General features: G+C 55.0%; 48 protein-coding genes and 1 tRNA gene. 22 read left to right on the forward strand and 27 right to left on the reverse strand.

All coding sequences use genetic code 11. The features are described 5' to 3' along the window. From ACILP4_RS08005 to ACILP4_RS08025, 5 genes are all read left to right on the forward strand, one after another. A partial coding sequence (locus ACILP4_RS08005) for a sodium-independent anion transporter (RefSeq protein ID WP_395620210.1) occupies positions 1-322 on the forward strand: 322 nt, incomplete at its 5' end. Between the two features lie 76 nt (positions 323-398). Beyond that, positions 399-1028 (forward strand): peroxiredoxin, encoded by a 630-nt coding sequence (locus ACILP4_RS08010; RefSeq protein WP_395620211.1) that lies wholly within the window; start codon positions 399-401, stop codon positions 1026-1028. A gap of 101 nt (positions 1029-1129) precedes the next feature. Continuing rightward, positions 1130-2536: a cytochrome ubiquinol oxidase subunit I gene (locus ACILP4_RS08015; RefSeq protein ID WP_395620212.1), complete on the forward strand. Its 1407-nt coding sequence runs from the start codon at positions 1130-1132 to the stop codon at positions 2534-2536. Then, on the forward strand, positions 2533-3531 hold the full coding sequence (gene cydB, locus ACILP4_RS08020; protein ID WP_395620213.1) for a cytochrome d ubiquinol oxidase subunit II: 999 nt from the start codon (positions 2533-2535) through the stop codon (positions 3529-3531). Before ACILP4_RS08015 ends, cydB begins: the two co-directional genes overlap by 4 nt. 127 nt (positions 3532-3658) lie before the next feature. Next, positions 3659-4522 carry a class I SAM-dependent methyltransferase gene (locus ACILP4_RS08025; RefSeq protein WP_395620214.1) on the forward strand — a complete coding sequence of 288 codons (864 nt, stop codon included), beginning with the start codon at positions 3659-3661 and terminating at the stop codon, positions 4520-4522. A 511-nt stretch (positions 4523-5033) separates the two neighbouring features. On the opposite strand, the gene ACILP4_RS08030 is transcribed toward ACILP4_RS08025, so the two are convergent. Continuing rightward, positions 5034-5108 (reverse strand) — tRNA-Gly (locus ACILP4_RS08030). A 170-nt stretch (positions 5109-5278) separates the two neighbouring features. On the opposite strand from ACILP4_RS08030, the gene ACILP4_RS08035 reads away from it, so the two are divergent. Together ACILP4_RS08035 and ACILP4_RS08040 are read left to right on the forward strand one after the other, a co-directional pair. Beyond that, on the forward strand, positions 5279-6202 hold the full coding sequence (locus tag ACILP4_RS08035) for a tetratricopeptide repeat protein (protein ID WP_395620215.1): 924 nt from the start codon (positions 5279-5281) through the stop codon (positions 6200-6202). Beyond that, entirely contained in the window at positions 6199-6816 is a 618-nt protein-coding gene (locus ACILP4_RS08040) for an LON peptidase substrate-binding domain-containing protein (RefSeq protein WP_395620255.1), read from the forward strand. Before ACILP4_RS08035 ends, ACILP4_RS08040 begins: the two co-directional genes overlap by 4 nt. Positions 6817-6829: 13 nt before the next feature. Here ACILP4_RS08040 and ACILP4_RS08045 read toward each other — a convergent pair whose 3' ends face one another. From ACILP4_RS08045 to ACILP4_RS08070, 6 genes are all read right to left on the reverse strand, one after another. Further along, positions 6830-7453, reverse strand: coding sequence for a MarC family protein (locus ACILP4_RS08045; RefSeq protein ID WP_395620216.1), 624 nt, complete (start codon positions 7451-7453; stop codon positions 6830-6832). Next, a complete protein-coding gene (locus ACILP4_RS08050; protein WP_395620217.1) occupies positions 7450-8136 on the reverse strand; it encodes a hypothetical protein in 687 nt (228 codons plus the stop codon). The genes ACILP4_RS08045 and ACILP4_RS08050 overlap by 4 nt, the downstream gene beginning before the upstream one ends. Before the next feature lie 4 nt (positions 8137-8140). Next, positions 8141-9037, reverse strand: coding sequence for a bifunctional methylenetetrahydrofolate dehydrogenase/methenyltetrahydrofolate cyclohydrolase FolD (gene folD, locus ACILP4_RS08055; RefSeq protein WP_395620218.1), 897 nt, complete (start codon positions 9035-9037; stop codon positions 8141-8143). Continuing rightward, complete coding sequence (locus tag ACILP4_RS08060; protein WP_395620219.1) at positions 9034-9336, reverse strand: YggT family protein; 303 nt, start codon at positions 9334-9336, stop codon at positions 9034-9036. The genes folD and ACILP4_RS08060 overlap by 4 nt, the downstream gene beginning before the upstream one ends. An 82-nt stretch (positions 9337-9418) precedes the next feature. Then, positions 9419-10309, reverse strand: coding sequence for an acetylglutamate kinase (gene argB, locus ACILP4_RS08065; RefSeq protein WP_395620220.1), 891 nt, complete (start codon positions 10307-10309; stop codon positions 9419-9421). Further along, entirely contained in the window at positions 10299-10982 is a 684-nt protein-coding gene (locus ACILP4_RS08070; protein WP_395620221.1) for a queuosine precursor transporter, read from the reverse strand. The genes argB and ACILP4_RS08070 overlap by 11 nt, the downstream gene beginning before the upstream one ends. Before the next feature lie 174 nt (positions 10983-11156). Between ACILP4_RS08070 and ACILP4_RS08075 the strand changes: the two genes are divergently transcribed. Continuing rightward, a complete protein-coding gene (locus tag ACILP4_RS08075; protein WP_395620222.1) occupies positions 11157-12422 on the forward strand; it encodes a NupC/NupG family nucleoside CNT transporter in 1266 nt (421 codons plus the stop codon). Here the strand turns inward: ACILP4_RS08075 and mutS are convergent, their stop codons facing one another. After that, positions 12423-15023, reverse strand: a complete 2601-nt coding sequence (mutS, locus tag ACILP4_RS08080; RefSeq protein ID WP_395620223.1) for a DNA mismatch repair protein MutS — start codon at positions 15021-15023, stop codon at positions 12423-12425. A gap of 101 nt (positions 15024-15124) precedes the next feature. Here mutS and ACILP4_RS08085 point away from each other — a divergent pair, with 101 nt between their 5' ends. Further along, positions 15125-17386, forward strand: a complete 2262-nt coding sequence (locus tag ACILP4_RS08085; RefSeq protein ID WP_395620224.1) for an NADP-dependent malic enzyme — start codon at positions 15125-15127, stop codon at positions 17384-17386. A gap of 196 nt (positions 17387-17582) precedes the next feature. Here the strand turns inward: ACILP4_RS08085 and ACILP4_RS08090 are convergent, their stop codons facing one another. Then, positions 17583-18056, reverse strand: a complete 474-nt coding sequence (locus ACILP4_RS08090; RefSeq protein WP_395620225.1) for an outer membrane protein assembly factor BamE — start codon at positions 18054-18056, stop codon at positions 17583-17585. Between the two features lie 111 nt (positions 18057-18167). On the opposite strand from ACILP4_RS08090, the gene ACILP4_RS08095 reads away from it, so the two are divergent. From ACILP4_RS08095 to ACILP4_RS08105, 3 genes are read left to right on the forward strand one after another with little or no spacing between them, the layout of a single operon-like run. Further along, positions 18168-18692 carry a ubiquinol-cytochrome C chaperone family protein gene (locus ACILP4_RS08095; RefSeq protein WP_395620226.1) on the forward strand — a complete coding sequence of 175 codons (525 nt, stop codon included), beginning with the start codon at positions 18168-18170 and terminating at the stop codon, positions 18690-18692. Continuing rightward, on the forward strand, positions 18686-19216 hold the full coding sequence (locus ACILP4_RS08100) for a YceD family protein (RefSeq protein ID WP_395620227.1): 531 nt from the start codon (positions 18686-18688) through the stop codon (positions 19214-19216). Before ACILP4_RS08095 ends, ACILP4_RS08100 begins: the two co-directional genes overlap by 7 nt. Positions 19217-19228: 12 nt before the next feature. Beyond that, entirely contained in the window at positions 19229-19831 is a 603-nt protein-coding gene (locus ACILP4_RS08105; RefSeq protein WP_395620228.1) for a CDP-alcohol phosphatidyltransferase family protein, read from the forward strand. On the opposite strand, the gene ACILP4_RS08110 is transcribed toward ACILP4_RS08105, so the two are convergent. From ACILP4_RS08110 to ACILP4_RS08140, 7 genes are read right to left on the reverse strand one after another with little or no spacing between them, the layout of a single operon-like run. Further along, positions 19828-21288: a dihydrolipoyl dehydrogenase family protein gene (locus ACILP4_RS08110; protein ID WP_395620229.1), complete on the reverse strand. Its 1461-nt coding sequence runs from the start codon at positions 21286-21288 to the stop codon at positions 19828-19830. The genes ACILP4_RS08105 and ACILP4_RS08110 overlap by 4 nt on opposite strands. Next, a complete protein-coding gene (locus ACILP4_RS08115) occupies positions 21281-21958 on the reverse strand; it encodes a TVP38/TMEM64 family protein (protein WP_395620230.1) in 678 nt (225 codons plus the stop codon). The genes ACILP4_RS08110 and ACILP4_RS08115 overlap by 8 nt, the downstream gene beginning before the upstream one ends. Positions 21959-22002: 44 nt before the next feature. Beyond that, positions 22003-22521 (reverse strand): single-stranded DNA-binding protein, encoded by a 519-nt coding sequence (gene ssb / locus ACILP4_RS08120; RefSeq protein WP_395620231.1) that lies wholly within the window; start codon positions 22519-22521, stop codon positions 22003-22005. Between the two features lie 36 nt (positions 22522-22557). Then, positions 22558-24411, reverse strand: a complete 1854-nt coding sequence (locus ACILP4_RS08125) for a ferrous iron transporter B (protein ID WP_395620232.1) — start codon at positions 24409-24411, stop codon at positions 22558-22560. Continuing rightward, a complete protein-coding gene (locus tag ACILP4_RS08130; protein ID WP_395620233.1) occupies positions 24408-24650 on the reverse strand; it encodes a ferrous iron transport protein A in 243 nt (80 codons plus the stop codon). Before ACILP4_RS08130 ends, ACILP4_RS08125 begins: the two co-directional genes overlap by 4 nt. Positions 24651-24697: 47 nt before the next feature. Beyond that, positions 24698-25366, reverse strand: a complete 669-nt coding sequence (locus ACILP4_RS08135; protein ID WP_395620234.1) for a COQ9 family protein — start codon at positions 25364-25366, stop codon at positions 24698-24700. A gap of 38 nt (positions 25367-25404) precedes the next feature. Further along, entirely contained in the window at positions 25405-26277 is an 873-nt protein-coding gene (locus ACILP4_RS08140) for a DMT family transporter (protein WP_395620235.1), read from the reverse strand. A gap of 73 nt (positions 26278-26350) precedes the next feature. Here ACILP4_RS08140 and ACILP4_RS08145 point away from each other — a divergent pair, with 73 nt between their 5' ends. The 3 genes from ACILP4_RS08145 to ACILP4_RS08155 all read left to right on the forward strand — a co-directional run bounded on the left by ACILP4_RS08145 (position 26351) and on the right by ACILP4_RS08155 (position 30245). Continuing rightward, entirely contained in the window at positions 26351-27445 is a 1095-nt protein-coding gene (locus ACILP4_RS08145) for an alkene reductase (RefSeq protein ID WP_395620236.1), read from the forward strand. A gap of 5 nt (positions 27446-27450) precedes the next feature. Beyond that, positions 27451-28242, forward strand: coding sequence for a sterol desaturase family protein (locus tag ACILP4_RS08150; RefSeq protein ID WP_395620237.1), 792 nt, complete (start codon positions 27451-27453; stop codon positions 28240-28242). A 65-nt stretch (positions 28243-28307) separates the two neighbouring features. Further along, entirely contained in the window at positions 28308-30245 is a 1938-nt protein-coding gene (locus ACILP4_RS08155; protein ID WP_395620238.1) for a DUF3604 domain-containing protein, read from the forward strand. A 9-nt stretch (positions 30246-30254) separates the two neighbouring features. On the opposite strand, the gene ACILP4_RS08160 is transcribed toward ACILP4_RS08155, so the two are convergent. The 10 genes from ACILP4_RS08160 to ACILP4_RS08205 form a co-directional block, all read right to left on the reverse strand. Continuing rightward, positions 30255-30743: an MmcB family DNA repair protein gene (locus ACILP4_RS08160; RefSeq protein WP_395620239.1), complete on the reverse strand. Its 489-nt coding sequence runs from the start codon at positions 30741-30743 to the stop codon at positions 30255-30257. 77 nt (positions 30744-30820) lie between these two features. Next, positions 30821-31453 (reverse strand): cell wall hydrolase, encoded by a 633-nt coding sequence (locus ACILP4_RS08165; RefSeq protein WP_395620240.1) that lies wholly within the window; start codon positions 31451-31453, stop codon positions 30821-30823. 167 nt (positions 31454-31620) lie between these two features. Next, the gene (locus ACILP4_RS08170) at positions 31621-31962 is read right to left on the reverse strand and encodes a DUF1491 family protein (RefSeq protein ID WP_395620241.1); all 342 of its coding nucleotides are present in this window, start codon (positions 31960-31962) and stop codon (positions 31621-31623) included. Continuing rightward, positions 31959-32426, reverse strand: coding sequence for a PTS sugar transporter subunit IIA (locus ACILP4_RS08175; protein WP_395620242.1), 468 nt, complete (start codon positions 32424-32426; stop codon positions 31959-31961). Before ACILP4_RS08175 ends, ACILP4_RS08170 begins: the two co-directional genes overlap by 4 nt. An 86-nt stretch (positions 32427-32512) precedes the next feature. After that, complete coding sequence (gene hpf, locus ACILP4_RS08180; RefSeq protein ID WP_395620243.1) at positions 32513-33088, reverse strand: ribosome hibernation-promoting factor, HPF/YfiA family; 576 nt, start codon at positions 33086-33088, stop codon at positions 32513-32515. A 17-nt stretch (positions 33089-33105) separates the two neighbouring features. Next, a complete protein-coding gene (gene dnaQ / locus ACILP4_RS08185) occupies positions 33106-33813 on the reverse strand; it encodes a DNA polymerase III subunit epsilon (protein WP_395620244.1) in 708 nt (235 codons plus the stop codon). Between the two features lie 31 nt (positions 33814-33844). Beyond that, the gene (gene coaE / locus ACILP4_RS08190; RefSeq protein WP_395620245.1) at positions 33845-34444 is read right to left on the reverse strand and encodes a dephospho-CoA kinase; all 600 of its coding nucleotides are present in this window, start codon (positions 34442-34444) and stop codon (positions 33845-33847) included. After that, entirely contained in the window at positions 34441-35250 is an 810-nt protein-coding gene (gene aroE / locus ACILP4_RS08195; RefSeq protein WP_395620246.1) for a shikimate dehydrogenase, read from the reverse strand. Before aroE ends, coaE begins: the two co-directional genes overlap by 4 nt. Further along, positions 35247-35843, reverse strand: coding sequence for a Maf family protein (locus ACILP4_RS08200; protein ID WP_395620247.1), 597 nt, complete (start codon positions 35841-35843; stop codon positions 35247-35249). Before ACILP4_RS08200 ends, aroE begins: the two co-directional genes overlap by 4 nt. Beyond that, positions 35840-36673 carry a pyruvate, water dikinase regulatory protein gene (locus ACILP4_RS08205; RefSeq protein WP_395620248.1) on the reverse strand — a complete coding sequence of 278 codons (834 nt, stop codon included), beginning with the start codon at positions 36671-36673 and terminating at the stop codon, positions 35840-35842. The genes ACILP4_RS08200 and ACILP4_RS08205 overlap by 4 nt, the downstream gene beginning before the upstream one ends. Before the next feature lie 302 nt (positions 36674-36975). Here ACILP4_RS08205 and hemE point away from each other — a divergent pair, with 302 nt between their 5' ends. The 4 genes from hemE to ACILP4_RS08225 all read left to right on the forward strand — a co-directional run bounded on the left by hemE (position 36976) and on the right by ACILP4_RS08225 (position 40691). After that, entirely contained in the window at positions 36976-38007 is a 1032-nt protein-coding gene (gene hemE / locus ACILP4_RS08210) for a uroporphyrinogen decarboxylase (RefSeq protein ID WP_395620249.1), read from the forward strand. 18 nt (positions 38008-38025) lie between these two features. Continuing rightward, on the forward strand, positions 38026-38469 hold the full coding sequence (locus ACILP4_RS08215; RefSeq protein WP_395620250.1) for a CopD family protein: 444 nt from the start codon (positions 38026-38028) through the stop codon (positions 38467-38469). Positions 38470-38685: 216 nt separating this feature from the next. Continuing rightward, on the forward strand, positions 38686-39942 hold the full coding sequence (gene rho, locus ACILP4_RS08220; protein ID WP_295498691.1) for a transcription termination factor Rho: 1257 nt from the start codon (positions 38686-38688) through the stop codon (positions 39940-39942). Positions 39943-39965: 23 nt separating this feature from the next. Further along, positions 39966-40691: a YjbE family putative metal transport protein gene (locus tag ACILP4_RS08225; protein ID WP_395620251.1), complete on the forward strand. Its 726-nt coding sequence runs from the start codon at positions 39966-39968 to the stop codon at positions 40689-40691. Positions 40692-40737: 46 nt separating this feature from the next. On the opposite strand, the gene ACILP4_RS08230 is transcribed toward ACILP4_RS08225, so the two are convergent. Next, positions 40738-41448: a dienelactone hydrolase family protein gene (locus ACILP4_RS08230; RefSeq protein WP_395620252.1), complete on the reverse strand. Its 711-nt coding sequence runs from the start codon at positions 41446-41448 to the stop codon at positions 40738-40740. 88 nt (positions 41449-41536) lie between these two features. Here ACILP4_RS08230 and ACILP4_RS08235 point away from each other — a divergent pair, with 88 nt between their 5' ends. The 3 genes from ACILP4_RS08235 to ACILP4_RS08245 form a co-directional block, all read left to right on the forward strand. Continuing rightward, entirely contained in the window at positions 41537-41797 is a 261-nt protein-coding gene (locus tag ACILP4_RS08235; RefSeq protein ID WP_295498703.1) for a DUF6489 family protein, read from the forward strand. A 4-nt stretch (positions 41798-41801) separates the two neighbouring features. Then, the gene (gene mnmE, locus ACILP4_RS08240) at positions 41802-43100 is read left to right on the forward strand and encodes a tRNA uridine-5-carboxymethylaminomethyl(34) synthesis GTPase MnmE (RefSeq protein WP_395620253.1); all 1299 of its coding nucleotides are present in this window, start codon (positions 41802-41804) and stop codon (positions 43098-43100) included. A 68-nt stretch (positions 43101-43168) separates the two neighbouring features. Beyond that, a partial coding sequence (locus ACILP4_RS08245) for an FAD-dependent oxidoreductase (RefSeq protein ID WP_395620254.1) occupies positions 43169-43675 on the forward strand: 507 nt, incomplete at its 3' end.

Raw genomic sequence — 43675 nt, forward strand, 5'->3', positions numbered from 1 at the left:
CGTGCTGGAACAGGTCGCCGAACGTTCCGAACTGCGCCACCTTATCCTGATGTGTTCGGCAATAAACGCTGTCGACGCGTCGGCGCTCGAAAGCATCGAAGCGATCAACCACCGGTTGGCCGATGGCAGCGTCCAGTTGCATCTCTCTGAGGTCAAAGGCCCAGTAATGGACGCACTCGAAAAGTCGCATTTGCTTCATGATTTAACCGGCAAAGTCTGGCTATCACAAAACGAGGCGTTCCAGTCGCTGATCCGCACATCGGACTGCGACGACAATGCGCCGAATACCCCCGACACTATGGCTGCGCGGGGTTTGATATGAACAAGCCGCGCGTCCTTCTCCCTTCGCATGTCCGGCTTGGCCAGTCTGGTAGTGCGATCCTCCGAAAGGTAATATTATGACTCTTCACATCGGCGATATCGCCCCCGACTTTCATACTGAAACGCAAAATGGCCCGATCAGCTTCCACGAATGGGCTGGCAACAGCTGGGTATTCTTCTTCAGCCATCCGGCAGATTTCACGCCTGTTTGCACCACGGAAATGGGGCGCACGGCTCAGCTCGCTAGCGAGTTTGAAAAGCGCAATACCAAGCCACTTGGCCTTTCAACCGATACAGCGGAAGAGCATCTTAAGTGGATCGATGACGTCAATGACACCCAGCATACCGACCTCAAATTCCCGATCCTTGCCGATGCCGATCTGTCGATTGCGCGCATGTACGACATGATCCATCCGCAACAGAGCGAAACCGCCGCGGTGCGTTCGGTATTCATCATCGATCCCGACAAGAAAATCCGTCTGACGATGACTTATCCAATGAGCGTTGGCCGCAATTTTGCAGAGATATTGCGCGTTATCGATGCGCTACAGACTGGCGACAAGTTTCGGATCGCCACTCCGGCCGATTGGGAAGTTGGCAAGGATGTCATTATCCCGCCGTCGATCAAAGACGACGAAGCTGCGACATTGTTCCCGCAAGGCTGGACAACATTGCGTCCATATCTACGGACAACCAAACTTGACTAACCACTAGTTTAACCTTGCACCGGTCAATTGCCCTGTCGCGATTGCCCGGTGCCAAAAAAAACATCCCATTATAGTTACTTATCAACCGATTGAGAATTGTCATGATTGAGCAGGAATGGGCAATTATTCTCGCCCGCATACAATTTGCGTTTACCGTAAGCTTCCATTTTCTGTTCCCGGCATTTTCAATCGGGCTGGCAAGTTTTCTCGCTGTGCTGGAGGGGCTGTGGCTTAAGACCGGCAAGGGCGTTTATGAGAATCTCTACCGCTATTGGCTGAAAATCTTCGCGGTGGTCTTTGCGATGGGCGTCGTGTCGGGCATCGTCATGTCATACCAGTTCGGCACCAACTGGTCGGTGTTTTCTGACAAGGCAGGGCCGGTCATTGGGCCGTTGATGGCCTATGAAGTCCTAACAGCATTCTTCTTGGAGGCCGGTTTCCTTGGCGTCATGCTATTCGGTATCAACAAGGTCGGACGCAAGCTACACTTTATCGCAACGCTGGCCGTGGCTGTCGGCACCTTCATTTCCGCCTTTTGGATATTGTCGGTGAACAGCTGGATGCAGACGCCGGTGGGTTACGAGATCGCCGCAAATGGGCAGTTCATGCCCGGCGACAGCTGGTGGACGATCGTCTTCAACCCAAGCTTCCCCTACCGCCTCGTCCACACATTATTGGCGGCCTATCTGACCACCGCTTTTGCCGTGGGGGCCGTCGGAGCATGGCATTTGCTCAAAGACAAGGCCAACCCGGGTGCACGTAAGATGTTCTCGATGGCGATGTGGATGGCAGCGATCGTCGCGCCTCTTCAGGTCGTTGCGGGCGACTTTCACGGCATTAACACGTTGGAGCATCAACCGGCCAAAGTCATGGCAATGGAGGGGCATTATCAAAGCCATCCAGACGGTGCGCCGCTTATATTGTTTGGCATTCCCAACAGCAAAGAACGCAGGGTCGATTACGCCATCGAAATTCCCAAAGCTTCGTCGTTAATCCTCAAGCATGACCTGAATGCGCCGCTCGCTGGCCTTGACACCATCCCCGACGCGGACGAGCCGCCCGTGGGCATTGTCTTCTGGGCATTCCGGATCATGGTCGGTCTCGGCATGGCGATGGTAGCCATCGGCATGTGGAGCCTGCTCGCACGGTCGAGAAAGCGGCTATATGAATGGTCGTGGCTCCATAAGGCAGCATTGGTGATGGGCCCGTCTGGCTTCATTGCGGTGCTTGCCGGCTGGGTAGTGACCGAAGTTGGACGGCAACCCTTCACGATCTATGGCGTGCTGCGCACCGTTGATAGTGCGTCGCCATTGGATGCACCCGCCGTCGCTTTCTCGCTTCTCGCTTTTGTCGTCGTGTATTTCGCAGTGTTCGGCATGGGCATTTGGTATTTGCTGCGTTTGATGAAGAAAGCACCAGAGGCACATGAAAGCGCGCTTGATGGTGCCCCTATCCGAAGCGCGGGTATTACGCCTGCACCGGCGGTGTTGGAGGGGGCTGCGACATGATCGACCTGACAGTCATTTGGGCCTGCATCATCGGCTTTGCGATCATTGCCTATGTCGTCATGGACGGCTTCGATCTTGGCATAGGTATGTTGTTTCCTTTTTTCAAAGTGGGGAAGGATCGCGATACCGCGATGAACAGTATAGCACCGGTTTGGGATGGAAACGAAACATGGCTGGTGATGGGCGTCGGCGGTTTGCTCGCTGCCTTCCCACTTGCTTATTCAATCATCCTTCCTGCACTCTATGCGCCGATGATCGCGATGTTGCTTGGCCTAGTATTTCGCGGCGTTGCGTTCGAATTTCGGTGGCGTGATCCGGCACATCGCGAACTATGGGATCGTGCATTCACGCTTGGCTCGTTCATTGCCACCTTTGCGCAAGGCGTGGCCTTGGGTGCCTTGCTTCAAGGCATTACCGTTGAAGGCCGCGCTTATGCCGGCGGATGGTGGGAATGGTTGTCGCCATTTAGCATTTTGACGGGCTTTGGGCTTGTTGTCGGATATGCGCTTTTGGGCGCATGCTGGCTAAACTGGAAAACCGAAGGGGCATTGCAACGTCAGGCGGTCACCTATGCCGGGCGGCTGGGCATCAGCTTACTGATAATGATCGGCGTGATCAGCCTCGCCACCCTGACGCTTGAGGCGCAATATTATCTGCGTTGGCTAAGCTATCCGGGCGTCCTGGCAACGGCCACAGTGCCAATTGCTACCATCGCCGTAACATTCCTCTTCTACCGCAGCCTCCGTCAGACCAAAGACGCGCAGCCGTTCTTCTGGGCACTCGCATTATTCGGCTTGTGCCTAATTGGCCTTGGCATTTCGATTTGGCCCAATGTCATCCCCGCGCGGGTAACCATCTGGGAAGCAGCAGCACCACATCGCAGCCAAGTCTTCATGTTGATCGGCGCGTCCATCATGGTCCCGATCATCGTCGCCTACACCGCATGGTCCTATTGGGTGTTCCGCGGCAAAGTCGGTCACGACGGATATCATTGATGTCACGGGCCAAACAATTGGGTTGGTTCTTTGGAATTTGGCTGCTGAGCGTTGGCGCTCTGGCGATTGTTGGCGGTATCATACGATGGGTATTGCTCTAAAAGTTTGAATAGGGAGAGGCGCAAAAATGACCGAGATCAACAATGGCCCGGAAGCATTGAAGGGCGAAGATTGGGCCGGAGAAATGGGAGCCAAATGGCTTGCCAATCTCGCACGTTTTGAAGGCATGATCGCCCCCATTGGCGAAGCTCTTTTGAAACAAGCAGATTTTAAACCCGGCGCGCGTGTGCTTGATATCGGCTGCGGTGGCGGCGGGACGACAATTGCCATAGCAAAGGCCATTGCGCCTTCGGGCGAAGTTGTCGGCATCGACATTTCACCTGACTTGACGACCGCATCTCTGCGGCGTGCCAAAGACGCTGGAGTTACCAACATTCGGTTTATCTGCGCTGATGGAGCCACAGTCCAGCTCGAAGATGCGCCATTTGACAGGCTCTTTTCGCGCTTTGGCAGTATGTTTTTTCCCGAACCGCATAAGGCCTTTGCAAATTTGCATAGTCTGCTGCGTCCAGGTGCGCGGATTGATCTGGCGGTATGGGGCCCACCACGCGACAATTTGTGGATGATGGAAATGATGGGGATCGTCCGCCGCTATGTCGATATACCCCCAGCGGTTCCCCGCGCGCCCGGCCCATTCGCGTTTGAAGACCTTGACTATCTGAACGAAATACTCGTGAGCGGCGGTTTTTCGGGCGTGAACGTGATCCCCTACGAGGGACTTCAGCCGATTGGTGGTGCAGATGCCGCACCTCACGATGCGGTGTCTTTTGTACTGTCTTCAATGGCGGTTGGGCGCGTGCTAGCGGAACAAGGTGCAGATGTTCGAGCGACAGCTGAAACGGATTTGGTCGAACTATTCCAGAAGCATTATGTAGCCGGGGAAGGCGTGATGATGAAGGGTAAGGCTTGGCTCGTGTCGGCGACTGCTTAACTATGATCCTTTTTATCTGAAGCGATGCTTTCGCCAACCGGATTGAACGGCTTGTTTTGAAAGTGAAGCGTGTTCGTTGCAACGGCCGGTATGCTCGCGAGAATTGCCGAGTGTTTTGAGGGACCCCAAAGTTGCTATGACACCTGATCAAGGACGAGGACCGATTAGGCTGTCCGTCAAAATAGCCTGTTCCAATTGGAACGCCGGCGAACGGTGTTCGACGCCAACGGCTGTTCCTGGGCAAATGTGACTTTTGTGGGGTTTGGTATTGCACGGACCGGTCCCAAAGCGTTACGGATGATCGTCGCTCATCCGTTTTTAGGAGCGAGCCGAACACAAAGATGAGCGCAGTGCAAATCGCATTAACCGGCAATGCCCCATCCAAGGCCGACTTAAACACTGAATTTCCAAGATTTTTACGCGGGCGTTCTAATCAGAACGCTGATTAAAAAGCAGGCTGCAAGCCCGCTTTGAGCAGCAAAGGCGGTATCACCTAAGTCATTGAAAACATTGGAGCGGGCGAAGGGATTCGAACCCTCGACCCCAACCTTGGCAAGGTTGTGCTCTACCCCTGAGCTACGCCCGCTCTGGCGGTCAGGCATTGAAATCCTGACGGGTGAGGCGCGCCGTTAGCATGGGGTATATCCCCCCGCAAGCCCCAAATGCCGCCTTTTTACGAAAAGAGGGTAAAGCCTGTCTTGTGAAAGCCATCGCTTTGCCCACATAGAGTGTGAAACGAATCCTGAAGAATGGAGAATGACCTTGGCGACGATGGGCCTGACCACCGACGAACAAAAAGCTGTTGAGCAATTCCGGACCGACGTTGTCGCGCCGTCGATGGAGCATTTGGTGATACTCGATTTCTGGGCTGAATGGTGCGGACCGTGCAAGCAACTGACGCCCATATTGGAAAAGGTTGCGGCCGAATATGCCGATCGCGGCGTGGTGCTGGCCAAGGTCAATGTCGACGAGAATAAGTTTATCGCCTCCCAATTTCAGGTGCGCTCCATTCCAACGGTTTACGCCATATTTCAGGGGCAGCCCGTTGCAGACATGACGCCGGCACGCACGGAGCCGCAATTGCGGCAAATGCTTGACCAATTGTTGGAGAAACTGCCGATTACCGCTGGAGACGCCGTTGCCGACCCCGCCACGCAATTAGGGCCACTTATAGAAGAGGCTGAGATGCTTCTGGCCCAAGACAGTACAGAGCAAGCTTATGCCCTGTTTGCAGAGGTGCTTTCGGCATTGCCGGAACATCCCGCCGCTTTGTCGGGGCTAATCCGTGCATTGACCGAATTGGGACGTCAGGACGAGGCACAGGCTGTTTTTGATAGCCTCAGCGATGAACTGCGTGCCGACCCAGCGTTGGAAAAGGCGGGATCGGTATTGAGCATTGCAGCCGCAGCCGTTCCGCCAGAAGAATTGGCGCGGTTACAGGCCGCCGTTGCGGCGTCACCAGATGACCATGCTATGCGCATGGAACTTGCCAACGCTTTGATTGCAGCAGGCGACCGTGACGGGTCCGCTGAGGCGTTGTTGCATATCATTGCGACAGACCGCGAATGGAATGACGGCGCAGCCAAGGCGCGGCTCCTAGAAATATTTGCATTAATTGGATTGGAAGACCCATGGGTAGCAGCGACACGCCGAAAACTATCAGCGATCCTGTTCGGATGACCACGCAACGGATTTCAATTTTCCCGCTAACTGGCGCGATCATTTTTCCAAGCATGCAATTGCCGCTGCATATTTTTGAGCCGCGCTATCGCGATTTGGTGAGCGATTCGCTGGCCCGTGACCGCAAGATCGGGATGATACAACCCAAGGGGCAGGGTAACCAACCACCCTTGTTCAATGTTGGCTGTCTCGCGCGGATTCAGGATGTAGAGGCGATGGACGATGGCCGATACAATATCATCCTAGAGGGCGTGCAGCGCTTTTCGGTCATCAGGGAGTTGGATGTCACCACAAGCTTTCGGCAAGTTGAGGCCGATTTATGGGTTGAAGATGAAATGGGCGAAACGCTTTCGCTCGCCGAGCGGGCGTCGATGGAAATTGAATCGCGCCGCTTTGCCGAATCGCAAGGGTATAACGTCGATTGGGCCGCGGTGTCGCAGCTGGACGATTATTCTCTGGTCAATGCCATTGCCCAAATTGCCCCATTTGATTTTGCCGCAAAGCAAGCCTTGCTGGAAGCGCGCGGGCTATCCGACCGTGCAGACACTATTGTGCAATTGATGCAGTTTTTCGGACGCCATGACGGTTCCGACGACCGCGTGACGCTGCAATAATTAGGGTCAGGACCTAGCCCAGAAAACTCGCCCGCACACCGTCGATGACAAATTGCGCGGCCAATGCGGCGAGCAGCACACCCAACAATCGCGTGATCACGGCTTCGGCATTGGCACCCAGAACGCGCATGATGGGGCCAGCGGCAAGCAGCGCCAATAAGGTCAGGACAAGCACGGTTCCCAGTGCCGCCAAAATGACACTAGCCCGGTCAATGCCAGTGTTTTGCGACATGAGCAGCATGACCGAAGCAATGGACCCTGGCCCTGCGATCATTGGCATGGCCATCGGAAAGACGGAGACATCCTCGATTTCGGGCGTGTCGATGATTTTCTGCGCACGCTCCTCCCGCCGTTCCGTCCGCTTTTCAAAAACCATGTCGATGGCGATTAGGAACAGCATGATGCCGCCTGCGATCCGGAAGCTGTTCAATTCGATATGCAACGCGCCCAGCAATTGTTCGCCGAACAAAGCAAAGACCAGCAATATGCCTGATGCAACCATGACGGCGCGCAATGCCATATTGCGGCGCTGCGCCGCATTGGCGCCCTTGGTTAAGCTCGCGTAAATCGGTGCACAACCCGGCGGGTCGATCACGACAAAAAAGGTGATGAAGGCCGAAAGGAACAATTCGATCATGATGGCGATGCAACCTCATCCATGATGACAGTCTCGCTTGTTGCACCGTTCCACAATGTAACCTGGACTGTCCGCGCACCATTGGCTTGGACGATATATCTGTAGCTCAAGGATTGATCGCGGGCGAAGCCGGTCTTTGCGACAATGTCCTCGGATGAGGTAGCAAGCGTTGCAGACGCCGCCCCTTTGCAACTGGCTACCTTTGTCTCAATCATCTCATTCGGCGCACGTGGCGATGTCAGGGTGTCTTCATGATGCAGCACCCATTTCCAGTCACCGTCACCGCGCGCATTTTTCTCAACATATTGCCAGACGGTAGTGAAATAGCCGACCGCGCCATCCGGTCTCTCCCACGCGCCCGTCTTTACGCCCGTTTTTCCATCGCAGGACATGATCGCCTTATGTGGTTGCCATTTTGCCGGGGCGGTCGGGTCTGACTTGCCCTTCAGCCATTCCAGCGCAAGTGCGGGTTGCGGCACAAAAAGCACGGCATCCTTGCCAGCGGTTTCACGGAAAGCGGTCCATTGCCCCTTTTGTTGGGCAAGCTGATTAAAGCCAATATTTGCCGCGATAATCGCGCTTGGGTTGGCAATTTTAGGCTGAAACTCATAGAATTCGCGGCTCGGTGACGCCGCACAAGCCGACAGTGCTGCTGCAGCTAGAAGGACAGGAAATGCTTTCATCGCGTTAAATTCCTTCTGGTGCGGCAACTCCTGCACGGCGGTGCGCGGCCACCAATGTATTGCGCAGCAGGCATGCAATGGTCATAGGCCCGACCCCGCCTGGAACGGGTGTTATGGCACCTGCGTGGCGTAACGCGTCGACATAGGCAACGTCACCAACCAAGCGACCTTTGCTTTGGCCTGCCTCCGGCTCCAAGCGATTGATACCAACATCAATCACCACTGCTCCGGGTTTCAGCCAATCGCCGGTTACCATCTCCGCGCGACCAACGGCCGCCACAACGATGTCTGCGCGGCGCACAACATCTGGCAAATCCTGCGTTCTGCTATGCGCGATAGTCACGGTGCAATTTTCAGCCAACAGCAATTGGGCCATCGGCTTACCGACAATGTTCGACCGCCCAATGACCACGGCATTTTTGCCGGACAAATCGCCCATATGATCCTTCAACAGCATTAAGCAGCCAAGCGGCGTGCAGGGGACAAACGCCTCTTCACCTACCGCGAGCCGCCCCGCATTGACGACATGAAAGCCATCGACATCCTTGCCCGGATCAATCGCGGCAATCACAGCTTTATCATCCATATGCGGCGGCAAAGGCAATTGCACCAATATGCCGTCAACCGCGGCATCCGCGTTGAGCGTTTCAACAAGCGCGATGAGTTCGCCTTGCGACACCGACGCCGGCAAGCGATGTTCGAAGCTGTTCATGCCCGCTTCGACTGTCGCTTTCTTTTTGGACCCCACATAAACTTGGCTGGCGGGATCTTCACCCACCAGCACAACGGCAAGGCCGGGTTTACGCGCCGTTAATGCAATAAAGCTTTCAACGGCAGCGGCCACGCGCTGACGCAATTGGGCGGCAAATGCCTTGCCATCAATGATAACTCCGTTGCTCACATGCCCGCCGCAGAAATATCATTGGCCACACCCACCAACAGCATTTGCAATATGCGCAGAGCGATCAATAATACCATCGGCGAGAAATCGATCATGCCGGTATCAGGCATGATTTTGCGGATAGGCTTCAGAAACGGATCCAGTATGACCGAAAGCGCCTGCCAGATGGAGGCGACAATGTTGTTCGACAGGCTGACGACGTTAAACGAAATCAGCAAGCTCAGGATGAATTGAACGATGACGACGGTGGACAATATCGTCATCAAATATCCAATTATGGAAATAAGTGCGAGAAGCATGCAATTCTCCGGAAAGATGTATCAAAGCGATTAGCCGAGGCAGCGCGCTGTATCAACTGCCCAAAACAGTGCACGACGCTATTTACTTGTGAATCAGGGTTCCTGCGCCCTTTACGGTGAACATTTCGATCAGCATGGCATGGCTAGTGCGGCCATCCAGAATAACCGCCGCATCCACACCTGATTGCACCGCATCGACGCATGTTTGGATTTTAGGGATCATCCCGCCGCTGATCGTGCCATCATTTTGCAGTTCGGCAATCGCGGCAGGGTCAAGGTCGGTTAGCAACTCGCCCGACTTGTTCAATACGCCTGCCACATCGGTCAAAAGGAAAAGCCGCGACGCACCTAGCGCGCTTGCGACTGCGCCCGCCATCGTGTCGGCGTTGATGTTATAGGTATGGCCATCTGCACCAACGCCAATTGGCGCGATGACAGGGATCATGCCGGCCGCACTAATCGTATCAATGATGCTGCGGTCAACATTGGTGGGTTCGCCGACAAAACCCAGATCGATGTTGCGTTCGATATGACTGTCAGGGTCTTTGTGCGTGCGCTGCACTTTGGTGGCGGTAACGAATCCGCCATCCTTGCCTGATATGCCAAGCGCCTTGCCACCAGCGGCGTTAATCCAGCCAACCAGTTCCTTGTTAATCGCCCCCGATAGGACCATCTCCGCAATCTTCGCGGTTTCAGCATCGGTGACACGAAGGCCGTCAACAAATTCGCTCTCGACACCCAATTTCTTAAGCATTGCACCAATTTGCGGTCCGCCGCCATGCACGACAACAGGGTTTATGCCGACAGCCTTTAACAACACCACATCGTCCGCAAAGTCCCGCGCTAGGCCGGCATCACCCATCGCATGCCCGCCATATTTGACGACGAAAGTTTTGCCCGCATAACGCTGCAGATAAGGAAGCGCTTCGGTTAGCGTTTCGGCTTTTGCCAAATTGGCGGGATCAATCGTCATGCGCACCAACTGCCTTGGGGTCCGTGCCATCCAGCCTATGGCCGTAGCTGACGAAGAAAGTGATGAGCAATGGCACCATGATCATGCTCAGCACGACCTTCGCCAGCATTTGGCCGAACAGCAGGTCCGTGATCGGAAACACACCGTAAAAGGCAATGCTGACAAACAATAAGGTATCAATGATCTGCGATAGTACCGCAGCAATGGCGCCGCGCAACGCGACATATTTGCCAACGGTGTTTTTCAAGCGATCGAACAGATAGACGTTGAGCATTTGCGATACGCCATAAGCAACAATACCTGCGACCCAGATACGCGGCGTCTGCCCCATCATGGTGTTGAACGCATCGAGATATTTGTCGTCCATCTTCGGTGACGGGGGCAATGAAAGGACCAGCAACGCGAGCAATATCGACGCGATCAATGGAATGAAGCCGTATTTGACCAATCGGTCCGCGATCATCTTGCCGTGTAAGGCCGCCACCGCGCTGGAAAGGATGACCAGCAAAAGAAACGGAAAGATGCCTGCCTCTACCGCCAACGGCCCTAAAGAAACTTGTTTATTTCCAAGCACGCCAGCAATGCACACCATGCCGCCATAAATGATTGAAAACATGAAAAGCGATTTCGGGATGCCTCCCTCGGTCGCGCGTAATGTGGTCTGTTTAGTCATCCAAAACTGACTAGCGTCTAATTTTATTGGCGCAAGACTAACGATGGCGCTAGGTTGTCCCGGGAAACATAAAATGCCGTCGCGCTGGACATTTTTCAGCGCCTTAATTCTTACAGGGCTCGGAATAAGGTCCTGAAACGAAATCTAGGGTGACGGTTTTCGGGGAAGTTATACATGCAGATTTTAATGAGCATCGCGGGCATGATCGTCATTTTGGCGATTGCGGTTTTGCTGTCGTCCAACCGTCGCGCGATCAAGTTCCGTGTGGTCGGTGCGGCTTTTGCTCTGCAGGCAAGTCTTGCGGCGTTGGTATTGTACACATCATGGGGCAAGGTTGCGCTGAATGCGGCTTCCACTGGCGTTTCCAATTTGCTTGGCTATTCAGCCAAAGGCACCCAGTTCATTTTTGGTCCGTTGGCCTCTCCCGAAATCGGCGGTAACAGCTTTGCGATTGCCGCCTTGCCCGTCATCATCTTTTTCGCGTCGTTAATTTCGATCCTCTATTATCTCGGCATCATGCAATATGTGATCCGCTGGATTGGTGGCGGGTTACAAAAAATTACGGGCATCTCCAAAGTGGAAAGCCTGTGCGCTGCCGCCAATATTTTCGTTGGCCAGTCGGAATCGCCATTGGTAATTCGGCCTTATCTCGCCGGACTGAAGCCGGAACAATTATTCTGCGTTATGACCGTTGGCATGGCGGGCGTTGCTGGCACTATTCTTGCCGCTTATGCCTCGATGGGTATCCGCATTGATTATCTGCTCGCTGCAGCCTTCATGTCTGCCCCCGGCGGCATATTGATGGCCAAAATCATGATGCCCGATGTCCCGCCAGCTGTTTTGGCCGAGGGCGACCCCGCATTGTCCAACCCGCATCCCAATGAGGAACCGGAAATGACGCATGATGATGGAGAAGAAAAACCTGCCAACATCATCATGGCCGCGGCCCAAGGTGCGCAAACCGGCGTCAAGCTGGCGGTCGCTGTAGGTGCCATGGTTCTTGCCTTCGTTGCGTTGGTAGCATTGGCAAACGGCATATTAAGCGGCATTGGCGGCTGGTTCGGCCTGCCAGGATTAAGTTTTCAGCAGATTGTCGGCTATGTCTTTGCGCCAATCATGTTCTTGCTTGGCGTGCCATGGCATGAGGCCATTCAGGCTGGCGGATTATTTGGTACCAAGGTCGTCCTGAATGAATTTGTGGCCTTTATCGACTTAGGCGCACTGAAGGGCCTGTCCGCACCGACCGTCGGAATCGCCACCTTCGCCCTGTGCGGATTTGCCAATTTCAGTTCCATCGCGATCCAGATGGCCGTCACCGGAAGCCTTGCGCCCAATCAACGTCCCATGATTGCAAAGCTGGGTATCAAAGCACTTGCCGCAGGGTCGTTGTCGAACCTGATGAGTGCTGCGCTGGCAGGACTGTTTCTGTCGCTGGCCTAATCAGCTTTCCCCAGCCGCGCGCTTAAGTTCATATAAGAGGTCCAGCGCCGCGCGTGGGCTTAGCGCATCGATGTCGAGATCGGTCAGCTTCTCACGCAAGGCGTCAACCTTTGCCTCGGCGGCGTCGATAGCGGCGCTGAACAAGGGCAAGTCGCCCAGCCCTGCGGCAAGGCCGCCGGTTTCTGCGCGACCTTTTTCAAGCTTGGCAAGCACTGCACTGGCGCGCGCCACAACTTGCGGCGGAAGGCCGGCAAGCTTTGCCACCGCAATGCCATAGCTGCGGTCGGCGGGGCCATCGGTAAGCTCATGCAACAGCACCAGATCGCCTTTATATTCTTTTGCGCGAACATGGTGCAGCGACAGCGCATCAAGGCTGTCCGCCAACCGTGTCAGTTCATGATAATGCGTTGCGAACAGGCAGCGGCAGCGGTTGGTTTCGTGAATGCCCTCCACCACTGCCCAAGCAATGGCAAGGCCGTCATAGGTCGATGTGCCGCGCCCAACTTCATCCAATATTACGAAGCTGCGTTCAGTCGCTTGCGCAAGAATGGCCGCGGTTTCGACCATTTCGACCATGAAGGTTGACCGCCCTCGGGCCAAATTGTCCGACGCACCAACGCGGCTGAACAATCGGTCGACAAGGCCCAACCGCGCCGAGGTCGCAGGGACATAGCTGCCCGCCTGCGCCAGTAAAACAATCAACGCATTCTGCCGTAAAAAGGTAGATTTTCCGCCCATGTTAGGACCGCTGACGAGCCATAACCGCTTTTCAGGCGACAAAGTGCAGTCGTTGGCGATGAAACGGTCGCCTGACTTTGCCAACGCGCTTTCGACGACGGGATGGCGGCCACCTTGTATCTCAAGACAAGGATGCGCCGCAAAAACTGGGTGGCACCAATTGCTCTCCGCTGCGCGTTCGGCGAGCGCGGCGGCAACGTCAATGCGCGCCAAGGCATCCGCGCTTATGGCAATGGCATCGCGGCGGGATAAAATCAGCGCAATCAGCTCTTCCAAATGCGCCGCCTCAGCCGCCAGCGCATGACCTCCAGCTTGCGTGATGCGGACTGCTTCTTCATGCAATTCCGGCGAATTGAACCGCACTGCGCCCGCCATCGTTTGCCGATGGGTGAAGCCTGTCCCGGGAGCCATCAGCGCATCGCCATGCTTAGCAGGCACCTCAACAAAATAGCCCAGAACGGCATTGTGCCTTATTTTTAGCGCGGATATACCCGTAGCATCGCGATACCGGGCTTCCAACTGCGCGATCGCTTGACGTCCGTCGCGCCCTGCCACCCGCAGCATATCCAGCGCGGCGTCATAGCCCTCGGCGATATAGCCGCCTTGCGTCGTGTCGGTGGGCGGCGACGCCACCAAAGCGCGCGCCAGCAGATCCACCATATGGCCATGGCCATCCAATGCGGGCAAAAGCTGATTCAGCAGTTCTGGCCGGTCCGCCATTGCGCCCAGACGCTCACGCAAGGCCCGCGCCGCATCCAACCCGTCGCGTATCTGCCCCAAGTCGCGCGGGCTTCCCCGCCCCGCGACAACGCGGCCGAGTGCGCGTGCAATATCCGGCAGTTGCCGCAATGCCGCACGCACCGCATCGCGGGTTAATGGTGCGTCATGGAACCATTGCACCAGTGACAGACGCGCTTCAATCTTCGCTTTATCCATCAAGGGCGCGGCAAGGTCAGACGCCAGTTGCCGCGCGCCGGCGCCCGTAATAGTCCGATCAACCTCGGCGAGCAAAGACCCTGCGCGCCCGCCTTTGCTGGCACTGTTGATCTCCAGACTGTCGCGCGTGGCCTGATCAATCAAAAGATGTTCATGCACCTCGCGGCGGACGGGGAGCTTTAAAAACGGCATCTTGCCCTGTCCGGCATGCGCGAGATAGGAAATCAGGCCGCCGGCCGCCGCCTGCTCCGCACGCGTGACGGGGCCAATACTATCAAGCGTGTTGATCGCAAAATGCTGCCGCAACAGATCGGCGCCAACAATGCTGTCAAAATCAGCCCGTGGCCGCGTGATGGCGCCCGGCATTTCTGTGAAACCGTCAGGCACAACCAACTCGCTGGCGGAAAGCCGCGCCAACTCCGCCTCAAGCGCGTCACCCGTCACCGTTACCAACTCAAAATAGCCCGTCGAAATATCAGCGGCGGCTATCCCAAAAAACTCTCCGACCTGCGCCACTGCCACGAGCATGTTGGATGCCCAGCTATCCAGCAGACTGTCTTCGGTCAGCGTCCCTGCGGTCACAAAGCGCACAATGTCCCGCGTGACCAGCGTTTTTCCTCCACGCGCCTTAGCCGCCTCGGGGGTCTCGGTTTGCTCGGCAATCGCGACGCGATGCCCCGCCTTAATCAACCGCGCTAAATAACCTTCGGCCGCATGAACAGGCACACCGCACATGGGGATTGGTTGGCCATCATGTTCGCCGCGCGAGGTTAAAGCGATATCCAGCGTCGCTGCCGCCGCGCGTGCATCGTCAAAGAATAATTCGAAGAAATCACCCATGCGGTAAAACAGCAGACAATCACCCGCTTTGGCCTTTAGGCCCATATATTGCACCATCATCGGTGTCGGTGTGTTGTCTCCCGCCATAAACAATGTGTTAGCGAAGCCAGTCGGGCGGGGCAATGCTTGCCCTTGCGTCAGCAGCGCGTTAGGGCTGATTAATTGATGATAAATGGTCAGGGACAAGAATGAACGATAGCGATGTCCAAATTACCCCGCAGGAAGCGTTGGATTTTCATGCGCAGGGGCGCCCTGGTAAAATCGAAATCGTGGCGACCAAGCCGATGGCGACTCAGCGCGACTTGAGCCTTGCATATTCGCCCGGCGTCGCTGTGCCAGTGCAGGCCATTTATGATAATCCTGCAGCCGCTTATGATTACACCGCCAAAGGCAATTTGGTCGCCGTCATTTCTAATGGCACCGCTATTCTCGGGATGGGCAATTTGGGTGCCTTGGCATCAAAGCCAGTGATGGAGGGCAAGGCGGTCTTGTTCAAACGCTTCGCCGACGTCGACTCCATCGACATCGAAGTGAATACCCAAGATGCGCAGCGCTTCATTGACGCGGTTGAATTGTTGGAACCGACCTTTGGCGGCATCAATTTGGAAGATATTGCCGCGCCCGATTGCTTCATCATTGAACAAACATTGAAAGAGCGGATGAACATCCCCGTCTTTCATGACGATCAACATGGCACGGCGATTATTGCCGCCGCAGGATTGATCAACGCGTGCGAGCTGACCGGAAAGTCGCTCAAAGATATTAAGGTCGTCTGCAACGGTGCCGGCGCTGCGGCGATTGCTTGCACTGAGCTGATCAAGGGCATGGGCGTACCCCACAATAATGTCATCATGTGCGACCGGACAGGCGTCATTTATCAGGGCCGAACCGAAGGCATGGATCAGTGGAAATCCGCGCATGCCGCAAAAACCACGGCCCGCACTCTCGCAGAAGCGATTGTGGGCGCGGATGTGTTTCTGGGGCTTTCGGCGGCCAATGCGTTAAGCGCCGATATGGTGAAATCCATGGCGGATCAGCCGATCATCTTTGCGATGGCAAACCCAGACCCCGAAATCTCTCCACCCGTGGCACGCGCCGCGCGGCCGGACGCCATTATTGCGACGGGCCGATCGGATTTCCCCAATCAGGTCAACAATGTCCTGTGCTTCCCCTTCTTGTTCCGCGGCGCCTTGGATGTGCGGGCGACCACCATCAATGAACCGATGAAAATTGCCGCCGCACATGCACTGGCGCAATTGGCGCGTGAAACCGTGCCCGAAGAAGTGGCAGCGGCTTATGGCGGCCTCATGCATAAATTCGGCCGCGATTATATCATCCCGTCGCCGTTCGACCCGCGCTTGATGGAAATCGTTGCCTCCGCCGTTGCCAAGGCCGCGATGGATTCGGGCGTCGCGCAAAAACCGATCGCGGATATGAACGCCTATCGCGCCAGCCTGCGCGCGCGACAGAACCCGACGACATCCGCGCTCACGCAAGTTTATGAGGCGGCACGCGCGAAACGCAAGCGCGTCATTTTTGCCGAAGCCGAAGAAGATGTCGTCGTCCGCGCTGCCGTCCAGTTCAAACAAGATGGCTATGGTATTCCGGTTCTGATTGGCCGCGATGTTCGCGTCACGGAAAAGCTAATTGAATTGGGGGCCAACCCCGATGATTATGAAATCCACAACAGCGTCACCAGCCCGCTCGTCGATAAAATGGTCGACCGACTCTATAGTCGCTTGCAACGCCGCGGCTATCTGCGCCGTGATATACAGCGGATGGTCAACCGTGACCGTAATATCTTTGGCGCGTTACTCCTGCAAATGGATCAGGCAGACGCAATGATCACCGGCGTCACCCGCACCTTTGGCCAAACGTTGCGCGAACTGCGCCGTGTGCTTGACCCGAAAAAGGATGCGGTTCCTTTTGGTGTTCACGTCATGGTGGGCAAAACACACACAGTGTTTATTGCCGATACCACCGTCAACGAGCGTCCAAGCGCCGAGGAACTCGCGCATATCGCCGAGAAGACCGCTGGCGTTGCCCGCCGCATGGGCCATGTCCCGCGCGTTGCGTTTTTGTCCTTTTCAACCTTCGGCAATCCTGCAGGAACCTGGCTCAACAACATCCGTGATGCAGTTGCCATATTGGACGCCCGTCGACCCGATTTTGAATATGAAGGCGACATGCCGCCGGATGTTGCGTTGAACCCAGCGCTGATGAAAAACTACCCATTCTGCCGCTTATCTGGCCCCGCGAATGTTCTAATCATGCCCGGGCTTCAATCAGCGAACCTTTCGGCCAAGTTGCTACGCGAATTGGGCGGGGATCAGGTCATTGGCCCGATGCTGCTGGGCATTGAGCGCCAAGTGCAAGTGGCAACCATGGCATCAAGCACGAGTGATTTGGTTACGCTCGCGGTCTTGGCGGCTGCTGGAATTGCCGAATAGCTCATTTGCACAAAGGCACAAAGACATACCCAACAATGTCATGCTGAACTTGGTTCAGCATCCAACTCGCCTAACAAACCGAAAATCTCGACTGCTAGATGGACCCTGAAACAAGTTCAGGGTGAGGAAGATTTTATAAGACGACGTCATTCGGGAACATCCGTTGGATGGTGACGCCCCCTTACCGAAATTACTTTCAGTTCGGACTATTCGGTGTCGCGCCTTGACCGCCGCCGGCGCCAACGGCACCGATATTACCGAAAATTTCTTCAAAGAAACTTGTCTCCCGGCCCAATGTCGGCGTTTTGTCGCCTTCAGGGCTAATCTTCGAAATCAATTCCGTGCCCGTTTGAGAGATTGACGCGACATTACCTGCGGCGTCGAAACGAACCTTTAGGACAAATTGCTGGTCAGCCTTTGGCTGCGAAAACGCCAATTGCTTGGCGTCACGCGAATAATAATACCAATCATTCTGGTCAAACTGGCCGACAAAGGTTGGACGGCCAAGCGATGCCTGCACCGATTCCTTATTATCGACACCCGGCTGAACTGAACTCAGCAAAGTCTGATCACCAATATAGCCTTGATGCGAGCGCAGCCGCGTGCATCCTGTGGACACAGTCAATGCGGCAATCAATGATGCAAGACCGGCAATTTGCGACATGCGCATAGACTTCTCCGCTAATCCACTAAACTTGGGCCTTTGCCATTGCATCCTTAAGGCGCAATATCAATATGCAATCCCAGATGAATGCCCGATGAGTAAGGATAAAAGGCCGTTATGACATTATTGAAACGACTGTTCGGCAACGGGCAACCTGACCCTAAAATGAAGCTTGTCCCATTGTATAACCAAATTGTGGCCAAAGCACGGGAACCACATTGGTATATCGAGGGCCAAGTCCCGGACAGTCTTGATGGCAGGTTCGATATGGTCGCGACGATATTATCTCTCGTGCTTTTGCGGCTTGAAGACAGCAAAGCCCACGCCTTGGATATGGCGCGGCTGACGGAAGTTTTTGTCGATGACATGGACGGGCAGCTGCGCGAAGTTGGCATTGGCGACATGATTGTCGGAAAGCATATTGGCCAGATTATGAGCGCTGTCGGTGGCCGGCTTGGCGCATTGCGGGCGGCTATGAGCGATCACAGCGCTCTTGACGATGCCTTGGTTCGCAACCTCTACCGAAGCGTCGCGCCATCGGCCGAGGCGCTTGCGCATACACGCCAGGGCTTGCTTGATGTCGAACGTGCACTGGGCGCACAATCACCAGATAACTTGGTGGAGGGCGACGCCAAATGGTGACCACAAATGAGTTCAGCCATGTCATCAAGCTGTCTGAAGTGGGCAGCCATAGCCGCAATATCCAACTGTCGGCAGACGAGATGGCCCGCGCTGGCTTGATGGTGCGTTTTGATTTGGCTGCGCTGGATTCGCTAAAGGCGGAAATTTCACTGACGCATGATGCCGAAGACGTTGTCGCAACCGGCCGCTTCACCGCGGACCTTGCGCAATATTGCATTGCCTCGCACGATCCTGTTCCTGACAAAATGGACGAAGCAATACATATCCGTTTCATCCCCGAACCTGTGGCGCACGGCGAAGTGGAGCTTGAGTTGGAAGCTGATGATTGTGACACCATGTTCCATGATGGCCAGACCATTGATCTGGGCGAGGCCGTAGCTCAATCGCTTGGCCTTGCGCTGAACCCCTATCCGCGCAGTCCGGAGGCGGAGAAAATGCTCAAGGCTGCTGGAGTAAAGAGCGAGGAGGAAGTCGTTCCAACAGGCGCGTTGGCTGGCCTTAAGGACTTGTTGGCGAAAAAATGATGGGTGCGCGCCATGTTTGATGTGGCGCTGCGCCGGTTGGTCGACCCTGCACTTATCCGCATGGCGGGATGGGTCGCGCGCACCCGCATTTCAGCAAATTTGCTGACGATCAGCGGCGCAGGGCTTGCGCTAGGCGGGGCTTTTTTCATCACCCAATTAAATTTCACGGCGGTGTTGGGCTTTATCTTGCTGAACCGGATCGTTGACGGGTTGGATGGTGCGGTGGCCCGTATTAATGGCCCTACAGAGTTCGGGGGATATCTTGATACCATTTGCGATTATATATTTTATCTTTCTATCCCCATCGCGTTCGGCTTGACGAGCACCATCAACCAAATACCCGCCTTGTTGCTGATCGCTAGCTTCACTTTGACCGCAGTAAGCTTTCTGGCCTTTGCCGCCATTGCCGCGCGGCAGACATCCGGTAACGGCGCGCATGGGCCTAAGGCATTTATCTATTCAACCGGGTTGATGGAGGGCGGGGAGACCATCGCCTTTTTCGTTTTATTCTGCCTGTTTCCGGGCTTTTTCCCGACGCTTGCCGTTGTTTTTGCTGCATTGTGCCTGCTGACAGTTGTGCAGCGTTTCATCCTCGCGGCAAAAAGCTTCGACTAGCCGCGCTGCCAGCGGAACCAGCGTTCGGCCCATTTCAACAAGCCCACAGGCTTGCGCGCGAGGCCAAATTGCCCGGCCGCATATTTGTTCGCCTCCGCCCATGTGGGATAAGGGTGAATGGTCTGGAGGATTTTGCGCAAGCCCATATTGTGCTTCATCGCAAAGGTCACCTCGGCGAGAATTTCGCCTGCATTCTGACCAATGATTGTCGCGCCCAATATCCGGTCGCTGCCCGTTGCGGTTAGGATTTTGACAAAGCCATGCGCCTCGCTTTCGGCAATAGCGCGGTCAAGGTCATCCAGGTCATAACGCGTTATGTCAAAGGAAAGACCCTGCGCTTCGGCTTCGGCTTGCGTCAGTCCCACCGTCGCCAACTCCGGTTCGGTATAGGTCACGCGCGGTAGGACTCGGTAATCAGTGCGGTATTTTTTGAAAGGTCGCGCCAGCGCGTTTACGCTCGCATACCAGGCCTCATGACTGCCACCATGGGTGAGCTGCTGATGCCCCGCGACATCGCCTGCGCAAAGGATATGCGGCAAGTTAGTGCGCAAATATACATCGTTTTCCAACCGCCCATCGATGATCAGGCCAAGCTCTTCCAAACCAAAGCCCGCCACGCGGGGTGTGCGTCCAACGGCGATAATGATGTCATCATAAGCAAGTGTGATTTCACCGTCCGGTCCAGTCGCGACCAAATTCTTGCCCTCTGCAAACCGCAGCGCGCGATGGTTATTAAGGACCGTGACGCCTTCGGCTTCCAAACGTGCCGTCACCAACGCAGCGGCGTCCACATCTTCTTTCAACAGCAAGCGTTCGGCCATTTCGACGATGGTAACATGCGACCCCAGCCGCTGAAATGCCTGCGCCAATTCGCAACCGATTGGCCCGCCGCCCAAGATCACAAGCCGAGCTGGCGCAGTGGGCCGCGAGGCCATGGCGTCCCAAAGCGTTTCGCTGGTCAGATATCCGCTACGCTCAACGCCGGGCAGCGGCGGAATAAACGGCGCTGCGCCTGTAGCGATAATAAACGATTTCGCCGTCAACCGCCGGGCGCCATCAATCTCCACCGTCCATGGGTCAATGAAGCGGGCATAGCCCTTCACACAGTCAACCCCAAGGCCCGTAAAGCGTTCGACACTGTCATGTGGCTCAATGGCGGTGATGACATCCCGCACGCGGCGCATAACAGCAGGGAAGTCAATGTTGGGTGCGCCAACGTCAATGCCAAAGCGGGCAGCATCGGCAATTTGGTGCGCGACCTTAGCGCTTTTGATCAGCGCTTTCGACGGCACGCATCCGGTGTTCAGGCAATCGCCGCCCATCTCATGCGCCTCGATCAAGGTCACTTTGGCCTGCACCATTGCCGCGATATAGGCCGAGACAAGACCCGCAGAACCCGCGCCAATGACAATAAGATTGCGGTCGAACCGCTTGGGCTTTTGCCAGCGTTCAGCCACGGCTGCGTTTCACCACGGCCACAATAGCCTTTGCCGCCCAAGGAAAGAGCGCGAGCGCGACAAAAGACGCGATGAGCGTTGGCGACAATAAACCAGCGGTGCTTTCGATACGGCTGATCTGCGTGCCCGCATTCACGAACACGATGGTCGCAGGTAACATGCCCAACTGGCTGACCCAGAAAAATGTCCGTGTTTTTATCCGCGTCAGGCCCATTAAAAGATTGATCACGAAAAATGGAAATACAGGGATCAGGCGCAGTGTGAAGAGATAGAAAGCGCCATCCTTTTCAAGGCCGTCATCAATCGCGCGCAGACGTTCGCCAAATTTACCTTGAACCCAGTCACGCAGGACAAAGCGGGCACTCAGAAATGCCAATGTTGCCCCCATAGTGGAGGCAAAGGAAACGATGATTGTGCCCATAAGCACACCGAACAACGCGCCCGCAATCAATGACATGATCGCCGCACCGGGAATCGAAAGCCCCGTCACCGCGACATATAGGATGAAGAACCCAGATATATAGAGGACGGGATTGGCGTCCTTTGCCGCGACGATATCCGCTTGGCTGGCCTTGAAGTTTTCGAGGCTCAGTATCTGACCAAGGTCAAAAACGAAATAGGCGACAATCGCGCCAAGCAGAACAAGGACCAATATAGCTTTTTTAATCATGGTCCCTGCTCAATATGATCTTATTGTTTAAACCTTGCCGAGGATCAAAACGGTACGTCGTCGTCAAGGTCGTTATCGAAGTCACCGCCGCCAAAGCCGCCTGATGATCCGCCGCTGCTGCTGCCGCTTGCGCCCCAATTATTATCGCCTGATGCGCCACCAGAGGACGCGCCGCCACCCCAGCTATCACCGCCGCCGCCTGAACCGCCCTTGGGACCGTCCAGCATAACCAGCTTGCCATCAAAACCGGCAACCGAAACTTCGGTCGTATAACGGTCATTGCCGGATGCATCCTGCCACTTGCGCGTGCGCAACTGGCCTTCAATGTAAACCTTGCTGCCTTTTTTCAGGAAGCGCTCTGCCACGCCGACTAGGCCGTCCGAATTCAACACAACGCTATGCCATTCGGTGCGCTCTTTTTTCTCACCCGTCGTGCGATCTTTCCAATCCTCCGACGTCGCAATGCGCAAATTGCAAATGCGGCCACCATTCTGGAAGGATTTGACTTCAGGATCTGCGCCCAAATTGCCAACGATGATGACTTTATTGACGCTTCCCGCCATGTTCCTGTCCTTTGAATAAATTTTTCTGTCGGACTGCTATAAGCCGAAGGAACGCGCTGTCCAATATGTAATCCCCGCAGCCGCATACGCCAGCGCAAAAAGATAGCTGACCATGAAGATGGGCCATTTCCAACCATTGGTTTCCCGCCGTGTCACGGCGATGGTTGATATGCATTGCGGCGCAAAAACAAACCAAGCGAGGAAAGCCAAGGCCGTCGCCAGCGACCAGTCCGCCGCAAGCTTTGGACCAAGGCTAGTCGCTGCGGCGTCTTCGTCCGCGGCGTCAATGGCATAGACTGTGGCAAGCGCCGATACCGCAACTTCGCGTGCAGCCATTGCAGGAATGATCGCTAGGGCAATGTCATGGTTGAAACCGATGGGGCTAACAATTGGTTCAAGCCCATCAGCGATGCGGCCTGCAACCGAATATTCGACTTGCGAAACATTGCTGCCATCTGGTGCTTTGGGAAAGCTTAACAACGCCCATAAGATAACCGTTGCGGCAAAGATAATCGTCCCCGCGCGGCGCAGGAAGACCCATGCGCGCTGCCACAGGTTGATCGCAATGTCGCCGGGGCGTGGCCATTGGTAACGTGGCATTTCAATGAGGAAACTGCTTGTCCGGCTCTGCGTCACAAAGCGTTGGATGGCCGCTGCGGCTAACATCGCGCCTAATATACCTGCGATATATAGACCGAATAGGACAAGGCCCTGAAGCCCGATGCCGAAGCCAACACTAGACGCCGGAATGAACGCGCCAATAATGACGGTATAGACAGGCAGGCGCGCCGAGCAGGTCATCAGCGGTGCAATCAGGATTGTCGCCAAGCGTTCTTTTTGATCCATGATCGTCCGTGTCGCCATGATACCCGGTATCGCGCAGGCGAAGGATGATAATAAGGGAATGAAACTGTGCCCCGACAGGCCGACTGCGGCCATCATACGGTCCATCACAAAGGCAGCGCGGGTCATATAACCCGATGCCTCAAGCAACAGGATGAAGAGAAACAGTATCAGGATCTGCGGTAAGAATACGACAACAGAACCAACGCCGGCGATGACCCCATCGGTTAAAAACGAGCGCAGCAATCCGTCGGGCATGACAGTTTTTATGCCATCGCTGAGCCAAGCAAAACCGCCTTCAATCCAGCCAATAGGCGCTTCAGACCAACCGTACACCGCCTGAAACATCAAGAACAACAACGACAGCAATATGACAACGCCGCCCACCGGGTGCAGCAGAATCGCGTCCAGCCTGCGTGTCCATTGGCGGCTAGCGGTTTCGCTGATGATGGCTGCGCGGGCGATGTCGCGCGCCCGCTGATTCTGGGCGCCAAAGGATGCCGCAACGGGTTCCGTCAACGGACGCGGTGCTTTGAGTGTTTGCTCAAGCTGCGCCATCAACGGTTCAAGCCCGCGACGGCGAACCGCAACGGTTTCAATCACGGGCACGCCAAGCGCGTGGGCCAGAACCTGCGCATCGAGCCGAAGACCGTCGCGCTCGGCTAAATCGATCATGTTCAGCGCGACCACAGTCGGCAGGCCTTGCGCAATCAATTCAAGCGCAAAGCGTAAATGATTGTCGAGATTGCCGGCGTCCAAAACAATGACCAAAGCGTCAGGTCGGCGGTGCCCCGCAAGATTGCCCAAGACAACATCGCGCGTGACGGCTTCGTCAAGGCTGTCGGGATCCAGACTATATGCGCCGGGCAAGTCGATCATTTCGACCGGACGCCCATCGGCAAAGGACGCGCGACCGGATTTCCGCTCCACAGTCACGCCGGGATAATTGGCAATTTTCTGCCGCGCACCGGTCAGCGCATTGAACAAAGCGCTTTTACCCGCATTGGGGTTACCGACCAATGCGACGAGAGGCGGCATTTGTGTCATACGGATATCTCGCAATCAATCGCAGCGGCCACCTTCGTGCGCAAAGCCACCGTCATACGGCCAATGCGGACCGCCAATGGATCGCGCCACATCAATATGCCCTTATGCAGCGCCTCTATTGTCACCCCGGGCTCGAAACCAAGCGAGCGCAAACGATGCGCCTCTTGATCAGGCAAGGATTCCCAATCAATGGCCCGAATGACGGCGATTTGGTTCAACGGAAGATGATCAAGTTGCACGGGCGCTATTTGCAACCGATTCGCAATAACATCAATAGCGATTTGTGTTAGCGCGCCGGATAACGCAGCCGGCCGATGAAGCGCGAGAGGCTTGGCGTGAATTCCTTGCGCTGCTTCGCCTGAAATTTCACCTTTTCAATCTGCATCACATTGTCGATCCGCCGGTCCAGAAATGCGCGGGTGTCGACGAAGTTTTCGCTGTCGTCATTGACGAACACGCTCAAGGTGCTTCCATATACCGCCGATAATGACATACGCTTGGTATAATGGTTGAGGTCGGTGGCGCTATCGCCCGCCAACCGCCACATACGATCTGCCGAACGCCAGCCCATTTTCGCGGCCCGCGCGAGATTTGTCGGCATTGCCATGATTGCAAGCGCGCGGCGCAACGATTCCCGGTCAGGCGCCATGATCTCCAGCCGAGTCGCAAGTAAAGCGGTGATCCGGTCGCGGATCTTCATCGCATTTAGTTTTTCGGCTGGTAGGCGGCGTGCAAGTTCCAAATCAACGCCTTCAGCCCATGCGTCAATCATGTCGATGGCCTTGCCCTTGAACGCCAACATAGCAACGTCGCGGTCCACACCCATCTCCTCTGCGGCGGCATGGACGGCCGCTTCGGACCATCCGTCAAAGCCAGCATGGCGGCCAATGATTGGCCCAAGGGCGACGCGAATTTCGTCAAGCGTCGGGTCAGCAGGAAGAGCGTTTTTAGACATAGGCAACATGTAGGCGTTCGGCGCGTTCAAGAAAAGGTCTATTGCTTACGCACGAGAACCAACGCGATCATGATCAGCGCGCTACCCACAAAATCCATCGCCGTCAGCATTTCGCCAAATGCCAGCCAACCAGCCGTCGCCGATAAGGCGGGCTGCAGCAGTAATGCGAGGCCAATCACCAATGGGCTAAAATGCGGCAATGCATAAGTGAGACAACCCTGGCCGAAAAATTGCGAGGTGAAGGCGAGCAGTAAGACAGGCCACCAAAGCGTGGGGATGATCTGTTCGCCTGCAAACACGGCGCCGGCCAAAAGGACGACCGCCGCCACGGCACTGGCCATGCCAAGCGCGCCCCAGCTTTCGGTATTTTGCCGCATCTTCATCATCAGCACCAAATAGACAGTATAGGTTAGTCCAGCGCCAAGCGACAAAAGGTCGCCCGTAAAGTGGCGCGGCGACAGTTCCAAACTTTGCCCCATCAATAATGCCGCGCCGACAAAGGCGAACAAAACGGCCATGCCTTCCCATTTCGACGGCATTTTGCGCGCAACAATGACACCATAAATGACCAGCAAGAGGCTCGCGCAATTCGCGAACAGCGTCGCATTGGCCATTTTTGTCTGAAAAATGCCAATATGCCACAAGATGATATCAACGCCGAAAAACAGCCCTGCGACGAGAGCGATCCAATAAGTCGGGCGGCTGACCGCAGAAAAGCGGAAACCAAAACGATAGCCAAGGAACAGCAAAAATGGCGTCGCCAGCGCTAAACGCCAGAATCCGGTCGCGATCGGACCACTATCGGCAAAGCGCACAAGCAATGGCCCAAAAGCTATCGCGATGTTACCCGCAAGCAAGGCGGCGAAGGCGAGCACGCTTGGTGATTGCTGATGGAAAATCTTCTGCTGCATAAACCCCCGTTGCAATTTGCAACTTTCATCCGCATCTTGACTTCAAAGCAACGCCTTAATGACAGGAAATCGAATGACTGCAACTTTGTTCGACCCGATTACACTTGGTGCTATCTCCGCACCTAATCGCATATTGATGGCCCCATTGACGCGCGGACGGAGTGAAGGCGAACATGTACCCCTGTCCGATTTGAAGGCCGAATATTACCGTCAACGCAGCAGCGCAGGACTGATCATCGCAGAAGCAACTGGCATAAGCCAAGAAGGCCTTGGTTGGCCGTCGGCGCCCGGCATCTGGTCCGACGCGCAAATCACAGCATGGAAACCCGTAACGCAAGCCGTCCATGACGCCGGAGGACGGATCATCCTGCAATTGTGGCACATGGGCCGCCTTGTGCACCCGGATTTCCTGGGCGGCGCGCCATGCGTTTCGGCTTCGGCCACCACTGCGCCTGGCTATGCGCATACCGCGGAGGGCAAGAAGGAATATACCGAAGCCCGCGCGCTGGATATCTCGGAAATACCGCGCATCGTGTCGGATTATGTCAACGCCGCGAAAAACGCGATGACCGCAGGTTTTGACGGCGTGCAAATTCACGCGGCCAATGGTTATTTGATTGACCAGTTCCTGCGCGATAACACCAATTTGCGCACCGACGATTATGGCGGCGCGATTGAAAATCGCATCCGCTTGCTGCGCGAAGTGACGCAAGCCGTGGTGGACGCCATCGGTTCAGATCGGACATCGGTTCGCTTGTCCCCCAATGGGGAGACCCAAGGCGCAGATGACAGCAACCCTGTGGCATTGTTCACCGCTGCGGCTGCGGCGTTGCAGGATATCGGCATCGCCTTCCTAGAGCTGCGCGAAATCAAACCATATGGCAATTTCGGACAAACCGAAGTGCCGCGCGTGTCGCCTGAGATCCGTAAGATATTCAAAGGGCCGCTGGTGCTTAACCAGGAATATACTAAGGAATTGGCAGACGCCGATCTGGCCTCGGGCCTTGCGGATGCGATCAGCTTTGGCCGTCCGTACATCAGTAACCCCGATCTTGTGGAACGGTTGCGCATTGGCGCGGAACTGACGCCGGATAATTTCAAAACCTGGTATGCGCCCGCTGCGGAAGGATATACGGATTATCCTTTCCTTGATCAGGCGGACGCATAACGCACATGATACAGGCGGGGCTTGGCCAATATGCAATAGCCATCCCTGCCTTGCTGCTTGTGCTGCTCGCAAGTGCCGAAGCGATCTGGCCCCGCCGCGCGCTGGTGCTGGGTCGAAATCCACGATGGCGGACGCACGCATTATTCTTCCTGAGCAACGCCGTTGTGGGCCGATTATTGTCCTTTCTGGTCGTGGTCGGCGTGGCGGCAAATTGGGCAGAGGCGCATCATTTTGGCGCGCTGAATCTCGTGGTCTTGCCCTTTTGGATTGAGGGCGCAATCGCCTTTATCATTCTCGATTTTGCAGTCTGGTTTCAGCATTTTTTGATGCATCGCAGTCCGCTGCTCTGGCGTATGCATGCTGTGCATCATAGCGACCGCGATCTGGATGTTACCACGGCACTTCGGTTTCACCCGTTTGAACTGATTGTCTCGACATTCTATAAATCCGCCATCATCGCTTTGCTTGGCGTGCCCTTGATGGTCGCACTTGCATTTGAATTATGGCTCAATGCCAATGCTTTATTCAACCACAGCAACATCCGCTTGCCCCGCAAGCTTGACCGCATCTTGCGACTGTTTTTGGTAACGCCCGACATGCATTTGGTGCACCACAGCACTTTGGTCGATGAACAAAAACATAATTTTGGTTTCGCGCTGACGGTGTGGGACCGCGTGTTCGGTACCTATCGCACGGAGTCCATTTTGGGCGCCGATAGTCAGAAAATAGGCTTGGCCGAGATAGACGATGCCCGTCCGTCAGCTTTCATCTGGAGCATGAAACAACCCATGACGTAACGGAATTTAACGCCGTCTTGACCAACGCGATTTTCCGGAGCATTTTCAACATAGGGAGAGTTGAAATGGCCAAAATACGCAAAATAATATTGGGCAGCGTTGCCGTTGTGGCGATAGGTGCAGGGCTAACCTACGGGTGGCAGCAATATCGCGACGAAAGCATCATGGCCGATTCACGCGAAGCGCAAATATCGTCCGATGCGGAAGTCACTTCTGGCCCTGCCAACACTTTACTTTGGGGCGACACCCACCTCCATACATCCAATTCCATCGATGCCTTTGGTTTTGGCGTAAAACTTGGGCCCGAAGAAGCGCTGCGTTTTGCGCGTGGGGAAGAGGTTATGTCCACTGGCGGGATGAAGGCCAAGCTGGAACGTCCGCTTGATTTCCTTGTGATCGCGGACCACTCCGGCGGCCTTGGCGCCACCAAGGCTTTATACGACGCGCCAGGATTTCTTATCCGCGACCCAACGCTAAAGCGCTGGCATACCGAAATGCATAAGGGGCAAGAGGGCATGCAGCGCGTGACTGGCGAGCTCATCGACCGTGTGGGCCGCAACACGCTTCCCGCTGCGCTCACTAACCCAGAAAGGCAGCGTAAGACAGCGACCAACATCTGGACGGGTCATAGTACGCTTGTCGAACGCTATAATGAGCCTGGCAAGTTCACCGCCTTCATGGGCTTTGAATATACATTGATGCCCGGCGGCAATAATTTACACCGCGTCGTCATGTTCCGTGATGGCAAAAGCCGCACCGACAAGGTTCTGCCCTACGATCCTGGCCAAGGCGATACGCCGGTCAGCCAATTGTGGGACTATATGGACAATTATGAAAAGGTCACGGGCGGCAAGGTTTTGGCGATCCCACATAACAGCAACCTGTCCAATGGCCTTATGTTCGAACTGGTTGGCCCAGATGGCGGCCCTATGACTGCGGCCTATGCACGCCGCCGTGCCGCCCGCGAGCCAATAACCGAAATCACGCAAATTAAGGGCGATAGTGAATCGCATCCGTTTTTGTCGCCGAACGACGAGTTCTCCGGTTTCGGCACCGCGGGCTGGGACCTTGGTAATTTGACCATGCAGGCCGCGAAGAAACCGCAGGATTATGCCGGCGAATATATTCGTGAGGCGTTAAAGCGCGGCTTGGCAATTGAGGCGCGCACTGGCGTGAACCCCTATAAATTTGGTGTCATTGGATCAACCGACAGCCATACTGGGCTGGCGACAGGCGACGAAGACAATTTTTATGGCAAGCATTCGGGCGGCGAACCTAATGCTGACCGCGCTTCGCAGGCCCAAAACCTTGGTACTCGCCAAGGGCGCATTGGTTGGCATTATCTGGCGGGCGGCTATGCCGCCGTATGGGCCACAGCCAATACACGCGCCGCGATATTTGACGCCATGATGCGACGCGAGGTGTACGCCACAACTGGCCCGCGCATGACAGTGCGTTTCTTCGGTGGTTGGGGCTTTAATGACTCGGATTTTGCAGGCGACTGGGTAAAGACCGGATATGCCAAGGGTGTGCCCATGGGCGCAGACCTTAAGCCCGGCAACGGCGCGCCAAAGTTCATGATTTCGGCGTTGAAAGACCCGATGGGCGCAAATCTCGATCGTGTTCAAGTCGTCAAAGGCTGGGTAGATTCTTCTGGCGCATTGCGGGAGAAAGTCTTTGACGTTGTCTGGGGTGATGCCGACAAAAGGCGCAAGGGTGCCAATGGCAAAGTCCCCAAGGTAGGCGACACCGTTAATATCGCGAAGGCGAGCTATACCAACAGCATTGGCGATCCCGAATTGCGGACGGTGTGGACTGATCCGGAATTCAACCGCAATGTTCGGGCATTTTATTATGTTCGGGTCATCGAAATCCCGACGCCACGCTGGGTGTTGTTTGATGCCTTGCGTTATGGTGCGAAATTGCTGCCGGGAACGGAATTAAAGGCGCAGGAACGGGCCTATTCCTCACCAATCTGGTATAATCCCAAAAAGACAAGCTAGGGCGAGAACCTATTCGAAGTCAAAGCCGGATAGCGCGGATTCAGGATCAGATATCCCCATCAAGCGGCGCATAGCCAGCCGCGCGAGCCGCTGCGTTTCGGTTTTACGGCGTGCGGGGGCGAGCGGTAATAATCCTGCAGGTCGCGCGATTTCGGCATCATAAGCGTCGGCAATGATCAATCCGGCGCGTTCGGGCATGAACGCGTCGTTTTGCAGTGGGCCAATGTCAAACCCAGCCGGCACGGCCCAGAAAAAGCGGTCACAATATTCGAGATATTCCGGCCATTTCTGATCGCCCAAAAGATCGGCGCGCGAACATTTGATTTCGACGATGATAATCTCGCCTTTATTGCTCAGTCCCATGAGATCCGCGCGGCGATTGTTGCGCAAGCTGACCTCGGGTTGCACGACAATCTGGTTGCGCAAGAATAACCGCGAAACGCCCCGCGAAACCGCAGACGCACCGGAAATTGAAGGCGTATTAAGGGTTGGATCCATACTGTGCGCTTAGAACAAATAAAGAACAAAACAAAGGCCCCATGCAGGGCCCTTATCGTTTATTCCGGTCGCTACGATCAGCGGTAGAAAATATGATTGTCGACACTGCCAATGCGCGTCAGACGCCATCCTGGCGAAACATGGCGGGCATGGAAGAACAATGCGCCTTCAACTGGGCTTTCCCATGTATTGTCCAGCGCAATATTGCTGATCGCGACGGCGTTGCGCCAATGCTTGCTGTCCATTTGAATAGACGGCAAGCTTGTACCGCGAACGAAGGAAAATTGCCCTTTTTGGAAAATGACGCCGCATAATGTGCTAGGAAAGCGACCCGAATTGGCGCGGGCGAGTATCACGCGCGCCACAGCCAATTGGCCAGCGAGCGATTCACCCTTGGCTTCGAAATAGACCGCGCTGGCAAGGCACCGCTCTTCAGTGCTTAAGCTGTCATCTACAGCTTGCGTGCGCACAAGGTCAGTAAGTGTGGATGCGGTTGCCGCATCAATATCATTGGGGTTTGAAAAGGATTTCGGCAGATCCAGCTTCGCCTGTTCGGCGGTGGTCTGCATTGGGTCAAAAACGGGCGCATTGGCGCTTAGCGGTGCGCTTTGGCCATTACTCAAAACAGCCTTGGTATCAGCAGCAATAACCGAAGAAACCAGTGTACAAGATACGGCTACCAAAGAGGCAACCCGAAAAAATTTCAACATGCAACATACATTAAAGCGGCGGCACCAGCAGACGAAACTTTATTACTTTATCATTGTTCGTCTTTTGTTGTCTCCGACTCGCGTGTTTGTCTGGCCACCCCATATGTGCCCTAAATGACAACCTTCGCTACTCGATGGACGCGCATCTATGGCGCAGCGCAGCAAAGTCAAATAAACATGGCCAATAGTCCGTCCAACCGTGCAGCGGACGCGACATCCAGTTCAAAAACCCACAAATCCGGGTCGCGGGCGCATCGTTTTTGCCAATACTCCTGCACCGCGATCTCGCCCGGCTCTTTCAAATCCACCATCTGCCAAGATGTCTGTCCGTCAAAGGAGGGGTAGCGTTCATATAATTGGGGGTTGGCGCCACGAACCTGTCCGATAAGCAATATCGCACCGGACACGGCATCGCCCTTTTTTAGAACGGTTGCGAAGTCACCTTCGGCTTCCACCATACGCTTGATGGCGGAGATAAGAACACCACTGGCAAGCCGTGGCTCAATCAAGCGGCGTCACGCTCTTCAGACAAGGTCAACACAGCAAACATCGCCGAAGAATCTGCAGCTCCACGCAGTTGTGCACGGAATTTCTCATCGCGGAACAGGCGGGAAACCTCGGCCAATGCCCGCAAATGCGAAGCGCCGTCCTGCGCAGGTGAAACCAACCCGCACAACAAATCAACTGGCTCGTCGTCGACGGCATCATAAGGCACGGGCTTCAAAAGCCGGACAAACACGGCCACGGGCATGTCAATGCCCGAGACTTTGCAATGCGGTATTGCTGTTCCGCCGCCAAAGCCGGTCGGGCCAAGTCGCTCGCGCTCAATCATGCCATCTAGAACGGCATCGGCGTCGACAGAATAATTTTCAGCCGCGATAACCGATAGTTGCGCAAGCAGGTCGGATTTGCCCGAACATAGCATGTCAGCAGCAACGGCTCCCTCAACGAGCCTGGTAGAAAGTCTAATCATATTTTGTTCAAAAGCGCCCAGTGCGACCGCAGCGCAATCCCTAAATATTTGAAATGGTGTAGAAATTAAGTAAATTTGGCCGAGGTCTAAGGTGTAGATTTTGGTTCAACCCACCCGATCGTGCCGTCTTCGCGGCGGTAAACCATATTATGTCGTCCAGTTCCAGTGTTTTTGAACAATAGGGCTGGGGTGTTGCGCAAATCCATTAGCATTACCGCATCAGAAACCGTCGATTCAGGAATATCCACGCGCATCTCCGCAACAATAACGGGCGCATCAGGCAATGGCACTTCTTCTTCACCATCACCCACATCAAACACGGTATAGGCGGCTTCTTCTTGCGCCATCGCATAGGCGGTTTGCACATGACGGTCCTGCAGTCGGCGCATATATCGGCGCAATTGTTTCTCAATGCGTTCTGCGGCGCGATCAAAGGCAACATGCGCATCCTGCGCTTCGCCGCGACCCTTCAACACGAGGCCCTGCATCACATGCATCACAATATCGCTGGTAAAGCCGTCATGTGGCGCGCGGCCAAAGGTTGCATGTGATGACAATGCTTTAGCGAAATGTTTTTCGGCAATGGAACCAAGTCGTGTTTCCACATGGGTCTGGAGCGCTTCACCGGTGTCGACCTGATGTCCTGAAACCCTGATGTCCAATGCCTGTCTCCTTTTTGTTAAAGCGCTGACCCCGGCTGGAGCCAAAGCGCGTCCTTAATCTTGGCAACAAATTCCGCATGGCGCGCCAATTCCTCGGCCGAGGCAGAGTGCGCGCGCGCTGGCCGAAATATTTTAGTTGTCGGCACGCTGTTCACGTCCATTTGGCCTATCATTTTATCAGAGCTCGCATCGTCCGCGAGGCCAAGGCCAATTTGCCGGCCGCCTGTTAGCTCAATATATAGCTGCGCGAGCAGCTCAGCATCCAACAACGCGCCATGCTTGACGCGGTGGCTACGGTCGATGCCATAACGGGTGCACAAAGCGTCCAAAGACAGCTTTGCTCCGGGATTTTTGACCCGTGCCAACGCCACTGTGTCCACCATACGGTCCATCGGCACAGGTGGGCGACCGCATTGCTGCAATTCGTGATTGAGAAAGCCAAAATCAAAGCTGGCATTATGCGCCACGAGCGGGCTGTCGCCCAAAAACTCCAGCAGCTCATCGGCCTTGTCGCCAAAAACCGGCTTGTCAGACAAGAAACGGTCCGAAAGGCCGTGCACTTGCTCGGCGGCAGGTGGCATCGGGCGCTGCGGATTGAAATAGGCATGGTAATGCTTACCCGTCATCACCCGGCTGACCATTTCAATGCAGCCAATTTCGACCATGCGATCCCCAGTTGCAGGGTCAAAGCCAGTCGTTTCCGTATCAAATATAATTTCACGCATTCTGAGAATAGATGTGAGCCTGTTTATGGGCTTATGCAAGTCCCGCACGCAGCATTTTTACAAGTGCACGCACATCCGTCCGGGTTTCGTGGATGTCCTTGCCCGTATCAATCACATGGTCAGCCCGCGCGCGCTTCTCGGCATCATCCATTTGTAATGCCAGAATATGTTCGAACTTGTCCGGTGTCATATTTTCCCTTGCGAGCACACGTTCCCGTTGAACCGGTGCAGGTGCACTCACAACGACCACCCTATCAACCCCAGCCTGCCCACCCTTTTCAAACAATAAGGGGATGTCGAACAATATCATGTCGGCGTCTTGATGTGACGCCAGAAATGCTTTCCGGCGTTCGGCGACGGCGGGATGAATAATCGATTCCAACAATGCCAAACGGTCGCGATCTCCAAAAACAGCAGCGCCAAGTGCTTTGCGGTCGACGCCATCCGGCCCGGTCGTTCCAGGGAAGGCCGATTCAATTGCCGGCACAAGTGCTCCGCCTTCTTTTTGCAAATCATGCACCGTGGCATCGGCATCAAAAACGGGGACACCTTCATCGACAAACATCGACGCGACCGCCGATTTTCCCATGCCGATTGAGCCTGTCAGGCCAATGATCATCGGCTTTTTCATTTCAACAACAATGCCCTCAACGCATCCTCTTTATCTTCGGGCGGGGCAACGCCGAAAAACAATTCAAACGCGATCGCCGCCTGCCCCACCAGCATTTCAAGGCCATCTACCGTTTCCAACTCGCGCGCGCGCGCCGCTTTTAACAAGGGCGTCTCTATCGGCGCGTAGACGAGGTCATAGACAATGGCATGTTCGGGCAAGGGCGAAAGATCGATCTCCAGCGCCTCCTGCCCGACCATGCCCAACGGGCTTGCGTTCACCAGCAACGCTGCATCAGGTAAGCGTGCATCAAACCCAATCACTCTACCTTTCAACCCGAAATGCGCGAGCAATCCTGCCGCCTTTAGAGCATTGCGTGCAACCAAAACGACTTCGCCAATATCCGCCTGCGCCAAGGCAAAGAGCACGGCTCGCGCCGCGCCCCCCGCACCAATGACGATAGCTGTCTCTCCTGCAATAGGGATATCGGCAATGGGGCCATAAAATCCGCCTACGTCGGTATTGGTCGCGACAAGCGCGCCGGCGTCATTACGAAAGACCGTGTTGATCGCGCCGATCGAGTGGCGGACATCGCCGGGATCTGCGACAAAATCGAGCGCGGCAATCTTGTGCGGTATTGTGATGTTGCACCCGCGCCATTCAGAGTCGGCGGCACGCTCGACAAAATATCGCTCGAGATCATCGGTCAGCACCGCATGCGCCCGATAATCGCGGACCAGCCCCAAATGTTGAAGCCAGAAATTGTGTATCAGCGGTGATTTGGAATGCGATATCGGCTGCCCGATCACTTCGGCATATATTGTCATGTTGGTAAAATGCCCCTTATGCGCAGATAATCAAGCAGCGGAAGCAATGGCATGCCGATGATTGTGAACTGACTGCCGCTGACGCTGGCGAACAATTGTGCGCCTTCGGCTTCAATCCGATAGCAACCGACGCAGTGGCGGATTTCATCCCAATAGGTATCGACATAATCGTCGATATATTGGGGACTTAAGTTGCGCATCGTCATTTGCGCGGTGTCTATTATGCGCCAGACAGGCTCGCCTTGCTCGCAGATAACGGCCGCGCTGATGAGCCGATGCACCTTGCCCGACAGCTGCGCCAAATGCGCACGCGCATCATCGGGCGTTTCGGGTTTGTCAAAAATATAACCATCGGGACCAACGCAAATCTGATCACATCCCAACACCATCGCGGTTGGCATTTTGCGGGAAATTTTGCGTGCCTTGGCCTCTGCTAAAGCATCGGCAATATCGCGCGGTTTTGCGCCAGCCTCGGCCAGTGATGTTTTGATGCTCTGTTCATCAACCAAGGCTGGAACCGCTTGTAGCGATACCCCCGCTGCATTCAGCATCGCGATCCGCCCAGCGCTTTGCGATGCAAGAATAAGCGTCACGAATCCCCCAATTGCGCCAGTTCGCGCGCGTTGAACAAATTGATAATCGCCGCGGCACTTTCCTCAATCGACCGGCGCGTCACATCCAATACAGGCCAGCCATTGTCCGCAAACATACGCCGCGCATGGGCAACTTCCGCCCGCACTTTTTCCTCATCAACATAATCTGTATCTGGCGACTGGTTTAGCGATAGCAGGCGGTTGCGGCGCACCTGAATCAAACGCTCTGCGCTTGTGACAAGACCAATGACCATCGGGTGCTTCAGTTGAAATAAAATTGGGGGTGGTGGCGATTCCGGCACGATGGGGATATTCGCGGTCTTATATCCTCGGTTGGCGAGGTAAATGCTCGTTGGCGTCTTTGAGGTCCGCGACACCCCTGCCAATACAATGTCCGCTTCTTCCCAGTTTTGCGCATTAATGCCATCATCATGGGCGATGGTAAACTGGATCGCTTCGACACGCGCGAAATAAGCGGCATCCATAACATGCTGGCGACCCGGTCGTGCTTTCGCTTCTTGCCCTAACATGTTCGACATCGCATCGCTGACCGCATCGAGTGCGGCAACCGCAGGCAAGCCCAATACCCGGCATCGCGTTTCCAATTTACGCCGTGTGTCGCGATTCACCAAAGTGAATAAGACAAGTCCAGGATTGGCGGCCACATCAGTCAATATCCGGTCCAAATGGCTTTCCGAACGCACCATAGGCCAGAAATGCTTGACCACATTTTCTGTGCCGTCAAACTGCGCCAAGGCAGCTTTGGCGATGTTTTCCAAAGTTTCGCCGGTGGAGTCCGATAACAAATGTAAATGAAAGCGCTGGCTCATGGATGACAGTCTTGTTGGCAGGCTGGGGATAAATCAAGGGACAAGTTTTGCATGACGATTTCTTGCCCATTACCCATAATTCACCGCTGGATTCGGACACAGGTTGTCCACAAGCACATTCCAATATGCACAGGCTGTGGATATTGGGGAATAAATTTACGACTCTGGTTCCATCCCTTGGTCTGCGCGCGTCAAGATGTTGGCAATATCCGCAAAAGCTTTTAAGGCCCGAACTATCAACAGCGCATCATCTTTCATCATCCTTTATATAAAATTATATTTTGATTGGATCTCTCGTTTCTATGTCTGCGCAAAGCCCGAAAAAACTGCTAAACGTCCTGCAGGGCAAGCAAGAGGCTATCCCACCCATATGGTTGATGCGCCAGGCGGGTCGTTATCTGCCCGAATATCGCGCATTGCGTGCGGAAAAGGGTGGGTTTCTGGCGCTGGCTTATGACAGCGATGCCGCTTGCGAAATCACGTTGCAGCCAATCCGGCGCTTCGGTTTTGACGGCGCCATCCTGTTTTCCGACATTCTCGTGATTCCACATGCCATGGGGCAGGATCTTTGGTTCGAAACGGGCGAGGGTCCCCGGCTCGCACCACGTTTAGCGGAATCGCGACTTGAGGATTTTGTACCCGCACCCGAACGCCTTGCCCCAGTCATTGATACGGTGCGTAAGGTATCGGCAGGACTGCCACCTGAAACTACCTTCTTAGGCTTCGCTGGAAGCCCGTGGACGGTCGCTACCTACATGGTCCATGGTCAGGGTAGCAAAGACCAAGCGGAGGCCCGTAGAATGGCGCATGCGGAGCCTGAGCGCTTTGGCGCACTCATTGAATCCATCATTTCGGCAACCGTCGATTATTTGGGTGATCAGATCGATGCGGGCGTCGATGCTGTGCAATTGTTCGACAGCTGGGCTGGGTCATTGTCACCTTCGCAATTTGAGAAATGGGTCATTGCACCCAACGCCGAAATCGTTCGCCGGTTAAAGGCACGCAATCCGAACGCCGTCATCATTGGCTTCCCTAAAGGCGCGGGCGGCAAGCTTGCGGCTTATGCTGAAGGGACCGGCGTGGACGCTTTAGGATTGGATGAAACTGTTGATCCGCATTGGGCCAATCGCGAATTGCCTAAGGGTCTTCCTGTACAAGGCAATCTTGACCCGCTGGCGTTGATTGCGGGCGGTGATGTGTTGAAGGACGCCGTGCATAATATCCTCAGCGCGTTTGAAGACCGGCCACATATCTTCAATCTTGGGCATGGCATTTTGCCAGATACCCCCATTGAAAATGTTGAACTGCTTCTTAATCTGGTCCGCAAGGCTTAGCCCATAACGGCCGTTTTTATGACGGAAACTCTATCTGTGTTGTATATCTGGCTGAAATCCGCGCACATTATTTTTGTCATTTTTTGGATGGCGGGATTGTTCATGATCCCGCGTTTCTTCGTCTATCATCAGGAAAGCGCTGAAGGATCAGAAGAGGCAGCCAAATGGGTGGATCGTGAATCTAAGTTGATCAAAATCATCTTGAATCCTTCGATCATTGTGGTCTGGGTCTTGGGTCTTGTTTTGGCCTGGAATATTGGCGCAATGGCGCAAGGTTGGTTCCATGCCAAATTGCTCTTTGTGTTGGGGTTATCGGCCTATCACGGCTGGACTGTCGGCTATGCCAAGAAATTGGCACGCGGCGAAAGGCCGCTAACGGGTAAGCAATTACGACTGTTCAACGAAGTACCTGGTGTTGCCGCTGCGATTATCGTCATTTTGGTTGTCGCCAAACCGTTTTAGTACACCCATGCGCGCGTATATTGAGAACAGTTGACGTCACGCCCACCACCGAGTATTTAACATATCAAGCCCGTCCTGGGCATGCGGCGCGACCGACACAATAACCGCGCTACCAACTTTTCACTATTCAACCGGTTGGCTTTTAAAAATCGGTCACATTATCGGGCGATTTGCCCATCCACAATTGGGCCAAGGGCCCATCCAACGGAATTATCTATGCATTTGAAAGAGCTGAAAAGCAAAAACCCCGCAGACCTTGTATCGATGGCTGAAGAGCTGGGTGTTGAGGGCGCATCAACCTTGCGCAAACAGGATTTGATGTTTGCGATCCTGAAAGAGCTTGCCGAAGATGGCGAGCAGATCATGGGTCTCGGTACGATTGAGGTTTTGCCCGACAGTTTCGGTTTCTTGCGCTCGCCCGAGGCGAATTATCTGGCAGGCCCAGACGATATTTACGTGTCGCCGAACATGGTGCGCCAATTTGGTTTGCGCACAGGGGATACGGTCGAAGGCGAAATTCGTGCACCTAAGGATGGTGAGCGTTATTTTGCCCTGACCAAGGTGATGAAGATCAACTTTGACGATCCAGATGCCGTTCGTCACCGCGTCAATTTTGATAACCTGACGCCGTTATATCCAGATTCAAAGCTGACGCTGGATTCGCTTGATCCGACGGTCAAGGACAAGTCCGCGCGCGTCATTGATATCGTCAGCCCGCAGGGCAAGGGCCAGCGCGCCTTGATCGTGGCGCCGCCGCGCACAGGTAAAACCGTGCTGCTGCAAAATATCGCCCGCGCCATTACCGAAAACCATCCAGAGGTGTTTTTGATCGTTCTTCTGATCGACGAACGGCCTGAGGAAGTTACCGACATGCAGCGTTCGGTGAAGGGTGAGGTTGTATCCTCCACCTTTGATGAACCTGCGACACGTCACGTTCAGGTCGCCGAAATGGTGATCGAAAAAGCAAAGCGCTTGGTCGAGCATAAGCATGACGTTGTCATCTTGCTCGATTCCATCACGCGCCTTGGCCGCGCCTATAACACCGTGGTTCCGTCATCGGGCAAGGTGCTCACCGGCGGTGTCGACGCCAACGCCTTGCAACGTCCAAAGCGCTTCTTTGGCGCCGCGCGAAACATCGAAGAAGGTGGTTCCTTGTCCATCATCGCCACGGCTTTGATCGACACAGGTAGCCGCATGGACGAAGTTATTTTTGAAGAGTTTAAGGGTACCGGCAACTCTGAAATTGTGCTCGATCGCAAGGTCGCGGATAAGCGCATCTTCCCTGCACTGGATGTCGGCAAGTCCGGTACGCGTAAGGAAGAATTGCTGGTCGAGGAGAGCAAGCTCAAGAAAATGTGGGTGCTTCGCCGTATCCTCATGCAAATGGGCACCATCGACGCGATGGAGTTCCTGCTCGACAAGATGAAAGATTCGAAGACCAACGAAGACTTTTTTGACTCGATGAACCAGTAAGTCAGATATTCCGGAGTAATATTGTGATTGATTTTCTCTTGGTCGCATCGACCGTCAATAATCTGGGTGGACCTGCCGATATTTGGGCGGCCATCGTCAAAGATTTTTCGAACATTACCGAACCTGCGGCTTTTGCGGCCTTCATGCAGGTTTTGTTGATCGATCTGGTGCTGGCGGGCGACAATGCCATCGTTGTCGGCGCCTTGGCGGCAGGCTTGCCTGCGGATCAGCGTAAGAAAGTCATCCTCATCGGCGTCCTCGCGGCTCTGGTGCTGCGCATCATCTTTGCGCTTATGGTGACATGGTTGCTGGGTATTGTTGGTCTGGTGCTCGCAGGCGGTTTGCTGCTGCTGTGGGTCGCCTGGCGCATGTACCGCGACATTAAAGGCCATGCCGGTGAATCCCCTGGCTCGCCTGAAATCGTCGGTGACGAACATTCGGGCATAAAGTCGACCAAAACCTTTGCAGGTGCCGCATGGGGCGTTGCTGTCGCCGATGTGTCGATGAGCCTCGACAATGTTCTGGCGGTCGCAGGCGCGGCGCGTGAACATCCCGGGATTCTGATCGTCGGCCTGATTTTTGCGGTCGCCCTCATGGGTGTCGCCGCCAATATCATTGCCCAATATATTGAACGCTATCGCTGGATAGCGTGGGTCGGCTTGGTGGTGATCGTCTATGTCGCAGGCAAGATGATTATCGAAGGCTGGAACGAAGTGCAGCCTTACGCCATGAGCTTTGCTGGCCTATAAATTATAAGGGCTCCTTGTACGGGAGCCCTTATTGTTCCAGCTTAATTTAGGCCAAATGCTCGGCGAAAAACGCAGATGTGCGGGCATCTGCTAGTTCTGCGCCTTCCACATTTCGGCGATTGCCCATTTCGGCAGCAAAGCCATGGTCGAGCCCCGCATAGTCATGCAGCGTCACCTTCGGATGATCGCCAAGGCCTGCATGAATTGCGGCCTGCGCCTCTGGCCCGACCAAATGGTCCGCAGTTGGAATATGCAGCATCAATGGATGGGTGATGGCGTGGCTTTCGTCCAACATCTGGTCGATCATCACGCCATAATAGCCGACCGAAGCGCTGATGTCGGTTCGTGCGGCCGCCATGTAGGCGAGCCGTCCGCCTAAACAATATCCCACACAACCAACCTTTTCGAGCGGGGTATGGCCGGACAGGCCAGAGCGGATCGCGTGAATAACCGCCTCAATATCGCGCACACCATCATCGGCGTCATATTGCCCGAAATAGCCAAATGCTTCCTGAAGTTCCGCCTCAACATCGGGGTTTAATTCTACCCCCGGTTCAAAGCGCCAGAAGATGTCTGGCGCAACCGCCAGATACCCCGCCGCCGCCAGTAAGTCGCACTTCTGCCGAATGCCTGCATTCACTCCGAATATCTCTGGAATAACGATAATCGCGGCGCGCGCCTTGTCCGATGGCGCCGCGACATAGACGGGAAATAGGGCGTCCTCGCCCAGCGCATCAATTTTCACATAGTCACCCATATCTGCTCCTTGGCGGATATTCTCCGCAATTGCGTGATTCGACTTAGCCTATATAGTGGCGTCCTTGGCAAATAGGAGGGCGCGGCCCATGAAGATGAACATTGAAATCGATTGTTCCCCCGAAGAGGCCCGGGCACTGCTTGGATTGCCCGATGTCACAAAAGCAAATGAGGCTTATGTTGAAAAAGTCACCAACCTCATGAATGGCGCAGGCGGCATTGACCAATTGCAGGAGCTTGGAAAGCAAATCGCACCCATGGGGCAAATGGGTCTGCAATTATTCCAGCAATTGATTGAAACAGGCGCCAAGGCCGCCATGTCTGGCCTGAACAAGAACGACAAAAAATAGCTTCATGACGACACCCGCTGACACGATTTTCGCGCTGTCCAGCGGCGCGCCGCCCGCTGCTATTGCCATAATGCGTGTCAGCGGGCCTGCGGCGTTTGATATATTGCGCGGCCTGGCTGGACGGGTCCCACCGCCGCGCCGGGCGTCTGTGTGCACCCTGCGCGCGCCAGACACGCAAGAAATGTTAGATCAGGCGCTGGCGCTGGTCTTTCCCGGTCCAGACACGGCAACGGGCGAAGATCTGGTTGAGCTCCATCTCCATGGTGGCCGCGCCGTGGTGCGCGCCGTTGAAAATGCGATTTCCCATTTCCCCGGAGTCCGACGCGCGGAGGCTGGCGAATTTACCCGCCGTGCCTTTGCCAATGGCCGCATGGATTTGAATGAAGCCGAAGGATTGGCGGATCTGTTGTCGGCTGAAACCGAATGGCAACGGCGCGCAGCCACCCAAATGTTTGGCGGGGCATTCAGCGCGGCGATCGAGGAGTATCGGCAAGAGGTGCTCCGATTGTCTGCGCTCACCGAAGCGGAGCTTGATTTTTCGGATGAAGGCGATGTGGATTCACAAAATAATGTATTAATTACAGATGGTTGCAAAAAATTACAGCAACAAATAGGACAATTACTGGCCAGTCCACCTGCCGAAAAGTTAAGGGATGGGTTGCGCGTCGTCTTGGCCGGTCCACCCAATAGTGGAAAATCGACCTTGTTAAATGCGTTGGTTGGGCGGGAGGCGGCCATTGTCTCTGATATCGCCGGAACCACGCGCGACATGATAGAAGTGCCCGTGGCTGTTGAAGGGGTGGCGTTGTTGTTCACGGACACGGCCGGGCTGCGCGACGATAGTCCCGACGCTATCGAACGCATCGGCATTGACCGAAGCCTCGCCGCGATGCAGCAGGCAGACATATTGTTATGGCTTGGTCTGGAAGGCACAGGTCCAGAACATCTGCATCTAATTGAAATATCAGCAAAAAATGATATTTCGGATTATGTAGCGAAGTCGCCGAACGCACTTTCGGTGTCCGCCCAGACCGGTGCTGGCATAAGCGCGCTTCTCCACATCGTGGCGGCACGGGCCAAGACGCTTCTGCCGCCGCCGGATCAGTTTGCCATCAATGCGCGGCAAAGAATGTTATTGGCAGACGCCGCCGGGGCATTGGCCGCGTGCAGCAGTTCCGAAGACTGGTTAATCATTGCAGAAAATCTCCGGCAGGCAAGGCGCGCACTTGATGCCTTGACGGGTCGTGCGCACACCGAAGATCTGCTCGACACTGTCTTTGGAAAATTCTGCGTGGGAAAATAGCCTGTTTCACGTGAAACAGATCAGCACTCTTTTTTGACCATCGGACATAGTTCGTATATGCGCGACGCATGACGACCAATTTCGACATCATTGTGGTAGGTGGCGGCCACGCAGGCACAGAGGTGGCCGCTGTTGCTGCCCGCATGGGTTTGCGTGTGGCTTTGGTCAGCTTTGACAAGGCCATGATCGGTGCCATGTCCTGCAATCCGGCCATTGGCGGCTTAGGCAAAGGCCATTTGGTGCGGGAAGTTGACGCCTTTGATGGCTTGATCGGACGTGCGGCCGATGACGCCGCGGTGCATTATCGCATGCTCAATGCATCAAAAGGCGCGGCTGTGCAGGGGCCACGCATTCAAGCGGACCGCAAATTGTTCAAGGCGTCGATTCAATCGCAACTTGCGGGTTTGGCGAACTTACACATAATTGAGGGCGAGGCGGCCGCCCTGCATTTTCTTCCAAATGCCCCGACACGCGTTGCGGGCTTGGTTTTGGGGGATGGTTCTATCATCACCTCTGCCGCGGTGGTTTTGGCCACCGGAACCTTTCTGGGCGGTAAGCTATTTCGGGGCGAAGAG

It is taken from the genome of Sphingorhabdus sp., from assembly GCF_044239045.1.
GTDB lineage: Bacteria > Pseudomonadota > Alphaproteobacteria > Sphingomonadales > Sphingomonadaceae > Sphingorhabdus_B.

What these genes read in the sequence shown, in the direction of transcription:
- coaE (WP_395620245.1), bottom strand. Translation starts at nt 34,444, where the DNA reads ATGAAAAAGCCGATGATCATTGGCCTGACAGGCTCAATCGGCATGGGA.
- ACILP4_RS08095 (WP_395620226.1), top strand. Translation starts at nt 18,168, where the DNA reads ATGACATTATTGAAACGACTGTTCGGCAACGGGCAACCTGACCCTAAA.
- ACILP4_RS08075 (WP_395620222.1), top strand. Translation starts at nt 11,157, where the DNA reads ATGCAGATTTTAATGAGCATCGCGGGCATGATCGTCATTTTGGCGATT.
- ACILP4_RS08025 (WP_395620214.1), top strand. Translation starts at nt 3,659, where the DNA reads ATGACCGAGATCAACAATGGCCCGGAAGCATTGAAGGGCGAAGATTGG.
- ACILP4_RS08100 (WP_395620227.1), top strand. Translation starts at nt 18,686, where the DNA reads ATGGTGACCACAAATGAGTTCAGCCATGTCATCAAGCTGTCTGAAGTG.
- ACILP4_RS08150 (WP_395620237.1), top strand. Translation starts at nt 27,451, where the DNA reads ATGATACAGGCGGGGCTTGGCCAATATGCAATAGCCATCCCTGCCTTG.
- ACILP4_RS08165 (WP_395620240.1), bottom strand. Translation starts at nt 31,453, where the DNA reads ATGTTGAAATTTTTTCGGGTTGCCTCTTTGGTAGCCGTATCTTGTACA.
- ACILP4_RS08215 (WP_395620250.1), top strand. Translation starts at nt 38,026, where the DNA reads ATGACGGAAACTCTATCTGTGTTGTATATCTGGCTGAAATCCGCGCAC.
- rho (WP_295498691.1), top strand. Translation starts at nt 38,686, where the DNA reads ATGCATTTGAAAGAGCTGAAAAGCAAAAACCCCGCAGACCTTGTATCG.
- ACILP4_RS08060 (WP_395620219.1), bottom strand. Translation starts at nt 9,336, where the DNA reads ATGCTTCTCGCACTTATTTCCATAATTGGATATTTGATGACGATATTG.
- cydB (WP_395620213.1), top strand. Translation starts at nt 2,533, where the DNA reads ATGATCGACCTGACAGTCATTTGGGCCTGCATCATCGGCTTTGCGATC.
- hemE (WP_395620249.1), top strand. Translation starts at nt 36,976, where the DNA reads ATGTCTGCGCAAAGCCCGAAAAAACTGCTAAACGTCCTGCAGGGCAAG.
- ACILP4_RS08140 (WP_395620235.1), bottom strand. Translation starts at nt 26,277, where the DNA reads ATGCAGCAGAAGATTTTCCATCAGCAATCACCAAGCGTGCTCGCCTTC.
- aroE (WP_395620246.1), bottom strand. Translation starts at nt 35,250, where the DNA reads ATGACAATATATGCCGAAGTGATCGGGCAGCCGATATCGCATTCCAAA.
- ACILP4_RS08050 (WP_395620217.1), bottom strand. Translation starts at nt 8,136, where the DNA reads ATGAAAGCATTTCCTGTCCTTCTAGCTGCAGCAGCACTGTCGGCTTGT.
- mnmE (WP_395620253.1), top strand. Translation starts at nt 41,802, where the DNA reads ATGACGACACCCGCTGACACGATTTTCGCGCTGTCCAGCGGCGCGCCG.
- ACILP4_RS08070 (WP_395620221.1), bottom strand. Translation starts at nt 10,982, where the DNA reads ATGACTAAACAGACCACATTACGCGCGACCGAGGGAGGCATCCCGAAA.
- ACILP4_RS08105 (WP_395620228.1), top strand. Translation starts at nt 19,229, where the DNA reads ATGTTTGATGTGGCGCTGCGCCGGTTGGTCGACCCTGCACTTATCCGC.
- ACILP4_RS08085 (WP_395620224.1), top strand. Translation starts at nt 15,125, where the DNA reads ATGAACGATAGCGATGTCCAAATTACCCCGCAGGAAGCGTTGGATTTT.
- ACILP4_RS08035 (WP_395620215.1), top strand. Translation starts at nt 5,279, where the DNA reads ATGACCTTGGCGACGATGGGCCTGACCACCGACGAACAAAAAGCTGTT.
- ACILP4_RS08235 (WP_295498703.1), top strand. Translation starts at nt 41,537, where the DNA reads ATGAAGATGAACATTGAAATCGATTGTTCCCCCGAAGAGGCCCGGGCA.
- mutS (WP_395620223.1), bottom strand. Translation starts at nt 15,023, where the DNA reads ATGGCGGGAGACAACACACCGACACCGATGATGGTGCAATATATGGGC.
- ACILP4_RS08090 (WP_395620225.1), bottom strand. Translation starts at nt 18,056, where the DNA reads ATGCGCATGTCGCAAATTGCCGGTCTTGCATCATTGATTGCCGCATTG.
- ACILP4_RS08155 (WP_395620238.1), top strand. Translation starts at nt 28,308, where the DNA reads ATGGCCAAAATACGCAAAATAATATTGGGCAGCGTTGCCGTTGTGGCG.
- argB (WP_395620220.1), bottom strand. Translation starts at nt 10,309, where the DNA reads ATGACGATTGATCCCGCCAATTTGGCAAAAGCCGAAACGCTAACCGAA.
- ACILP4_RS08175 (WP_395620242.1), bottom strand. Translation starts at nt 32,426, where the DNA reads ATGATTAGACTTTCTACCAGGCTCGTTGAGGGAGCCGTTGCTGCTGAC.
- ACILP4_RS08135 (WP_395620234.1), bottom strand. Translation starts at nt 25,366, where the DNA reads ATGTCTAAAAACGCTCTTCCTGCTGACCCGACGCTTGACGAAATTCGC.
- ACILP4_RS08125 (WP_395620232.1), bottom strand. Translation starts at nt 24,411, where the DNA reads ATGACACAAATGCCGCCTCTCGTCGCATTGGTCGGTAACCCCAATGCG.
- ACILP4_RS08205 (WP_395620248.1), bottom strand. Translation starts at nt 36,673, where the DNA reads ATGAGCCAGCGCTTTCATTTACATTTGTTATCGGACTCCACCGGCGAA.
- ssb (WP_395620231.1), bottom strand. Translation starts at nt 22,521, where the DNA reads ATGGCGGGAAGCGTCAATAAAGTCATCATCGTTGGCAATTTGGGCGCA.
- ACILP4_RS08115 (WP_395620230.1), bottom strand. Translation starts at nt 21,958, where the DNA reads ATGATTAAAAAAGCTATATTGGTCCTTGTTCTGCTTGGCGCGATTGTC.
- ACILP4_RS08160 (WP_395620239.1), bottom strand. Translation starts at nt 30,743, where the DNA reads ATGGATCCAACCCTTAATACGCCTTCAATTTCCGGTGCGTCTGCGGTT.
- ACILP4_RS08010 (WP_395620211.1), top strand. Translation starts at nt 399, where the DNA reads ATGACTCTTCACATCGGCGATATCGCCCCCGACTTTCATACTGAAACG.
- dnaQ (WP_395620244.1), bottom strand. Translation starts at nt 33,813, where the DNA reads ATGCGTGAAATTATATTTGATACGGAAACGACTGGCTTTGACCCTGCA.
- ACILP4_RS08145 (WP_395620236.1), top strand. Translation starts at nt 26,351, where the DNA reads ATGACTGCAACTTTGTTCGACCCGATTACACTTGGTGCTATCTCCGCA.
- ACILP4_RS08040 (WP_395620255.1), top strand. Translation starts at nt 6,199, where the DNA reads ATGACCACGCAACGGATTTCAATTTTCCCGCTAACTGGCGCGATCATT.
- ACILP4_RS08230 (WP_395620252.1), bottom strand. Translation starts at nt 41,448, where the DNA reads ATGGGTGACTATGTGAAAATTGATGCGCTGGGCGAGGACGCCCTATTT.
- ACILP4_RS08015 (WP_395620212.1), top strand. Translation starts at nt 1,130, where the DNA reads ATGATTGAGCAGGAATGGGCAATTATTCTCGCCCGCATACAATTTGCG.
- ACILP4_RS08045 (WP_395620216.1), bottom strand. Translation starts at nt 7,453, where the DNA reads ATGATCGAATTGTTCCTTTCGGCCTTCATCACCTTTTTTGTCGTGATC.